General features: G+C 37.6%; 51 protein-coding genes (2 of these 51 cut by a window edge). 28 read left to right on the top strand and 23 right to left on the bottom strand.

Annotated features, from left to right (window positions below):
* The 3 genes in view from G525_RS0102705 to G525_RS0102695 are tightly spaced (at most 33 nt apart) and all read left to right on the top strand, a layout consistent with a single transcriptional unit that may run on beyond the window.
* A protein-coding gene (locus G525_RS0102705) for an RNA polymerase sigma factor (protein ID WP_027124782.1) crosses the window boundary here: on the top strand, positions 1 to 284 show its 3' portion. The gene continues 259 nt to the left of window position 1, outside the view; 284 of the gene's 543 nt are visible here — the last part of the coding sequence; the start codon falls outside the window, past its left edge; it ends in the stop codon at positions 282 to 284.
* Between the two features lie 33 nt (positions 285 to 317).
* Entirely contained in the window at positions 318 to 830 is a 513-nt protein-coding gene (locus tag G525_RS0102700) for a hypothetical protein (protein WP_027124781.1), read from the top strand.
* A complete protein-coding gene (locus G525_RS0102695; protein ID WP_027124780.1) occupies positions 827 to 1,279 on the top strand; it encodes a hypothetical protein in 453 nt (150 codons plus the stop codon). Before G525_RS0102700 ends, G525_RS0102695 begins: the two co-directional genes overlap by 4 nt.
* Before the next feature lie 73 nt (positions 1,280 to 1,352).
* On the opposite strand, the gene G525_RS0102690 is transcribed toward G525_RS0102695, so the two are convergent.
* Positions 1,353 to 2,402 (bottom strand): sialidase family protein, encoded by a 1,050-nt coding sequence (locus G525_RS0102690; RefSeq protein WP_027124779.1) that lies wholly within the window; start codon positions 2,400 to 2,402, stop codon positions 1,353 to 1,355.
* A 153-nt stretch (positions 2,403 to 2,555) separates the two neighbouring features.
* Between G525_RS0102690 and G525_RS0102685 the strand changes: the two genes are divergently transcribed.
* The 3 genes from G525_RS0102685 (at position 2,556) to G525_RS0102675 (ending at position 9,598) form a co-directional block, all read left to right on the top strand.
* Positions 2,556 to 3,767 (top strand): RsmB/NOP family class I SAM-dependent RNA methyltransferase, encoded by a 1,212-nt coding sequence (locus G525_RS0102685; RefSeq protein ID WP_027124778.1) that lies wholly within the window; start codon positions 2,556 to 2,558, stop codon positions 3,765 to 3,767.
* A 245-nt stretch (positions 3,768 to 4,012) separates the two neighbouring features.
* Positions 4,013 to 7,702, top strand: coding sequence for a phosphoribosylformylglycinamidine synthase (gene purL / locus G525_RS0102680; protein WP_027124777.1), 3,690 nt, complete (start codon positions 4,013 to 4,015; stop codon positions 7,700 to 7,702).
* A 123-nt stretch (positions 7,703 to 7,825) separates the two neighbouring features.
* A complete protein-coding gene (locus G525_RS0102675; protein ID WP_027124776.1) occupies positions 7,826 to 9,598 on the top strand; it encodes an AMP-dependent synthetase/ligase in 1,773 nt (590 codons plus the stop codon).
* 31 nt (positions 9,599 to 9,629) lie between these two features.
* Here G525_RS0102675 and G525_RS0102670 read toward each other — a convergent pair whose 3' ends face one another.
* Positions 9,630 to 11,564: an LTA synthase family protein gene (locus tag G525_RS0102670; protein WP_027124775.1), complete on the bottom strand. Its 1,935-nt coding sequence runs from the start codon at positions 11,562 to 11,564 to the stop codon at positions 9,630 to 9,632.
* Between the two features lie 174 nt (positions 11,565 to 11,738).
* Here G525_RS0102670 and G525_RS0102665 point away from each other — a divergent pair, with 174 nt between their 5' ends.
* The 5 genes from G525_RS0102665 to G525_RS0102645 all read left to right on the top strand — a co-directional run bounded on the left by G525_RS0102665 (position 11,739) and on the right by G525_RS0102645 (position 18,125).
* Positions 11,739 to 12,191: a MarR family winged helix-turn-helix transcriptional regulator gene (locus tag G525_RS0102665; RefSeq protein WP_027124774.1), complete on the top strand. Its 453-nt coding sequence runs from the start codon at positions 11,739 to 11,741 to the stop codon at positions 12,189 to 12,191.
* Positions 12,192 to 12,195: 4 nt separating this feature from the next.
* Positions 12,196 to 14,589, top strand: coding sequence for a 3-hydroxyacyl-CoA dehydrogenase/enoyl-CoA hydratase family protein (locus G525_RS0102660; RefSeq protein WP_027124773.1), 2,394 nt, complete (start codon positions 12,196 to 12,198; stop codon positions 14,587 to 14,589).
* A gap of 114 nt (positions 14,590 to 14,703) precedes the next feature.
* Entirely contained in the window at positions 14,704 to 15,894 is a 1,191-nt protein-coding gene (locus tag G525_RS0102655) for an acetyl-CoA C-acyltransferase (RefSeq protein WP_027124772.1), read from the top strand.
* A 32-nt stretch (positions 15,895 to 15,926) separates the two neighbouring features.
* Complete coding sequence (locus G525_RS0102650) at positions 15,927 to 16,280, top strand: four helix bundle protein (RefSeq protein ID WP_027124771.1); 354 nt, start codon at positions 15,927 to 15,929, stop codon at positions 16,278 to 16,280.
* 39 nt (positions 16,281 to 16,319) lie between these two features.
* Positions 16,320 to 18,125 carry an acyl-CoA dehydrogenase family protein gene (locus G525_RS0102645; protein ID WP_027124770.1) on the top strand — a complete coding sequence of 602 codons (1,806 nt, stop codon included), beginning with the start codon at positions 16,320 to 16,322 and terminating at the stop codon, positions 18,123 to 18,125.
* Between the two features lie 158 nt (positions 18,126 to 18,283).
* On the opposite strand, the gene G525_RS21600 is transcribed toward G525_RS0102645, so the two are convergent.
* Both G525_RS21600 and G525_RS0102635 read right to left on the bottom strand, forming a co-directional pair.
* The gene (locus G525_RS21600; protein WP_211222898.1) at positions 18,284 to 19,597 is read right to left on the bottom strand and encodes an N-acetylmuramoyl-L-alanine amidase; all 1,314 of its coding nucleotides are present in this window, start codon (positions 19,595 to 19,597) and stop codon (positions 18,284 to 18,286) included.
* A gap of 106 nt (positions 19,598 to 19,703) precedes the next feature.
* Positions 19,704 to 20,084 (bottom strand): BlaI/MecI/CopY family transcriptional regulator, encoded by a 381-nt coding sequence (locus G525_RS0102635; RefSeq protein ID WP_027124768.1) that lies wholly within the window; start codon positions 20,082 to 20,084, stop codon positions 19,704 to 19,706.
* An 89-nt stretch (positions 20,085 to 20,173) separates the two neighbouring features.
* Here G525_RS0102635 and G525_RS22615 point away from each other — a divergent pair, with 89 nt between their 5' ends.
* The 3 genes from G525_RS22615 to G525_RS0102615 are packed head-to-tail and all read left to right on the top strand — an operon-like array spanning position 20,174 to position 24,474.
* Positions 20,174 to 21,469: a DUF6265 family protein gene (locus G525_RS22615; protein WP_051209704.1), complete on the top strand. Its 1,296-nt coding sequence runs from the start codon at positions 20,174 to 20,176 to the stop codon at positions 21,467 to 21,469.
* A gap of 41 nt (positions 21,470 to 21,510) precedes the next feature.
* A complete protein-coding gene (locus G525_RS0102620; protein WP_027124766.1) occupies positions 21,511 to 22,848 on the top strand; it encodes a M28 family peptidase in 1,338 nt (445 codons plus the stop codon).
* Positions 22,849 to 22,851: 3 nt separating this feature from the next.
* Positions 22,852 to 24,474, top strand: coding sequence for a M1 family metallopeptidase (locus tag G525_RS0102615; RefSeq protein WP_027124765.1), 1,623 nt, complete (start codon positions 22,852 to 22,854; stop codon positions 24,472 to 24,474).
* Positions 24,475 to 24,739: 265 nt separating this feature from the next.
* On the opposite strand, the gene G525_RS22365 is transcribed toward G525_RS0102615, so the two are convergent.
* From G525_RS22365 to G525_RS0102600, 3 genes are all read right to left on the bottom strand, one after another.
* Positions 24,740 to 24,898: a hypothetical protein gene (locus G525_RS22365; RefSeq protein WP_169514422.1), complete on the bottom strand. Its 159-nt coding sequence runs from the start codon at positions 24,896 to 24,898 to the stop codon at positions 24,740 to 24,742.
* Positions 24,899 to 25,040: 142 nt separating this feature from the next.
* A complete protein-coding gene (locus G525_RS0102605; protein WP_027124764.1) occupies positions 25,041 to 26,507 on the bottom strand; it encodes a hypothetical protein in 1,467 nt (488 codons plus the stop codon).
* A 158-nt stretch (positions 26,508 to 26,665) separates the two neighbouring features.
* A complete protein-coding gene (locus tag G525_RS0102600; RefSeq protein WP_027124763.1) occupies positions 26,666 to 27,790 on the bottom strand; it encodes a vWA domain-containing protein in 1,125 nt (374 codons plus the stop codon).
* Between the two features lie 167 nt (positions 27,791 to 27,957).
* Between G525_RS0102600 and G525_RS0102595 the strand changes: the two genes are divergently transcribed.
* Positions 27,958 to 29,901, top strand: a complete 1,944-nt coding sequence (locus tag G525_RS0102595) for a S9 family peptidase (protein ID WP_027124762.1) — start codon at positions 27,958 to 27,960, stop codon at positions 29,899 to 29,901.
* Positions 29,902 to 30,002: 101 nt separating this feature from the next.
* On the opposite strand, the gene G525_RS0102590 is transcribed toward G525_RS0102595, so the two are convergent.
* Positions 30,003 to 30,971, bottom strand: a complete 969-nt coding sequence (locus G525_RS0102590; protein ID WP_035478876.1) for an App1 family protein phosphatidate phosphatase — start codon at positions 30,969 to 30,971, stop codon at positions 30,003 to 30,005.
* Between the two features lie 63 nt (positions 30,972 to 31,034).
* On the opposite strand from G525_RS0102590, the gene G525_RS0102585 reads away from it, so the two are divergent.
* The gene (locus tag G525_RS0102585; protein WP_027124760.1) at positions 31,035 to 31,916 is read left to right on the top strand and encodes a diacylglycerol/lipid kinase family protein; all 882 of its coding nucleotides are present in this window, start codon (positions 31,035 to 31,037) and stop codon (positions 31,914 to 31,916) included.
* Positions 31,917 to 32,015: 99 nt separating this feature from the next.
* Here the strand turns inward: G525_RS0102585 and G525_RS22810 are convergent, their stop codons facing one another.
* Together G525_RS22810 and G525_RS22805 are read right to left on the bottom strand one after the other, a co-directional pair.
* Complete coding sequence (locus G525_RS22810) at positions 32,016 to 32,153, bottom strand: helix-turn-helix domain-containing protein (RefSeq protein WP_342662721.1); 138 nt, start codon at positions 32,151 to 32,153, stop codon at positions 32,016 to 32,018.
* Positions 32,154 to 32,171: 18 nt separating this feature from the next.
* On the bottom strand, positions 32,172 to 32,570 hold the full coding sequence (locus G525_RS22805) for a Crp/Fnr family transcriptional regulator (RefSeq protein WP_342662720.1): 399 nt from the start codon (positions 32,568 to 32,570) through the stop codon (positions 32,172 to 32,174).
* Positions 32,571 to 32,714: 144 nt separating this feature from the next.
* Here G525_RS22805 and G525_RS0102575 point away from each other — a divergent pair, with 144 nt between their 5' ends.
* The 12 genes from G525_RS0102575 to G525_RS0102520 all read left to right on the top strand — a co-directional run bounded on the left by G525_RS0102575 (position 32,715) and on the right by G525_RS0102520 (position 44,887).
* On the top strand, positions 32,715 to 35,090 hold the full coding sequence (locus tag G525_RS0102575; protein WP_027124759.1) for a heavy metal translocating P-type ATPase: 2,376 nt from the start codon (positions 32,715 to 32,717) through the stop codon (positions 35,088 to 35,090).
* Between the two features lie 227 nt (positions 35,091 to 35,317).
* Positions 35,318 to 35,503 (top strand): cbb3-type cytochrome oxidase assembly protein CcoS, encoded by a 186-nt coding sequence (gene ccoS / locus G525_RS0102570; protein WP_027124758.1) that lies wholly within the window; start codon positions 35,318 to 35,320, stop codon positions 35,501 to 35,503.
* Between the two features lie 10 nt (positions 35,504 to 35,513).
* The gene (ccoN, locus tag G525_RS0102565; protein ID WP_027124757.1) at positions 35,514 to 37,697 is read left to right on the top strand and encodes a cytochrome-c oxidase, cbb3-type subunit I; all 2,184 of its coding nucleotides are present in this window, start codon (positions 35,514 to 35,516) and stop codon (positions 37,695 to 37,697) included.
* Positions 37,698 to 37,702: 5 nt separating this feature from the next.
* Complete coding sequence (locus G525_RS22610) at positions 37,703 to 37,888, top strand: cytochrome c oxidase subunit IV (RefSeq protein ID WP_027124756.1); 186 nt, start codon at positions 37,703 to 37,705, stop codon at positions 37,886 to 37,888.
* Positions 37,885 to 38,775 (top strand): cbb3-type cytochrome c oxidase N-terminal domain-containing protein, encoded by an 891-nt coding sequence (locus G525_RS0102555; protein WP_027124755.1) that lies wholly within the window; start codon positions 37,885 to 37,887, stop codon positions 38,773 to 38,775. Before G525_RS22610 ends, G525_RS0102555 begins: the two co-directional genes overlap by 4 nt.
* A gap of 130 nt (positions 38,776 to 38,905) precedes the next feature.
* Positions 38,906 to 40,330 (top strand): cytochrome c oxidase accessory protein CcoG, encoded by a 1,425-nt coding sequence (ccoG, locus tag G525_RS0102550; protein ID WP_027124754.1) that lies wholly within the window; start codon positions 38,906 to 38,908, stop codon positions 40,328 to 40,330.
* A gap of 242 nt (positions 40,331 to 40,572) precedes the next feature.
* A complete protein-coding gene (locus tag G525_RS0102545) occupies positions 40,573 to 41,019 on the top strand; it encodes a FixH family protein (protein WP_027124753.1) in 447 nt (148 codons plus the stop codon).
* A complete protein-coding gene (locus tag G525_RS0102540; RefSeq protein ID WP_027124752.1) occupies positions 41,020 to 41,721 on the top strand; it encodes a sulfite exporter TauE/SafE family protein in 702 nt (233 codons plus the stop codon).
* Between the two features lie 91 nt (positions 41,722 to 41,812).
* Entirely contained in the window at positions 41,813 to 42,247 is a 435-nt protein-coding gene (locus G525_RS0102535; protein WP_027124751.1) for an RrF2 family transcriptional regulator, read from the top strand.
* A 101-nt stretch (positions 42,248 to 42,348) separates the two neighbouring features.
* Positions 42,349 to 43,080, top strand: a complete 732-nt coding sequence (gene ric / locus G525_RS0102530; RefSeq protein ID WP_027124750.1) for an iron-sulfur cluster repair di-iron protein — start codon at positions 42,349 to 42,351, stop codon at positions 43,078 to 43,080.
* 168 nt (positions 43,081 to 43,248) lie between these two features.
* Positions 43,249 to 44,454: a hypothetical protein gene (locus tag G525_RS0102525; RefSeq protein WP_027124749.1), complete on the top strand. Its 1,206-nt coding sequence runs from the start codon at positions 43,249 to 43,251 to the stop codon at positions 44,452 to 44,454.
* The gene (locus G525_RS0102520; protein WP_027124748.1) at positions 44,426 to 44,887 is read left to right on the top strand and encodes a hypothetical protein; all 462 of its coding nucleotides are present in this window, start codon (positions 44,426 to 44,428) and stop codon (positions 44,885 to 44,887) included. Before G525_RS0102525 ends, G525_RS0102520 begins: the two co-directional genes overlap by 29 nt.
* Position 44,888: 1 nt before the next feature.
* Here the strand turns inward: G525_RS0102520 and G525_RS0102515 are convergent, their stop codons facing one another.
* The 13 genes from G525_RS0102515 to G525_RS0102455 all read right to left on the bottom strand — a co-directional run.
* Complete coding sequence (locus G525_RS0102515) at positions 44,889 to 46,889, bottom strand: TonB-dependent receptor plug domain-containing protein (RefSeq protein WP_027124747.1); 2,001 nt, start codon at positions 46,887 to 46,889, stop codon at positions 44,889 to 44,891.
* Between the two features lie 146 nt (positions 46,890 to 47,035).
* Entirely contained in the window at positions 47,036 to 47,881 is an 846-nt protein-coding gene (locus G525_RS0102510) for a hypothetical protein (protein WP_027124746.1), read from the bottom strand.
* A gap of 97 nt (positions 47,882 to 47,978) precedes the next feature.
* A complete protein-coding gene (locus G525_RS0102505; RefSeq protein ID WP_027124745.1) occupies positions 47,979 to 48,374 on the bottom strand; it encodes a hypothetical protein in 396 nt (131 codons plus the stop codon).
* Between the two features lie 71 nt (positions 48,375 to 48,445).
* Positions 48,446 to 49,228: an ABC transporter permease gene (locus G525_RS0102500; RefSeq protein WP_027124744.1), complete on the bottom strand. Its 783-nt coding sequence runs from the start codon at positions 49,226 to 49,228 to the stop codon at positions 48,446 to 48,448.
* Positions 49,221 to 49,928 (bottom strand): ABC transporter ATP-binding protein, encoded by a 708-nt coding sequence (locus G525_RS0102495; RefSeq protein WP_027124743.1) that lies wholly within the window; start codon positions 49,926 to 49,928, stop codon positions 49,221 to 49,223. Before G525_RS0102495 ends, G525_RS0102500 begins: the two co-directional genes overlap by 8 nt.
* Complete coding sequence (locus G525_RS0102490; protein WP_035478779.1) at positions 49,903 to 51,120, bottom strand: nitrous oxide reductase family maturation protein NosD; 1,218 nt, start codon at positions 51,118 to 51,120, stop codon at positions 49,903 to 49,905. Before G525_RS0102490 ends, G525_RS0102495 begins: the two co-directional genes overlap by 26 nt.
* A gap of 189 nt (positions 51,121 to 51,309) precedes the next feature.
* On the bottom strand, positions 51,310 to 51,750 hold the full coding sequence (locus G525_RS0102485) for a nitrous oxide reductase accessory protein NosL (protein ID WP_027124741.1): 441 nt from the start codon (positions 51,748 to 51,750) through the stop codon (positions 51,310 to 51,312).
* Positions 51,751 to 51,835: 85 nt separating this feature from the next.
* Positions 51,836 to 52,450, bottom strand: a complete 615-nt coding sequence (locus G525_RS0102480; RefSeq protein ID WP_027124740.1) for a hypothetical protein — start codon at positions 52,448 to 52,450, stop codon at positions 51,836 to 51,838.
* 239 nt (positions 52,451 to 52,689) lie between these two features.
* Positions 52,690 to 54,657 (bottom strand): Sec-dependent nitrous-oxide reductase, encoded by a 1,968-nt coding sequence (nosZ, locus tag G525_RS0102475; protein ID WP_027124739.1) that lies wholly within the window; start codon positions 54,655 to 54,657, stop codon positions 52,690 to 52,692.
* 33 nt (positions 54,658 to 54,690) lie between these two features.
* A complete protein-coding gene (locus tag G525_RS0102470) occupies positions 54,691 to 55,266 on the bottom strand; it encodes a fasciclin domain-containing protein (protein WP_027124738.1) in 576 nt (191 codons plus the stop codon).
* 72 nt (positions 55,267 to 55,338) lie between these two features.
* On the bottom strand, positions 55,339 to 55,827 hold the full coding sequence (locus G525_RS0102465; protein WP_027124737.1) for a c-type cytochrome: 489 nt from the start codon (positions 55,825 to 55,827) through the stop codon (positions 55,339 to 55,341).
* Between the two features lie 353 nt (positions 55,828 to 56,180).
* On the bottom strand, positions 56,181 to 57,440 hold the full coding sequence (locus tag G525_RS0102460; RefSeq protein WP_027124736.1) for an alginate export family protein: 1,260 nt from the start codon (positions 57,438 to 57,440) through the stop codon (positions 56,181 to 56,183).
* Between the two features lie 57 nt (positions 57,441 to 57,497).
* A protein-coding gene (locus G525_RS0102455) for an SCO family protein (protein WP_027124735.1) crosses the window boundary here: on the bottom strand, positions 57,498 to 57,671 show its 3' portion. Its footprint extends 543 nt past the window's final position; 174 of the gene's 717 nt are visible here — the last part of the coding sequence; its start codon lies beyond the right edge, outside the window; the stop codon is at positions 57,498 to 57,500.

Raw genomic sequence — 57,671 nt, 5'->3', positions numbered from 1 at the left:
AAACGAATGCGAGATTAAAAAGCATTACCAGCGAAGAATTGCAACAGCAAACCATTGAAAATCTTCAGGCAGATGTTTATTTTGAAGGCATCGATATTCAGTTAAAGTTACAAAAAGCCATCGCAACATTACCCCTAAAACAAAAGCTCGTCTTTAATATGCGTTATTTTGATGATTTAAAATATTCAGAAATGTCTGAAATATTAGAGACAAGTGAAGGCGCTTTAAAAGCCTCTTATCATATTGCCGTAAAAAAGATTGAAGCTTATTTAACCAATGATTAAACCTTTTACTTAATTGATAGTCCTAGTAATAGCATGAAAAAAAGGAGTTTACATAATATAAATGAAACAGGTCTTAAAACACCCGATTCCTATTTTGAAAGTTTTGATGAGCGTTTATTTGCTAAAATCAATGTTCAAAAAGAAATGGCGGCAATAAAAAATTCTGGCCATAGCGTTCCAGAAAACTATTTTGAAAATTTTGATGCCCAATTGCAAACACGTCTTACAAACGAAAAACAACCAAAAGTAAGATCATTTATGTCTTTGCGAAATGCAGCCTACGCTTCAGGCATTGCGGCCTCTTTGGTTTTGATGCTTACGGTTTTTACAAAATCGCCAGACAGTCTATCCATTAACCAGGTTGAAACTGCTTCTATTGAAGATTATTTGAATGATGAAAACCTCAACATTTATGACATTGCTTCACTTTTAAATGAAGAAGACCTAGTTTTAGACAATTTTGTCTCTAATACACTTACAGAAGAGTCTTTGGAAAGTTATCTTCTTAACAATACTTCTATTGAAGATTTAATATTTGAAAAATGAAAAAAATAATGATCGTTTTAGTGGTGGTGTTATTGACCTCTTGGTCAACATTCTCACAAGACTCAAATAAAAGAGAAAAAATTAAGTCGCTTAAAGTTGCCTTTATTACGGAGCGTTTGGCGCTTACCCAAACAGAGGCACAAAAGTTTTGGCCCATTTATAATGCGTATGAGACTGAAAAAGATATGCAAAGACGACTGGGCTACGAAAAGCGTAAGCAAATTTCAGAAGACATTTCTGAAGCACAGGCCAAGATCATGCTGAATGATCTTATAAAATTTGAAAGAGAAAGAGAACACTTACGTATTGATTTTATAGAAAGTCTAGTGAACCAAAAAGTATTACCAGCAAAGAAAATTCTACAATTGAGAACGGCCGAGGATGAGTTTAACCGCAAAATGCTCCATGAATATAAAAAGCGACGAGGCAATCCACACGATAAGGAATAAAATTCAAAACTCCAAATTCCAAATTCCAAAATCAAACCCTTGGAATTTGGATTTTTTTTCTGAAATTTCTATTCTAGTTTTGAAATTTCAATCTCGCCATTCTCCCCTTCCCTGCAGCGTAGGCTACACTATCATTTAAAAATCGCAGCGTGTAAAAACCTTCATCACTTAAATGTGTCCATGTACTGCCAGAATCATTAGAGTAATCAATCCCCCTAAAACCAACGGTCACAAGTTCCTTTCCGTCGCTATTCGGAACATATTGTACGCAACTTCTATAGCCTGGTTCCGCTCCATCGCCTACCAACAACCAGGTTTTGCCACCATCTGACGTTCTCATTTTATTAGCTTTAGTGTTTTCAGGTTTTGTATAATCACCACCAATCGCAAATCCATTATTCTCATCGCAAAAATCAATGGAATATATACCAGTTGTTGCTTCACCATTGATCATCGGCGTTTCAAAAGCCTCCCAGGTCTCGCCTTTATCACCAGAGAATAAAATCCTACTCGTTTTTCCGCCTGTGGCCACCCAAGTTTTATTGCCCACAATAGCAATATTCGTGTTGCTCGCAGCAAAAGCGGCTTCACCTTCCATGATTTTTGGTAAATTGTTACAAGGCACTTTATTCCAAGTCTCTCCTCCATCTCTCGTTATGATAATACTCATACAGTCCTCCGTTGGGTCACCAATGGCAATGCCCTCTTCAGAGTTCCAAAAGCTAAGGGCATCATAAAACACCTTTTCATGCACCTCTTTATATACCACTTCCATGGCACCATTTTCGCCCGTCTTGAATAATAAGGCAGGATTTTCCACACTGAGCATAAAAAAGTCATTCGCTGTTCTCGCCACCGCTCTAAATTGCAAGTTCAAACTGTCATAGTGTTGTGTTGCCGTAGACCATACCTCAGTTTGAGGGTTAAACAATCCGAAAACAGCATTGTTTGCCGCAAAAGCTAAGCTTTTATCAGAGGCTATATCAAGTGCCCTAATACTTAACGTACTATCAATATATATTTCCTCTATAGCAACTGATGTTATTTTATTTTTAATAGTTTCCTCTTTATTTTTACAAGATATGATGGCTGTCACTAAAAATAAATACGTCAAAATTCTCATGGTCACATTTTTTTCGGAAAGATACTTGATTTACGACTAAAAAAAATAAAATAGTCACGCATTCGTAGCATTTTAACGTAACTTTGCAGTCGCAATTTTTATAATAAAGCTTGCAGTCGCACAAGATAACGACAAATCTAAATAACTAGAAAAATGAGATTACACAGAAATATATGTTTTGCAGTTATTGATGGGTTGATGCTCATTTTTAACGAAGGTCAATACGCTGATAAAGTTATTCAACAACTTCTAAAACGAGATAAACGATGGGGTGCACGTGATCGTGCGTTTGTTGCTGAAACCACTTATGATATCGTGAGATGGAAGCGTTTATATGCTGAGATTGCTGAAGTTAAGGAACCGTTTGACAGAGATAATATTTGGAGAATGTTTGCCGTTTGGGCCACTTTAAAAGGCATTAAACTTCCTGACTGGCCTTATTTTGAGAACACACCAACCCGAAAAATTAAAGGACGATTTGATGAACTTTCAAAAACCAGAAAATTCAAGGAATCCATTCCTGATTGGATGGATGAATTGGGTGAAAAAGAATTAGGCAATGAGGTTTGGACTAAAGAAATCAGTGCTTTAAATGAACAGGCAGAAGTTATTTTAAGAGTGAATACTCTTCAAACAACCAAAGAAGCGCTCCAGGCCGTCTTGTTTGACTTAGACATTGAGACGGATTTTATACCAAATTATCCTGATGCTCTGAAATTAAAAGAGCGTGCCAATGTCTTTCAAACAGAAGCTTTTAAAAACGGACATTTTGAAGTTCAGGATGCCTCATCACAATTGGTGGCTCAATTTCTCGATGTAGAACCTGGCATGCGCGTAGTTGATACTTGTGCAGGTGCTGGCGGCAAGGCATTGCATATTGCTACCTTAATGCAAAACAAAGGTCAGGTGATTGCATTGGATATTTATGGCAATAAGCTTAACGAACTCAAACGAAGAGCCAAGCGTAACAGTGTCTTTAATGTTGAAACAAGAACGATAGAATCCACCAAAGTAGTCAAAAAATTATATGACAAAGCAGATCGTGTGTTGATTGATGCGCCTTGTTCCGGTTTGGGCGTGCTCAGAAGAAACCCGGATGCCAAATGGAAACTGCAGCCAGAATTTATTGACAAAATCAAGGAAACCCAACAAGAGATCCTGCAACAATATTCTAAAATTGTCAAATCTGGTGGAAAATTGGTCTATGCGACATGCTCTATATTACCGTCAGAAAACCAAGATCAGGTTAAAAAATTCTTAGCATCAGAAAACGGACAAGAATTTACTTTTGTAAAAGATGAAAAAGTCCTTGCACACACCTCTGGTTTCGATGGGTTTTACATGGCACTCTTAAAGAAAAAGTAATTCCAATTATTTTCGTTACAGAATATAATGATTTGAATCCGCCACAAGGTTGAACGTTTCATCTCAAAGATCAAATATCCACGATTAATCATAAAACAATAAAAGCAACATCACTTCAACAAGCTCAGTGCCCGATGTTGCTTTTTTTATGACTTAATGTGAAAAAATATCCTTTAAAAAGACTAATTTTGCACTTTCAAAATACAAACTGTCTGCGCAAAAAGTCAGGCATAAACTAAGACATAATGATTCATTTCTTCGGAAACCAAAACAGCAAAGTATTTGCTGTTCAAGCAACAAAAGAATTAGCAACAGCAACCATCAATAAACTGATATGGTTATTTGGCAACCAACCTAAAATAGAACAAGCATCTCTCGATGCTTTTTTTGTTGGTCCACGCGCTGCAATGATTACCCCTTGGAGCACAAATGCTGTTGAAATCACCCAAAATATGGGCATATCGGACATCATCCGTATTGAAGAATTTCAAGCGGTAGCTGAAGGTTTCAAGGACTTCGACCCCATGATTTCTGAAAGATACAAGGGGATTGATCAGGAGTCATTCACCATTCATATCCAACCGGAGCCAATTATTGATATCGAAGATATTTCGGCTTATAACCAACAAGAAGGTTTGGCATTGAATGACGAAGAAATTGACTATTTAGAAGGTGTTTCAGCTAAAATCGGTAGAAAACTAACCGATTCTGAAGTCTTTGGGTTCTCACAGGTTAATAGTGAACATTGCCGTCATAAGATTTTCAATGGTACTTTTATTATTGACGGGGAAGAAAAAGAGCAGTCACTGTTCAAAATGATAAGGGAAACCTCCAATAAAAATCCGAATTCTATTGTTTCAGCCTATAAAGACAACGTTGCTTTTGTGAAAGGTCCAATTGTTGAACAATTTGCCCCTAAAACGGCGGATAAACCAGATTTCTACCAAACTACGGATTATGAATCGGTAATTTCATTAAAAGCAGAAACCCATAATTTTCCAACCACGGTGGAACCTTTCAATGGGGCTGCCACAGGTTCTGGTGGAGAAATCAGAGACCGACTCGCTGGTGGAAAAGGCTCTTTGCCCTTAGCCGGAACTGCTGTCTATATGACATCTTATTCGCGATTGGAAGAGAATCGTCCTTGGGAACAGAAAATGGACGCACGTCCTTGGTTGTATCAAACACCAATGGATATTTTAATAAAAGCCAGTAATGGTGCTTCGGATTTTGGCAACAAATTCGGGCAACCTTTAATTTGCGGTTCTGTATTAACTTTTGAACATGATGAAAATCAAGATGCTTCAACAAGCTCATCATGCGCAAGAAAACTAGGCTATGATAAAGTGATCATGCAAGCGGGTGGAATTGGTTATGGAAAAGCAGAGCAAGCCTTAAAAGATACGCCTAAAGTTGGTGACAAAGTAGTGATCCTTGGTGGTGAAAACTACCGCATTGGAATGGGTGGCGCAGCAGTTTCTTCAGCAGATACTGGAGAATTCTCAACAGGTATCGAATTAAATGCCGTACAACGTTCCAATCCGGAAATGCAAAAACGTGCCGCCAATGCGGTCCGTGGAATGGTTGAAAGCCAAGAGAATTTTATCGTTTCCATTCATGATCATGGCGCTGGCGGGCATTTGAATTGCTTAAGTGAATTGGTAGAAGACACTGGCGGACTAATTGACTTAGATAAATTACCGGTTGGGGATCCTACACTTTCTGCCAAAGAAATTATTGGTAATGAATCCCAAGAACGCATGGGCTTAGTCATTGCTGAAAAACATTTGGAAACTCTCCAAAAAATAGCGGATCGTGAACGCTCACCAATGTATACCGTAGGAGACGTCACAGGAAATCACCGCTTTACTTTTGAATCTAAATCGACAGGCCAAAAGCCAATGGATTTAGAAATGGAGGACATGTTTGGAAGTTCTCCAAAAACAGTCATGACTGATAAAACCGTGAACAGGAATTACAAGTCCGTCACTTATAAAAAAGATAAATTTTACGATTATTTAGATCAATTGCTGCAATTAGAAGCGGTAGCCTGTAAAGATTGGCTTACCAATAAGGTAGACCGTTGCGTGGGAGGTAAAGTTGCAAAACAACAATGTGTTGGGCCACTACAATTACCACTCAACAATGTGGCCGTTATGGCTTTAGACTATAAAGGAAAAGAAGGCGTTGCAACCGCCATTGGCCACTCGCCTATTTCCGGATTGATTGATCCGGTTGCTGGTAGTATAAATGGGATTACTGAGGCCTTGACTAATATCATCTGGGCTCCGTTAAAAGATGGCTTGCAAAGTGTATCACTTTCCGCCAACTGGATGTGGCCCTGTAAAAACGAAGGTGAAGATGCGCGACTTTACGCCGCTGTAAAAGCAGTTTCTGAATTTTCTATTGATCTGGGCATTAATGTTCCGACAGGAAAAGACTCCCTTTCCATGAAGCAGAAATATCCAAATGAAGAGGTGATTTCTCCAGGAACTGTCATCATTTCTGCAGCTGCCAGCTGTAACGATATTACCAATGTCGTTGAACCTATTTTAAAGAAAAATGCAGGTAGCATTTATTATATCAACCTTTCTCAAGATAATTTCAAATTAGGCGGAAGCTCATTTGCACAAATCTTAAATAAAATTGGTAATGAAACGCCTAAAGTTCAAGATGCAGACTACGTAAAAACAGTTTTCAATACCATTCAAACCCTTATTCAGGAAGGTCAAATTACTGCAGGCCATGATGTGGCTTCTGGCGGACTGATTACCACCTTGTTGGAAATGTGTTTTGCTGACAACAATTTAGGTGCAGAATTGGACTTGACTGGTCTTGGTGAAAGTGATTCATTCAAAATACTTTTTGCTGAAAATGCCGGGATTGTTTTTCAAACCAAAGACGCTTCCGCAGAAAAAATATTGACCGAATCAAATATTGGTTTTTTAAAAATAGGAAATGCTACAGAGGACGACTCCCTAAATATCATCAATGGAAAAGATGTATTTACGATGAGCGTTTTTAGATTGCGTGATATGTGGTTTAAAACCTCTTACCTACTCGATCAGAAGCAAACCGCAGGCGGATTGGCGAAAGAGCGTTTTGATAATTATAAAAACCAACCGTTGGCATACAAATTTCCTGAATATTTCACAGGAAAATTACCAGTTATTCCTAGCGGCACTAAACGTCCAAAGGCTGCCATTCTTCGTGAAAAAGGCTCCAACTCTGAACGTGAAATGGCAAATGCCATGTACCTCGCAGGATTTGATGTTAAAGACGTGCATATGACCGATTTGATTTCAGGACGTGAAACATTGGAAGACATTCAATTTATTGGTGCGGTTGGCGGATTTTCTAATTCGGATGTTCTAGGTTCTGCGAAAGGCTGGGCCGGTGCATTTTTATACAATGAAAAAGCTAATACTGCATTGAAAAACTTCTTCAAAAGACAAGACACACTTTCTGTAGGCATTTGCAATGGCGCACAACTTTGGATGGAATTAGAACTGGTCAATCCAGAACATGAAACCCACGGAAAACTCACTTATAACACCTCAAAAAAACACGAGAGCGGTTTTAGCTCCGTGAAAATTCAAGAAAACAATTCTGTCATGCTTTCAAGTATGGCGGGCAGTACATTGGGCGTATGGATTTCTCATGGAGAAGGTAAGTTTAAGCTTCCACTCACAGAAGACACGTATAACATCGTAGCGAAATATGGATATGACGCTTATCCCGCCAATCCTAATGGCTCAGATTTCAATACGGCCATGATGTGTGACAAAACAGGAAGACACTTGGTGACGATGCCACATATTGAGCGGTCAACGTTTCAATGGAACTGGCCACATTATCATGAAGGCAGAACAGACGAAGTGTCGCCATGGTTGGAAGCATTTGTCAATGCGCGTAAATGGATTGAAAATCAATAGCATTCAATTTTAAATCAGATGTAGTGAGGGGTTTTTCAATTGTAAAAAGCCCCTTTTTTTATGTCGCCATTTGAATATCCTATTTATTTTCATACTTTGCACGCACTAAACTTCGTATAACTAATGACTGACGTTACCAGAATTTTTGATTTTCCAAGGTATCAATTGAAACATTATAACCTTGAGAAAGCACTTATTACAAAATATAACGGCAAATGGACCTCAATTTCTACCCAAGAATATATTGATCAAGCCAATGCCGTAAGCAGAGGTTTATTGCGATTGGGCATCCAACCCAATGATAAAATAGCAGTCATTTCTTCCAATAACAGAACGGAATGGAACGTCATGGATATTGGTATTTTGCAAATTGGAGCGCAAAACACACCAATTTATCCTACGATCTCTGAATCCGATTATGAATATATCCTCAATCATTCCGGATCGATATTATGTTTTGTATCTGATCAAGAAGTTCTCGATAAAATCAATGCTATCAAAGCCAATACAAAATTAAAGGCTGTTTATACGTTTGACGACCTCAAAGCTGAAAAAAGCTGGAAAGAAGTTTTAGAATTAGGAAAAGATGACAGCAATCAAACTGAAGTAGAGACACGTATGGCCGCTGTAAAACCAGACGATTTAGCGACCTTAATCTATACTTCTGGAACAACAGGAAAACCAAAAGGGGTCATGCTTTCTCACAACAATCTTGTCTCCAATGTTTTGGACAGCAAGAAACGAGTGCCTTTTGAATATGGAAAATCAAAGGCTCTAAGTTTTCTGCCGGTCTGCCATGTTTTTGAACGGATGATCTTGTACCTCTATCAATATTGTGGTGTTGAAATTTATTTTGCAGAATCAATCGAGAAGATGAGTGAAAATCTGCAGGAAGTGAAACCTAATGTCATGACTGCGGTGCCTAGGCTTTATGAAAAAGTATATGATAAAATTGTAGCCAAAGGAAGTGAATTGACTGGTATTAAAAAGAAACTATTCTTTTGGGCCATAGAATTGGGTCTTAAATATGAACCTTATGGCGCCAATGGCTGGTGGTATGAAACACAACTGAAATTGGCGAGAAAACTCATTTTCAGCAAATGGAAAGAAGGTCTTGGTGGGAATTTGGACATGATGGTTTCTGGAAGTGCCGCGTTACAACCACGACTCACAAGAACCTTCGCAGCCGCTGAAATGCCAATCATGGAAGGTTACGGATTAACAGAGACCTCTCCGGTAATATCAGTAAATGATATGCGGAACCATGGTTTTAAGGTAGGAACTGTTGGGAAGATTATCGATAATGTTGAAGTTAAGATTGCTGAAGATGGTGAGATTTTAGTTAAAGGGCCAAACGTGATGATGGGCTACTTTAATGAACCAGAACAAACAAAGTCAGTGATGACCGGTGATTATTTTCACACTGGAGACATTGGTGAAATAGATGCCGAAGGTTTTTTAAAGATTACAGATCGTAAGAAAGAAATGTTCAAAACTTCAGGTGGTAAATATGTTGCTCCGGCACTATTGGAAAATGTATTGAAGCAATCCCGGTTTATTGAACAGATTATGGTGATTGGTGAAGGCGAAAAAATGCCTGCAGCTTTGATCCAACCTAATTTTGAATTTATTAAGGACTGGATCAAACATAAAGAAAAAGATATTAAGCTAGATAATGATTCCATTGAAGGCTCAAAAGATGTATTGGAACGTATTCAAGAGGAAATTGATAAAGCCAACGAGAGTTTTGGGAAATGGGAACGCATCAAAAAATTTGAATTGACCCCTGATGTTTGGTCAATTGAAGGCGGGCATCTTACCCCAACCATGAAAATGAAACGAAAGGTGATTAAAGAAAAATATAAAGATCTTATCGAAAAAATTTACAGACCATAAACAGAAGAGCTTCTTAAAACGAAGCTCTTTTTTATTTATCTAAACTCAACTTTTTATCCACAATACGCTCAAAATAATCTTGTAAAAATGCTCTACAGGCCTTTTCAGTCGCTTCCATTTCAGGGGTTTTATTGGCAATCAGATTATTCTCAAGACTTTTATCGTCAATATCGTAAAATCCTGTAGCCACTTCACCATCAAACGTACAAATATAGTTTCCTCTAAGCATGTGGTATTGTGAGGCATTATGATTGATTGCAAAAGGCTCCACCCCATCCTCTGACACTAAACTTCTTCCCCAACTTCTAAAAGGCTTTTTATATCCTATAAGATCCAATACCGTAGGATAAACATCAATCTGCTGTGCCAATTTCTCTTCAATTCCCGCCAAACTCCCATCTGGTTTATAAATCAAAATTGGTACTGCTCGCCTATTGATGACCTTATTATACACTTCATAATACACCTGATTGGGGTGATCAGCAGTGATCACAAAAATGGTATTCTCAAACCAAGGCTCTTTTTTTGCCGCTTCAAAAAATTGCTGAAAGGCATAATCCGTATAGCCAATAGGTTGGTGCATTTGAATATGTCCTTTTGGAAATTTTTCATTATATTTTTCAGGAATTTTGAAGGGTTCGTGAGAAGATACTGTAAATACCGTACTAAAAAATGGTTGCTCTTTTTCATCCAAAGTCGTTTTCATAAACTGTAAAAAAGGCTCATCCCAAATACCCCAACTGCCATCAAAATCGTCGTCGTTGCCATATTCTTCCATGCCATAATAATGGTCAAATCCCAAAATATTACTAAAGCCTAAAAACCCCATCGAACCATTTGGAGCGCCGTGAAAAAAAGAGGTGTCGTAATTTAAATCGTTCAAGACAGAAACCAAACTCTGAATCTCCTGATTGGAATAACTTGAAGACGTAAAAGCATCCACAAAAGATGGAATCCCAGACAATACGGACGACATTCCATGAATTGATTTTGAACCATTGGCGAATGCATTTGGAAAAATAAGGCTGTGTTGCGCCAGGGAATCCAGAAACGGCATATAGCCCACATAGTTATCAATACCGCTATCTTTATTAAAAGAAGCTAAATATTCTCTCCCCATACTTTCAGTAATGATCACCACAACATTTGGCTTTGAGGGTGGATTGTTATCGTATTGCTTTATAGGTTTAATGTAAAATTGAATCTCTTCTGGAGTCACCTTATAATCTATTTTCTTAATGCTGTTTTTTCCGAAGGTTCGTATAAACGCAAAGGTGGTATTGAGTACCAAATCTGCCTGCTCCATCTTTTTAACATGCCTACTGGCATCTACCAAATTTATCGGTCGTGTACTTTTTCTAAAATCACCACCCCTGATACCACCTACGATTAAAGTACCTATGACCACAAAGCCAATAAAAGATGATATATAGTAGGACTTAGTTGGCAATTTGTATTCTAACGGATGGAGCTTTACACGCCTGTACAAATAAATCCATAGCAGACTTACCCCAAAAAAGAGAAGATACACGTGCCAATAACTCAACATAAACCTAAAGAACATGGCAGTTTTGTTGCCTTCATTTTTAACCACGTCCAGCACCGATAAAGTGGTTCTAGCGAAATTGAATTTGTAGTAAATAAAATCTACATAATTAAGCGCGTAGGCAATTAAGTTGGTAATGAAATAAACATAAAATACTAATTTCTGATACCAAGATGACATTGCAAACCGAAGCGGCAACAGTGATAAAATAATAAAAAGACTATTGACGTATAATATGGCGGCTGTGTCAAACGCCAATCCATAGTAAGACAACCTAAAAAACTCACCAAAAGAATGCACTTCTAAAACATCATAATTATAGAGGAAGAACAAAAACCGAGCAACAAAATAAAACACATAAGCCAAAAACAAGCGATAAAGTAAAATCGTGTATTCCTCTTTTCTAAAGAACAATTTCATGCAAAATAAATTGTAATATTAATATTAGCGCAAAAGTACAAAGAACCCATCAACCAATGTAAAATTGATAGCTTTAAAAGAAAGAACAGCCCTTACAATAACAAGAATAAAAAAATGAAATTTATTATGCACGCATAGTAAATTTTTGTATATTTGAAAATCAGATGAATTACAATGAAAGATAAAACCATTGATTATGTTCTAAAAACCACTTGGTTAGCGGTTACTAAAATGTACAACGAAGAAGCATCCAAGTTTGATAGCACAATGGCAACTGGCTTTGCTTTATTAAGTATTGACCCAGAAAAAGGAACACCTTCCACATCTATGGGGCCCAAAATGGGAATGGAAGCCACGAGTTTGTCTCGAACATTAAAATCAATGGAAGCACGTGGCTTGATTGAACGTCGTCCAAATCCTGAAGATGGCCGTGGGGTTTTGATTTTTCTCACTGATTTTGGAAAAGAAAAACGCGCCTACTCTAGAGAAAAGGTACTGATTTTTAATGAAACCATTCGCAAGAATGTTTCTGAGGAACAAATCAAAAACTTTTATGAAGTTGCTGAAAAAATCAATAATATGATTTCAAACAAAAATATTTACAACCAAAAAGAAAATAGTTTATAATAATATGAGCAAACGTAGAATAAAAAAAGTGGCCATTATTGGCTCCGGAATTATGGGAAGCGGTATTGCATGTCATTTTGCCAATATTGGCGTTGATGTACTACTTCTTGATATTGTTCCAAGAGAATTGAATGATGCTGAAAAAGCTAAAGGTCTAACTTTAGAAGACAAAGCCGTTAGAAATAGAATTGTTAATGATTCTTTAACTGCTTCTCTAAAATCGAAGCCCTCTCCTATTTATCATCCCTCTTTTGCTAGTAGGATAACGACTGGTAATCTTGAAGATGATATTGCCAAGGTTAAGAATGTGGATTGGATCATGGAAGTTGTAGTAGAACGCTTGGACATCAAAAAACAAGTTTTTGAAAAGCTTGAAAAACACAGAACTCCAGGTACTTTGATTACGTCAAATACGTCAGGAATTCCGATTCATTTTATGAGCGAAGGGCGAAGTGAAGATTTTCAAAAGCACTTCTGTGGAACTCACTTTTTCAATCCTGCGCGCTACTTAAAATTATTTGAAATTATTCCTGGACCAAAAACATCTCAGGATGTATTGGATTTCTTGAATAATTATGGTGAGAAATTTTTAGGGAAAACGTCAGTTATCGCAAAAGATACGCCCGCATTTATAGGAAACCGTATCGGAATTTTCGGAATTCAAAGCCTTTTCCACCAAGTTAAAGAAATGGATTTGACCGTGGAGGAAGTTGATAAATTGACAGGACCTGTAATTGGTCGTCCTAAGTCGGCTACCTTCAGAACCGTTGATGTGGTTGGTTTGGATACTTTGGTACATGTTGCCAATGGCATTTATGAAAACTGCCCTGAAGATGAAGCACATGAGCTTTTTAAGTTGCCAGATTTCATCAACACGATGCTGGAAAACAAATGGTTGGGAAGTAAAACCGGGCAAGGTTTTTATAAAAAAGAAGGCAAGGAGATCAGAACCTTAGATTTGAACACCCTTGAATATAGAGATCGAAAATCTGCAAAATTTGCGACTTTAGAGCTTACAAAAACCGTTGATAAAGTTGTTGATCGTTTTCCAATTTTAATTTCAGGAAAAGATAAAGCGGGCGATTTTTATAGAAAGAATTTTGCCGCGATGTTTGCATACGTTTCTAACAGAATCCCTGAAATTACCGATGAGCTTTATAAAATAGATGATGCTATGAAAGCTGGCTTCGGCTGGGAACATGGACCATTCCAAATTTGGGATGCTGTAGGCGTTGAAAAAGGTATCGAATTGATGAAAGCTGAAGGATTAGCTCCCGCCGCTTGGGTCAATGAGATGTTGGAATCAGGAAACAAATCGTTTTACTCCGTTAAAGATGGCAGTACGTTCTTTTACGATATTCCTTCTAAAAAACAAGAAAAAATCCCAGGACAAGATGCCTTTATCATCTTAGATAACATCCGTAAATCTAAAGAAGTCTTTAAGAATTCAGGTGTTGTTGTTGAAGATTTAGGAGACGGCATCCTAAACGTGGAATTCCAATCCAAAATGAATACCATTGGTGGTGATGTATTGGCGGGTTTAAATAAGGCTATTGACATTGCCGAAAAAGATTTTGCGGGATTGGTTGTTGGCAATCAGGCTGCAAATTTCTCTGTTGGCGCCAATATTGGTATGATTTTCATGATGGCCGCCGAACAGGAATATGATGAACTGAATGCTGCCATTAAATATTTTCAAGATACTATGATGCGGATGCGTTATTCTGCAATCCCAACGGTTGCGGCTCCTCACGGAATGGCACTTGGTGGTGGTTGTGAATTATCAATGCACGCCGATAAAGTAGTTGCTGCCGCTGAAACCTATATCGGCCTCGTCGAGTTTGGCGTTGGCGTGATTCCTGGTGGTGGCGGATCAAAAGAGATGGCGCTCCGTGCTCAGGATATGTTTCAAAAAGGAGATGTTAAATTGAACATATTACAGGAGTACTTCTTGACCATCGGAATGGCAAAAGTAGCCACTTCTGCTTATGAAGCTTTCGATTTAGGAATTCTTCAAAAAGGAAAAGACGTTGTGGTGGTCAATAAAGACCGACAAATAGCTACTGCTAAGGCCTATGCTAAAATTATGGCGGATGCGGGTTACACACAACCGGTGAAACGTACAGACATCAAAGTTCTCGGTAAACAAGCTTTAGGCATGTTTTTAGTTGGAACAGATTCAATGGAAGACAGCAAATATATTAGCGAGCATGATCAAAAAATCGCCAATAAATTAGCCTATGTTATGGCTGGAGGTGACCTGTCAGAACCCACTGAAGTCAGTGAACAGTATCTATTGGATTTAGAACGTGAAGCATTTTTGTCTTTGGCAACAGAGCGTAAAACTTTGGAAAGAATTCAACATATGTTGAAGACTGGAAAGCCGTTGAGGAATTAAAAGGCCCATCCCAACCTTCCCAAAGGGAAGGAGACGTGATGTAAAAAAAATCTATTTTAACTTAAATTACCCGTAACAGTTCCCTTTCCTTCGGAAAGGGTTAGGGATAGGAAAATGAAACAAGCATATATAGTAAAAGCATACAGAACCGCAGTTGGTAAAGCACCAAAAGGCGTGTTCCGATTTAAAAGAACTGATGAACTAGCTGCTGAAACCATCCAGCACATGATGAAGGAGCTTCCTGATTTTGACAAATCACGTATTGATGATGTTATTGTTGGGAACGCCATGCCAGAAGGCTCACAAGGCCTGAATATGGCGCGATTTATTTCATTAATTGGACTGAATAGTGTGGATGTGCCTGGTGTTACCGTCAATCGTTTTTGTGCTTCGGGCATTGAAACTATTGGAATAGCAACAGCAAAAATCCAATCAGGAATGGCGCATTGTATCATCGCAGGTGGTGCAGAAAGCATGAGTGCAGTCCCAATGACAGGATATAAACCAGAATTAAACTATGATACCGTAAAAGCGGGACACCCTGATTATTATTGGGGCATGGGAAATACGGCAGAAGCCGTTGCCACCCAATTTAAAGTCTCTCGTGAAGATCAGGATGAATTTGCCTACAACTCGCACATGAAAGCTTTAAAAGCGCAAAAAGAAAATCGTTTTCAGGATCAGATTGTGCCTATGACAGTTGATCAAACTTATGTGGATGCCAACGGAAAAAAAGCTACCAAAACATATACAGTTACCAAAGACGAAGGTCCAAGAGCCGGAACAAATCTAGAGGCATTAGCCAAATTACGTCCAGTATTTGCGGCCAACGGAAGTGTAACCGCAGGTAACTCATCACAAATGAGTGATGGTGCTGCCTTTGTCATGATTATGAGTGAAGAGATGGTAAAAGAATTGAATCTTGAACCTATTGCGCGCTTGGTCAATTATGCTGCAGCAGGTGTAGAACCGCGTATCATGGGTATCGGTCCTGTAAAAGCCATTCCAAAAGCATTAAAATTGGCAGGTCTAGAGCAGAAAGATTTGGAACTGATTGAATTGAACGAAGCTTTCGCTTCACAATCCATTGCAGTAATCAGAGAACTGAACCTTAATCCTGACATCATTAACGTCAACGGAGGCGCCATCGCATTAGGCCATCCACTTGGGTGTACCGGTGCAAAATTATCGGTACAGCTATTTGACGAAATGCGCAAGCGCGACATGCAAGGAAAATATGGTGCTGTAACCATGTGCGTTGGCACCGGACAAGGTGCTTGTGGGATATTTGAATTTCTTAATTAGAATCAGGATTTTTAGAACCAAGAGGCAAGACTATGCACAACTTCAAAAAATTAAAAATTTGGGAGGAAGGTATAAGTTTGGTTAAAGAAAATTACAAATTAACCCGGACGTTTCCTGATTTTGAAAAATTTGTTTTGGTTTCACAAATGAATAGATGTGCCATATCGATTCCATCAAATATATCTGAAGGATCGAGTAAAAGCACCGATAAACACTTTAATAAATATCTTGAAGACAGCTTAGGCTCAGCATTCGAATGGGAAACACAATTGATAGTAGCATATAATGAAAAATACTTATCAGAAGAAAAATTTAAAGAACTAGAACAAAAAATAACACAAATTCAAAAAATGATTTCAAGATTTCAATCAGGACTAAACTTTTAGTCATGGTTCTTGACTCTTGACTCTTTTAATCTAACTACAATGGAAACACAACAAGAAAAAGAATTACTAAGAGGTGGCCAGTTCATCGTGAAGGAAACCAACTGCGAAGACGTCTTCACTCCAGAAGATTTTAACGAAGAGCAGAAAATGATGCGTGACTCAGTGATTGAGTTCAATGATCGAGAGATTATTCCACACAAAGAACGCTTTGAAGCGAAAGATTATGCCTTGACCGAAGAAGTGATGGGAAAAGCTGGCGAGATGGGCTTTTTAGGTGTATCTGTGCCTGAAGAATATGGAGGAATGGGAATGGGATTTGTGTCTACTATGATTGTATGTGAATACATTTCTAGTGGTACAGGGTCTTTTAGCACCGCATTTGGCGCCCATACAGGAATTGGAACAATGCCAATTACACTTTACGGAACCGAAGAGCAAAAACAAAAATATGTTCCAAAATTAGCGAGTGGCGAATGGTTTGGTGCCTACGCACTTACCGAGCCAGGCGCTGGTTCTGACGCAAATTCCGGTAAAACAACGGCGACACTTTCTGAAGATGGAAAATCTTATAAAATCAACGGACAAAAAATGTGGATCTCCAATGCGGGATTCTGTAGCTTGTTCATTGTTTTTGCCCGTATAGAAAATGACAAAAACATTACTGGGTTTATTGTTGAACAAGATCCTGAAAATGGGATCACATTAGGTGAAGAAGAAAAAAAATTAGGTATTCATGCCTCTTCAACACGACAGGTGTTTTTTAGTGACACTGTTGTTCCTGCAGAAAACATGCTCGCAGGTCGTGGTGAAGGTTTTAAAATCGCCATGAATGCACTAAACATTGGTCGTATTAAATTGGCTGCTGCTTGTTTGGATTCACAAAGAAGAATCACAACAACTGCTATTCAATACGCTAATGAACGTAAGCAGTTCAACACTAGAATTTCAGATTTCGGAGCTATTAAATTGAAGTTGGCTGAAATGGCCACCAATACGTATGCTGATGAATCGGCATCGTATCGTGCTGCAAAAAATATCGAAGACCGTATTGCCATGCGTCATGCTGCTGGGAACTCCCATCAAGAAGCAGAATTAAAAGGTGTTGAAGAATATGCCATAGAATGTTCCATTTTAAAAGTTGCGGTTTCTGAAGATCTTCAAAACTGCGCTGATGAAGGCATCCAGATTTTTGGTGGAATGGGCTTTTCTAAAGACACCCCAATGGAAGCTGCTTGGAGAGATGCGCGTATTGCAAGAATTTATGAAGGCACCAACGAAATCAATAGAATGCTTTCTGTGGGCATGTTGGTCAAAAAAGCCATGAAAGGCCATGTCGATTTATTGGGCCCGGCTCAGGCTGTTGCTGATGAATTGATGGGCATCCCTTCTTTTGACACACCTGATTATTCTGAGTTGTTTGCAGAAGAAAAAGAAATGATTGCTAAGCTTAAGAAAGTCTTCTTAATGGTAGCAGGTTCTGCAGTTCAAAAATTTGGTCCGGATTTAGAAAGCCACCAACAATTATTGTTAGCGGCTTCTGACATCCTCATTGAAATCTATATGGCTGAATCGACAATTTTAAGAACTGAGAAAAACGCCAAACGTTTTGGTGAAAAAGAACAAGAGATACAAATAGCAATGGCTAAGCTGTATTTATATAATGCGGTTTCTATTGTTGAGAAAAATGGTAAGGAAAGCATTATTTCATTCGCTGAAGGAGATGAACAACGTATGTTGTTGATGGGCTTGAAGCGTTTTGTGAAATATGCAAACTATCCAGATATTGTAGATTTACGTAGAACGATTGCAGAAAAAGTAAAAGCTGAAAACAAATATTGTTTCTAGTATTCAATCACTTTTTAAACATTGGTCCGAATGCCTTAGGCTATCCGATCTATTGTCAACATAAAGTTTTTAAAATTTTGACTAACTCAAATTTTTTTAACGAAGGAAAGCCAATTCATTAGTTTGAATTGGCTTTTTTATTGATACACATCACGGCTCTAGTTATTTTTAAACTCCCTAATCTTTAATAGACTTTCGTGAAGGGATTTTGCGATGGTTTCTTGATGATTATCATTGGTTAAAATGGCCTTGTCTTTAGCGTTGCTGATAAATCCGAGCTCCAATACCAATGCAGGAACATCTACATTTTTCAAAATATAAAATCCAGCAGCTTTTAATTCACCACGATCATTGAATTGATCTAGCTGGTTTTCAACTAGAATTCTACTGTAGTCATGGGAAGTTTGGCGATGCTCATTCTTATCATAATAAAATGCTTCCACACCATTGGCATCTGTATTTTGACTGGCATTACAGTGCAAACTAATCACCAGATCAGGATGTAATTGATTTATAAAATTGACACGCTCCGATAAACTTAAGAATTCATCGGCACTTCTAGTTTCGACAATTTTTATTTTGTGGTCGCTATATCTCGCTAATTTATTAGAAATTTGAAGCACTACATCCTTTTCAATCAAATTACCCGAATCTTTACCGCCATGCCCAGCATCAATCACCACGACCAATTGGGGCTTACTGTCTTTAAAAGAACTTAAAGTGAAAATTGCCGCAAATAAAGTAAATGCGAGGAGCGATTTTAAACTCCGTTTCAATACTGATGATCTTGATTGCTGTAACATAATGAGTCTGTTTTTTATATGGTTAAAATTAAATCCGCTCGTAAAAGGCATCGCAGCTAGTGTATTGCCTGAATAAATAATACTGTTTGAATATTCTGAAATGTCCATTCCAGATTTGATGACCTGTTCATCAGCAATAAACTCATGGTTTTCACGAATTTGTCGTTTATATAACCATACAAAAGGGTTGAACCAAAACACACAGTTCAATAACTCCACTAAAAGAATATCCAAGCTATGCCAATGTTTTGAATGAATGACTTCATGTTGAAGGACACTTTTCGCATAGGATGTTTCCATCAAATGTTTGGGATCAATAAACAAATAATTGAAAAAACTTGAAGCTGTCTGCAGTTCTTCAATCTTTACGAGTTTTAAACCTTCAATATACTCGCTACTCTTTCTGGTTAATTTGAGAATTCGAAATAAATTCAAGCCATATCTCGTCAAGAAAATAAAGGTGATGAATAGATATAATGAAATCGAAAGATGTTCCGATGTATGATCAACCTTTTGAATCGTTTCTATCGGTGTTCCACGTAAAATGGGTTCAGAAATAAGAGCTCCTTCGTTTGATTGAAATTTAATTTCCGTAAGGCTTGGAAGCGCATTAAAAACCCCTATTTCCATAATAGGCGCCAATAAACAGAGTACAAGAGAGCTTAACAAAAATAATCGATTGAACTGAAATGTTTTCTGATTCTTTAAAATCAAACGATAAACTAAAAAAGAACACCCTAAACTAACTATGGTATATATGATATAATTGAACATTCTATTTTTTCTTTTGATTGATTTTTTGCTTCACCAATTCTTGTAATTCCTCCAGTTCCTCCATACTGAAATCGGCATTCTTTGTAAAAAAAGAGGCGAACTGTGATTTGGAGTCATTAAAGAAATGTGTAATCATCGTTTTCATTTGTGAGGAAAAATAGTCGTTCTTTTTAAGGATGGGAAAATATTCTTTATCACGGCCTAACCTATTAAATCCGATGTAGTTCTTATCACACATCCTGCCCAATAAGGTAGAAATAGTAGTGTATGCAGGTTTGGGTTCTGGAAATAGATCTACAATATCCTTCATAAAGCCTTTATTCAGCATCCATAGGTATTTCATGATCTGCAATTCTGTTTTATTCAATTGTTTTATCTCCACAACTATAGTTTTAATACTACAAATGTAGTAATATAATTTTTATATGCAAGTTCGATTCAAAAATTATATCTTTATAAAAATAACCCTCGATGAAATTTAATTTTCTATTCCTGTTTGCCCTAAGCACTATTTTCGGCTTTGCGCAACCCAATACCGACATTTTTTTGTTTGATTTAAATACGGCAGAAAATAGTTTTGCATTGTCGAATTTCAGAAATATTTCTGAGAATGAAGGCTATGACAACCAACCTTCGTTTATGAATAATAAAACGATTTTGTACGCCGGCACTCGAAATGCACAAACCGATATCGTCAAATACAATCTCAATTACGGTTCAAAAACATGGGTTTGCTATACAGAAGGCGGTGAATACTCCCCCTTAAAAATCCCTAATCAGAATGCCGTTTCTGCCATTAGATTAGATCCTGACGGAAAGCAGCGCCTTTATCGGTATGATTTGAAGGACAGCAGCAACACCGTTATTTTAGACAGCTTGGTCGTTGGCTACCATCTTTGGTTTGATGAAAACACTATCATTTCATCGGTATTAGAGGAAGATATTCTATCACTTTATCGTTCTGATTTAAAGACAGGTTTAAACAAAAAGATCATAACACATATCGGTAGATCCTTACATCACATTCCAAATTCAGACCGCATCAGTTTTATTTCTAAAAATACCGATGGCACTTCACAAATCAAATCCTTTAATCCTAAGTCTGGTGCTATAAAAACAATCGCTTCTACCCTTCCTGGCAGTGAAGACATCTGCTGGACACCAGAGGGTCATATTTTGATGGCAAAGGATGATTTACTTTTCCAAATAAATCCAAAAAACAATTCTGGTTGGACTGAAATCGCTTCATTAAAATCGTATGGCATCAAAAACCTCAGCCGTTTAATAATAAGTCCTGATGGAAAAAAACTAGCCATCGTTGGAGAAGTGATAACACCAAATTCATCACATAATACCTCCAAAATATTAGAACCAAAACTAGAAAGCATCAAATGGATTGCCGGCCATTGGAAAGGAGAAGCTTTTGGCGGACAAACGGAGGAAAACTGGAGCGAATCCTCAGGAGGTTCTATGATGGCCACTTTTAAATTGATTGATAACGATATTGTGGTTTTTTACGAAATAGAGATCATTCGTGAAGTAGAAAACACACTAATCTTGCAACTCAAGCATTTTGGTAACGACCTTAAAGGTTGGGAAGAAAAGGATAAAACAATCGATTTTCCATTAAAAGAAATCACAGAAGATAAAGTCGTTTTTGAAGGCATGGTTTTTGAAAAAATAAGCACCAATGAAATGAATATTCATGTGGATATTAAACAAGACGACGGCAGCGTAGAAACAGTAACTTTTAATTACAAGAAATAACCCGTATCAATTAAGTTCCATATTCATTAATAACTCTAGTCATGAACCATTTATTAAAATTAAGTATAATAAGCTTTCTTTCTTTGAATCTCAATGCCCAAACAGATCAAAAAATTTATGACATCATTGATGCCGTTTCTTCTGATCGCATTGAAAAAGATGTGCAAACGCTCGTTAATTTTGGCACCAGAAATACCTTTAGTGACACAGTTTCTGAAACGCGTGGGATTGGTGCGGCCCGACGTTGGATCAAAAAAGAATTTGAAAGCATTTCAAAAGCGTGTCAGAATTGTTTAAATGTCTTTTATCAGAAAGATTTTGTGACCAAAGAAGGCAACAATCGCGTACCCCATGACGCATGGGTCGTCAATGTTGTAGCCGTTCAAAAAGGGACCAAATATCCAAACAGCTATATTATTATGAGTGGCGATATTGATTCGCGAGGCAGTGATACAATGGATTTTACCGTAGATGCACCCGGTGCTAACGACAACGCATCAGGAATGGCGGGCACTATTGAAGCAGCTCGCGTACTTTCAAAATATAAATTTGAAAGCAGTATTATTTATGTTGGTCTTTCAGGTGAAGAACAAGGACTTTTTGGTGGCGGCGGATTGGCCGCTTATGCTAAAGACAAAGGATGGGATATTATCGGTATTTTCAACAATGACATGATTGGAAATATTGAAGGAGTTGATAGCGTGATAGACAACCGTACTTTTAGAATATTCTCTGAGCCTGTGCCTCCTACTGAAACGGACCGCGAGCGCCAAATGCGCCGTTTTTATGGTGGTGAAGTGGACGGAATTTCAAGACAATTGGCACGTTACGTCCATAAAAACACGCAAACTTATATGCCAGAAATGAACCCTATGATGGTGTATAGATTGGATCGTTTTGGTAGGGGCGGACACCATCGGCCGTTCAACGATTTAGGGTTTGCTGGCATCAGAATCATGGAAGCTCATGAAAACTATACCCAACAACATCAAGATATCCGTACCGAAAACGGAATCAATTATGGCGATACTTTTGAACATGTCAATTTTCCATACGCTGAAAAATTAACCGCAGTTAATGCGATTAATATGGCCAGTTTAGCGTCTGCACCGCCGCCGCCCAAAACGGTGTCTATTGGAGGTGTTGTAGAAGCTTCGGCAAAATTAAAATGGGACAAGGTTGAAGGCGCCAAGGGCTACAAGATTTATTGGCGAGACACGACCTCACCAACTTGGGACCATTCCAGATATGTGGGTGATCTTGATGAATTTACACTCACTGGTATTGTTATTGACAATTCATATTTTGGCGTAGCTTCTGTAGGAAAAGATGGTTACGAAAGTGTGGTGGTTTTCCCAAACTCAATTATTAGAAACTAAATTATGAACAAGTATATTTTTATTCTTTTTGTTCTAACAGCAATCCATACCGTAAAAGCCCAAGATGAGACCTTTACAAAACACGATACCTTAAGAGGTTCCATTACCCCGGAACGTGCTTGGTGGGATTTGACCTATTACCATTTGGAGATTTCCGTGGATCCCAGCACAAAATCCATTAAAGGTAAAAACACCGTTCAGTATAAGGTTTTAGAGCCAAATTCCGTACTTCAAATTGACTTACAATCGCCATTAATAATTACAAAAGTGATCCAAGATAATAAAGAGCTTGACTTTAGATCTGACGGTAATGCTCATTTTATTACTTTAAAAAATAACCAGAAAATAGGGAGCCTTCAAAGTCTGGATGTTTATTACGAAGGTCAGCCCAAGGAAGCCATAAGAGCACCTTGGGATGGCGGATTTTCTTGGAAAAAAGATGAAAACGGTAATGATTTTGTTGCAACCTCTTGCCAAGGACTTGGTGCAAGTGTCTGGTGGCCCAATAAAGATCATATGTATGATGAAGTGGACAGTATGCTCATTAGTGTACGTGTTCCAAAAGCGTTAATGGGCGTTGCCAACGGACAATTGCGTGGTATTGATAATCATAAGGATGGGACAAAGACCTACAATTGGTTTGTCAACAACCCCATTAATAACTATGGCGTGAATGTGAATATTGGTGATTATGTGCATTTTTCTGAAGACTATAACGGCGAAAAAGGCATCTTAAAAATGGATTATTATGTTTTAAAAGACAATCTTGAAAAGGCGAAGCAGCAATTTAAAGATGCACCGCGTATGATGGAGGCGTTTGAACATTGGTTTGGTCCTTATCCTTTTTATGAAGATGGGTATAAATTGGTGGAAGTGCCCTATTTGGGGATGGAGCACCAAATTTCAGTTACTTACGGCAATGGCTATAAAAACGGCTATTTAGGTCGCGATCTTTCAGGCACGGGATGGGGCTTGAAATTCGATTTCATCATCATTCACGAATCTGGCCACGAATGGTTTGCGAATAATATCACCTATAAAGACTTGGCCGATATGTGGATACATGAGAGTTTTACCGCCTATTCGGAAAGTTTATTTGTAGAATATTTCTATGGCGTTAAGGCTGGGGCAGACTATGTCATCGGCACACGACGAGGCATCCAAAATGACAAACCTATTATTGGACCTTACGGTGTCAATCAATCCGGGTCTGGAGATATGTACTACAAAGGCGCCAATATGTTGCATACTTTGAGAGAATGGATAAATGATGATCAAAAATGGCGACAAATTTTAAGGGGCCTCAACGAAACTTTTTATCATCAAACTGTGACCACAAATCAAATTGAAGACTATATCTCTCAGACTTCAGGACTTGAGCTGAACGCTTTTTTCAATCAGTATTTAAGAGATATTAGAGTTCCAACGTTGGAGTATGAAACAAACGGTGATTACTTGAAATATCGTTGGAGCAATACCGTAAAAGATTTTGAAATGCCAGTTCAGGTCTCCATTAACGGGAAAGACTTGTGGCTCTATCCAAAAGAATCGTGGTCAATGACACAAACAAAAGGCAACGATCTCCAAATTGATGCCGATTTTTATGTACGCTCTAAAAAATTATAAGCGTTCACCTCCAACGCTATGGGATAAGAACGCTGATTTTCGAATACGAATTCATCTTAATTTTGAGATATGGCAGTGATGTCCGCAGACCATCCTATTGGAATCTGGAATTTTTAAGTTGATACTTCTTTTATTTGGCGCTGCTGAACCACATACCATTGTACGAATCCTTTGCTTCTATAAAGATTATTAAAAAACATTCCCCTTAAAGAGGTGAATGGTATTCATAATTTGTGTCTATTCATTTTTTCAAAGAATAAAATAGCTAGGCATTATCCCTAGGTTGATGGATATCTTTTCTTTGCTCAACTTGGGGATTTATTTTATTACCATCGGACACATCACCTTTTTTATTGATGGCGTGGTCTTTTAGACTTTGCTTATCGGTCTTTTCAATATCTTGATTTTCTTTTTTCTTGTCCATGATCTTTAATTTAAGAAATATTAATAATATGTGATATCAACTAATTTAAAACAATATCACCGAATCCATTAACCCATAAGCATTTTTAGTTGTCCTCAAACGTTATCCTCATCTCGCAAAGCTTTCTATCCTGAATGGTTCCTTAAATCCCGCTTATAAAACTTCCATAAGGGTCTTTGAACTGAATCCCCTCTGAAAATCTAAACTTGTTCAATTGTTTAAATTCCACCAAGGCCCAAAGCACAAATTCTTTCACAAAATAACTTTCATCTTTAGTTAATTTCGGTTGATGCTCTCCCAATAATTCATCCAACGGTGTAATGGCATCCAAAAGCGATTTGTATTCCTTGTCCGTTAAATCATCCAACAGTTCAAACCCGTCCTTTTGGTTGAAAAACCAAGATACAATATCATCATAAGGTGTTTCGTCACCGTCCTTCCTTAACTTTTCAATTTTTGGAAAAAATTCCTCGAACAAACTTTTCACGGCTTCACCAATCAAATTATATGCAACGACAGCAGCACCTTCCTGTTCACCTTCATAAACCAATTCAACCTTGCCGGTTATAGATGGAATAATACCCACAAAATCACTTAACCGCACCATGGTTTTTTCGTCGCCAGCTTTTAATGCGCGACGCTCTGCAGTACTCATTAAATTTTCCAATGCCGTAATACTCAAACGTGCACTGACCCCACTTTTGGAATCAATATATTCACTTTCTCTAGCTTCAAAGACAATTTGTTCCAACAAATCCCTCGCTAAATCTGGAACGGCAACCATGTTATTTTGACTTTCCACGACTCTAGCTTCCTGTTCCGTAATCAATCGTGCCGTTTCAATATCTATTGGATAATGGGTTAGGATCTGAGAGCCAATTCTATCTTTTAACGGTGTTACAATACTTCCTCTATTGGTGTAGTCTTCAGGATTTGCGGTAAATAAAAATTGGATATCCAAGGGCAGTCTCAATTTAAAACCTCTAATTTGAATATCCCCTTCTTGTAAGATATTAAATAATGCCACTTGTATTCTCGCTTGTAAATCTGGTAATTCATTGATCACGAAAATACAACGGTTGGCACGTGGAATCATTCCGTAATGAATTACTCGGTCATCGGCATAACTCAATTTTAGGTTGGCGGCTTTAATTGGGTCAACATCACCAATCAAATCGGCCACCGTCACATCTGGTGTGGCCAACTTTTCTGCAAAACGTTCGCTTCTGTGTAACCAATAAATAGGTGTGTCATCACCTTTTTCGTTGATCAATTCTTGGGCATACCTAGAAATGGGGTTCAACGGATCATCATTAATTTCTGAACCTTCCACCACAGGTATATATTCATCCAATAAATTCAACATTAATCGCGCCAACCGGGTTTTCGCCTGTCCGCGCAAGCCTAATAAATTGATATTATGACGTGAAAGAATAGCACGTTCCAATTCTGGAATGACCGTATTCTCATAGCCATGAACCCCTTCAAATGTGGTTTCATTATTTTTAATCTTTTGAATCAGATTATCTCGCAACTCGTCTTTAATCGATTTGCTTTGATAATTGGTTTTTTTCAGTTCGCCTAATGTGTTTATAGTGTCGATTTTCATATGTTGTTGTATACTTAAAAAGTTCTGATTGTAAAATTGTAGAACTTATTTTCTTGAATTTATTTTAGTGTTTTCTTTTAAACCTTCAAGGTTTTGGAAATGCAGGTTCGAGGTTGCGGTTTACTTCGTGCTCCATTCCTCCAACTTCTTACTTTTTATCATCTAATCCGCTTCTTCCGATTGGTCTCATAATCCTCAAAAATCATTTCACCCAAACCTTTCAATCCCGTGTAAAAAGCTTTCCCTTGATTAGCTTTTGTAAATTCGGTTACAAAACGCATCAAATACTGGTCTTGCGCAATCATAAACGTGGTAATTGGAATGCGCAATCTTCTAGCTTGTTGTGCCATGGCATAACATTTATTCATGATATACGGATTTAGGCCCGCACTATCCTTATAATATTGACCATCGGGCAGTCGTAAACAACTTGGCTTACCATCGGTAATCATAAATATCTGCTTGTTGGTGTTTCGTTTTCTTCGTAGTAGGTTAATTGCCAACTGTAAACCAGCAACCGTATTGGTATGATAGGGTCCTACTTTTAAATAAGGTAAATCCTTAATTTCTATCTGCCAAGCATCATTTCCAAAAACCAAAATATCCAAGGTATCTTTTGGATAGCGTGTCGTAATCAATTCGGCCAAGGCCATCGCCACTTTTTTTGCAGGTGTAATTCGGTCTTCACCATATAAAATCATACTGTGGCTGATATCAATCATCAACACCGTACTCATTTGCGATTTGTGCAACGTTTCCTCCACCACCAAATCCTCTTCAGAGAGTTTAAAATCGCCAATACCGTGGTTAATCTGAGCATTTTTTAAGCTTTCGGTCATAGAAACTTTATCCAAAGCATCACCAAACTGATAATTTCTAAAGTCGCCAGTATGTTCATCCCCTATTCCAGGGCTTTTACTTTTATGATTCCCCTGTCCGCTGCGTTTGATTTGACCAAAAATCTGATCCAGTGCTTGCTGTCTTATGGCCCGCTCCGTTTTCGAAGTGATGGCCATCCCCCCATTCCCATCAGGATCAATGTCTTCTTTTATATACCCTTTCTCTTTAAGGTCTTCAATAAAATCATCAATTGTATATTCAGAAGTGGTCAATTTATACTCCTTGTCCAATTCTCTCAACCAGTCAATGGCTTCATCAAAATCTCCCGAGGTGTGGGTAATCAACTCCTTAAAAATATCAAAAAGTTTGTCAAAAGGGGATTGATAGAGTGCTTCGTAGGTTTTAAAGATAAAACCTTTACGTTTTTGATTCTTATTTTTCATAGCATCATAAAAATACGACTTTTTGTTCGACCGATAAATCAATTAACATCTATTTTGTGAATCTAATTATACCTTTTTATTATCTTTAAGCCCATACATTCAAATAGTGACATCAATTCCGACAACTAAGAATAACGTCACTCACAACCAACCAAAACACTAAAATCATGAAATATTTTATTTTTGCGATTACAATTCTGCTTTGTGTTTCCTGTAAAGACAAAAAGGATGAAAAAAAAGAGGATACCGCGACCAAAGTCGAGCAGTATACAATTGAACAATTTATGGATAACGAAGCTGTGACCGGCGGCAGTTTTTCTTATGACAACTCTCAACTTTTAATATCCAGTAACCGTTCGGGGATTTTTAATGTCTATACTATTCCGGTCACTGGCGGAGATTACACACCTATTACCGCTTCTGACAGCACCTCTTACTTTGCACAATCCTTTTTCCCCAATGATGACCGTATGCTCTTATCTGCCGATGGTAATGGCGATGAAATCAATCATATCTTCTTACGGGACACCACGGGAACCATCAGGGATTTGACACCTGAAAAAGGCGCAAAATCTGACTTTTACGGGTGGGCAGAGGATGGAAAATCTTTTTATTATGGGTCTAATAAAATGAATCCAAAGTTCTTTGATGTTTACGAGATGGATATTGCCAACTTTAATTCAAAAATGATCTATCAAAACAATGACGGATTGAATTTTAACGGTATTTCCAATGATAAAAACTACATCGCACTGGCCCAATCTTTAAATACGAATGATAGCGACTTGTATATTTATAACGTCAAGACTAGAGAAAAGACAAAAGTCAATAGCAATCAGAGCGGGAATTCTGCCCAAGATTTTTCTAATGACAGTGCATTTTTATATTATACAACAGATGATGGGGTAGAGTTTTCCTATTTGATGAAGTACAATCTTAAAACAAAGGAAACCACCAATGTCCTTCAAAAGCCATGGGATATTTCCGGAGCTAGTTTTACTAAAAAAGGGAGCTACATGATAGTTTATGTCAACGACGATGGAAAAAATGCCATTGAAGTGATCGATACTGAAACCAACAGTCCGATAGAATTGCCAGATTTTGGAGATCAAAGTATAACGAGTGTTGGATTTAGTGATGATGAACACTGGATGCGCCTGTATGTTGGAGGCTCCAATGCGCCATCCGATCTCTATACTTACAATTTCGAAACCAAAGAACGGCACCAACTGACCCATGTTTTAAATAGCGATATTCACCCAGAAGATTTAGTAAGAGCAAAAGTAATTCGTTATAAATCGTTTGATGGTACTGAAATCCCTGCTATTTATTATCTGCCTCATCAAGCTACAAAAGATAATAAAGTACCTGCAATGGTATGGGTTCATGGCGGCCCTGGAGGACAAACGCGACAAGGATTCAGTTCATTTATTCAATATATGGTCAATCATGGCTACGCCGTTTTGGCCGTTAACAACCGCGGCAGCAGTGGCTATGGCAAAACCTTTTACCAAATGGACGATTTGAACCATGGTGAAAAAGATTTGCAGGATTGTGTAGAAGGAAAAAATTGGCTCGCTACCCAACCAGAAATTGACGGCGACAAGATTGGGATAATAGGTGGTTCTTATGGCGGATATATGACCATGGCTGCCCTTACCTATACCCCTGAAGCATTTGATGTGGGTGTCAATTTATTTGGTGTGACCAATTGGATCAGAACGCTGAAAAGTATTCCACCGTATTGGGAATCTATGCGAAAGTCATTATATCTTGAATTAGGCGATCCTTATACTACAGATTCTGTACGTTTAAAGCGTATTTCGCCTTTGTTCCATACGGATAAAGTCACAAAGCCCTTGATCGTGTTGCAAGGCTCTCAGGATCCGCGCGTGCTTCAAGTTGAATCTGATGATATTGTCGCTGGTGTTCGTAAAAATGGGGTCCCTGTGGAATATGTGCTCTTTGAGGATGAAGGTCATGGATTTGTCAAAAAAGAAAACCAGATTGAAGCTTACAGTCGCGTTGTTCAGTTTCTTGATACCTATTTAAAAAACGATAACCCGCCAAGTGACAGCACCATAAAATCTACAGAGATAGAAAGTAACTAATAAGGGCTTGTTTAAAACTCAAATAGCATTGGACAATTAAAATCTCATTGATAGTATTCAATAAAACCCTGAAGCATTCCAAACTTTAGGGTTTGTTAAATTTAAATAACCCCAATTGATTTAGAATGTTTAATGGCTTCATGACTATATTTAAAGTAGCAAATATTAACATCCATAGCGCTTATATTATTTAAAATCATAGTGACCTTATTTTTTTCTCTTGCCGATGTCTGCCTAATATAAACCGCCTTAATATTTTTGGGGAAGATTTTACAAATGCGTTCATATATTTGCGGATCATGTTGTGAGTCGTCTCCTAAAAGCACATAATCCAATTGGGGATAAAATGAAATAATGTCCTTGATCTTAATAAACTTATGGTCGTGGCTTCCTCGGCCGGTAAAAAGAAAATCAGAAATCCCGGCCTTTATCTTTTTGAGTTTTATAACTGCTTTGGGCAATTGGTGCAGCCTTGCAAAAGTTTCGATAAATTCATACAAATTCCATTCGCTGCTCGAAACATAGAAAAACGAATTTGAGGCCTCATCATTGGTTTGCCCTGCTCTACTCAAGGCTTTATAATGCACTACAACATCCTCAAAGATTTGCCTACCATTCACATTTCTTAATAATAACACATACAGTTTCTTAAAAAAACTATTACTGTGGGAAATCAGAAACGTATCGTCAATATCAGAAATAATTCCCAATTTACTCTTAAACGGCTTTAAAAGCTCGCCAGATTCGACAACTCCAAAGTCGAACAATTTGCAGGTCACCTCATATTTATGCCACCCACTCTCCAAAGCTTCAGTAAAGGGAACGGTAAACCTAAAGAATCCGTCATCTAAAGTTCTGGTGGTTATATTAAGACCTTTAAAAATTAAAGTGACCTCAACATTTGGATAGGGTTTTATTCTGAACATCTGGAGAATAGCAACCGCATGACGAAGACTTTTGCTGTCCAATTGGTATTTGTCTGGTGCCCACGATTTAAAAACATGCCCTGAGACAATGAGTTCTTCGTCGTTAACGTAACCGCGATATAATTTTAAATCAAGCTTTGCCAATTGATAAATAATTTGCAATTATAACTCACAAATTACTTAATTTTAAGAAGAAATGTTGACTTTATGGATTCAAAAAATAAATTGTTATTGGTGGTCAATCCTATTTCTGGCGGTTCAGAAAAGGAAACCTTGATTCAAGAAATAAAAAAAGAACTAGATCATTATAATGTTGCATTGCAAACATACCGAACGACAGGTTCTGATGATGATCATAAAATCAGGAAAATCATTGATGCCAAAGCGATAACAAAGGTTTTGGTTGCGGGTGGAGACGGGACGATACAAATAGTTGCAAAAGCCATAAAAGAACGCGATGTAGCTGTGGCTTTGATTCCAGCAGGTTCTGCTAATGGTCTGGCCTCAAATTTCAATTTACCCAATACTGTTGCTGCTCAAGTAGATATTGCAATGGGAACGCATTTTATAATGATGGACATGCTGTCCATTAATGACCATCTATCCTTACATATTGCAGATATAGGGATAAATGCTGCGCTGATCGAAAATTATGAAAACTCCGCAATTCGTGGTAAACTAGGCTATGCCCTTCAAACCATCCCCACCCTACTAGCATCTGATTTGCCCTATGATTTTTCCATTGCATTGAACGGAAAAACGATTAAAATTAAAGGTGTCATGATTGCAATTGCCAATGCGAATCAGTTTGGAACAGGTGCCATCATAAATCCGGATGGAGAAATGGACGACGGCCAGTTTGAAGTTTTAATTTTCAAAAATCTTGGGGTGTATGATATTCTAAAAACTTTAAATAAAACCTCGAAGAGAGATCCTGATTTTGTAGAAAGCTATGCTACCAAAAAAGCCTTAATAACTTGTGATAAAGAAGTGTCGTTTCAAGTGGATGGAGAATATATAGGAAACGTAAAGGAAGTTTTTGCCGAATTGCTCTCTAGCAAACTAAAGATTATGATTCCAAAAACCTAAGAATCTCAATTGATCAAATTATATGACGCGTTCCAAGTATTTCAAGTTTTCAATTCTTATCTTCTTTCCGGAGGTAGAAATAAGACCTTCCTTTTTAAACTATGACAGTACCCGGATAGCAGATTCAGTTGCGGTGCCAACAATACTGGCATAATCCTCACGGGACAGGTTAACGTTTAGATAACCCTCAGCATCCACACCAAACGTTTTTCCAATATAGATTATGGTTTCAGCCAAACGTTCTTTTACGGTCTTTTATGCCATATTGATGAGATCACCTTCGGCCTCTCTTAAGTCCTGGGCCAAATTCTGCAACACGTCAAAAGAAAATTCCTGATTGGTCTTAATACTGCTCAAAATTTGATCTTTTGGCACAAAGCAAACTTCAATATCATTTAATGCTACAGCACTTAAATGCGTTCTTTCATTACTGATGATGGAACGTTGGCCGATCAAATCGCCTTTGCCCATTAATTTAACCGTATGTTCCTTCCCATTGGCACTCAGCTTGGTCATTTTACAAAGACCTTCTTTTACACAAAAAACACCATTGAGCAATTCGTTTTCTCCAAAAATGATATCGCCTTTTTTAAATACAAATGTCGACTTGCAGGCAGTAACTTCTTTCATCTCTTCTTTTGTAAGAGTTTTCATCGAATTTAGCTGACGTGCAATACATTGTTCACATCTACCCATACCTTTATTGTTGATTGTCAAAACTACGTAAAACATGACAAAAATCATAGTTTAACTGGCAATGATTTCCGACCTTTGCGCCAGATATAAATGAGCATTATTATGGAGTCTTCAACTTGTTTCCATTGCGGTGATCCATCAGGTTCATCCGTAATATTTTTTGACGACAAATCATTTTGTTGTCAAGGCTGCAAGACGGTGTATGAAATTTTCTCAGATAACGATCTGACGTGCTATTATGACATGCAAGCAGCACCAGGCACGACTCCCAAAGATATTCAGGGCAAATATGATTTTCTTACCCAACCCAACATCATAGAAAAGCTGGTTGAGTTTGACGATGGCACATCGCAAATTGCAACCCTTTATATCCCGCAAATTCATTGCAGTTCTTGTATTTGGATTCTTGAAAACCTAAACAAGTTAAATCACAACATTTCATTATCGCAAGTCGATTTTGGCAAAAAAACCGTGCGCCTGCAATTCAATTCCCAAAACTATAGCTTAAAGGAAGCCGTAATCCTATTAAGTTCCATTGGCTATGAACCCTATATCAGTCTTGAGGATTTTTCAACAGGAAAAAACCATGTTAACCGCTCTTTGATTTATAAACTCGGGATTGCAGGGTTTGCGTTTGGGAACGTAATGTTCCTCTCCTTTCCTGAATATTTTGAAGTTGGCGAATTTTGGCTCGATCAATACAAACATTTTTTCAGATGGTTGATGTTCGCCTTTTCATTACCTGTTGTGTTTTATTCATCTCAGGATTATTTCATTTCAGCTTATAAAGGTTTACGCGCTAAGATTCTAAATATTGATGTTCCCATTGCCTTGGGGATTATTGTCCTATTTCTAAGAAGTACGGTTGATATTATATTTGATTATGGCTCTGGGTTTTTTGATAGTTTAACCGGGTTGCTATTTTTTTTATTATTAGGTAAATTCTTCCAGCAAAAAACCTATTCCTTTTTATCTTTTGAGCGCGATTATAAGTCCTATTTTCCAATTGCCATTACCAAAGTCGCTAAAAATGGTGAAGAGCAGCCCATTCAGGTTTATGATATTAAAAAAGGTGATCGATTGCTCATTAGGAATGAAGAATTGATTCCAGTAGATGGCATTCTTATCAAAGGAAAAGCAAAAATTGACTATAGTTTTGTTTCTGGAGAATCAGATGCCGTAAGCAAAAATTCAGGAGATAAACTTTTTGCGGGTGGCAAACAAACCTCGGGAAGCATTGAAATGGAAGCCTTGAAGAGTGTTGAGCAGAGCTATTTAACCCAATTATGGAGCAATGATGTGTTCAATAAGGTAAAGGAAGATGGTTTTACAACCTTAACAAACCTCATCAGCAAAAGGTTTACAATAATTGTATTGAGCATTGCCTTTATCTCGACAACCTTTTGGTTGTTTGCGGACCCTAGCAAGGCTCTAAATGTCTTTACCTCGGTATTGATCATTGCTTGTCCCTGTGCCATTGCGTTGGCGGCACCGTTTACTCTTGGCAATATGCTCAGGATATTTGGTCGACATAAATTCTATCTAAAAAACGCAACGGTTATTGAGCAATTGGCAGCCATAAACACAATTATCTTTGATAAGACCGGAACCATTACTTCCAATAAAAAAAGCACGGCCACTTATGAAGGTGCTTCACTTTCTCCTTCGGAAGCAATTTTGCTCAAAAACACTTTAAGAGGTTCCAACCATCCGTTGAGCAGAACGCTCTATGAGCTTTTGGATGAAAATGATATCATTACACTAGACGAATTTGAAGAGCATTTAGGCCAAGGGATTGAAGGGGTACACCAACATGACAGCATTAAAATTGGATCGGCGAATTTTGTCGGAAAAACCAATGATCTTGCAGTCTTAAACACTTCCGTTCATATCAGTAGTAACAACACCTATAAAGGAAAATACACCTTTTACAATAGTTACAGGAAAGGCTTGTCGCAATTATTCAATAAGCTAAAAATACAGTATGATTTAGCCATTCTTTCCGGAGATAATGAAGGTGAACTTGAAAATCTGAAAAAATTACTACCTGCACGAACCAAGTTGCTTTTCAATCAAAAGCCCGACGATAAACTGGAATACATTAAATACCATCAAAGTGAAGGCGCAAAAGTATTAATGATTGGTGATGGCTTGAATGATGCTGGTGCATTGGCACAAAGTAATGTGGGGATTGCATTGTCAGAAAATGTTAATGTCTTCTCTCCTGCCTGTGATGCGATTTTAGATGCAGATAAACTTAATAATTTAAGTGATTTTATGAAGTTGTCAAAATCGGCCATCAAAATTGTAAAATGGAGTTTTGTGCTCTCGCTTATGTATAATGTCATAGGGGTTTCTTTTGCCGTTACAGGACACTTAGAGCCTGTAATCGCAGCCATACTGATGCCTTTAAGTTCAATTAGTGTGGTCGCATTTACGACGATAGCCACCAATTGGGCATCTCGCAAATTGAGATAATACAACTTTATATTTAAACCCGATTTCTATACCTGCCCTCTTCCATTATTGATTTATTATGAAATTCAAAATGAATTTTAACAAAAATTACATAGATTTGAAAAAAAGCATTCTAAAATTGATAATAAAAAGGGTATTTTAGAAAGCGGAAATAAAGCAAAACATGATAAATATCATAAAATAAGAATGTCATCAAACGTAATTTTGAACCATAACTTCAATCTGCTATGAGTGTTATTTATATATTACTGAGTTTAAGCATTATAGTAGCGGTCATCTTTTTTGCTGCCTTTATTTGGGCTGTAAAGAATGGGCAATATGATGATAGCTATACGCCTTCTGTGCGTATGCTTTTTGAAGACGAATTAATTAAAGAAAAACCAAAACAATCAAAACTAACTAATCAAGATTAATTTATTTTCTATGGAAATGCAACAATTTTATTACGATAATAAAATCGTCAAAAAATTCCTTTACGCCACGATGTTCTGGGGTGTTATTGGCATGGTAGTAGGCCTTTTATTAGCTTTTCTATTTCTGTTCCCTAACCTTACCGATGGCGTATCGTGGTTGAGTTTTGGAAGGTTAAGACCATTACATACAAATGCCGTGATTTTTGCATTTGTGGGTAATGCTATTTTTGCAGGGGTGTATTATTCATCGCAGCGTTTACTAAAGGCAAGGATGTTTAGTGACGCTTTGAGTAACTTCAATTTTTGGGGATGGCAAGCCATTATTCTTGCGGCGGCAATCACACTTCCTTTAGGTTTTTCAACCTCAAAGGAATATGCTGAGTTAGAATGGCCAATAGATATCGCTATTGCCGTAGTTTGGGTTGCTTTTGGATGGAACCTTATTGGAACCATTTTAAAAAGAAGACAACGCCATTTATACGTAGCTATTTGGTTTTATATTGCCACGTTTGTAACGGTTGCAGTACTTCACATCTTTAATAGTTTAGAATTGCCGGTAAGTGCCTTCAAAAGTTATTCTGTTTACGCTGGGGTTCAGGATGCGTTGGTACAATGGTGGTACGGTCATAATGCCGTTGCATTTTTCTTGACCACGCCATTCTTAGGTCTCATGTATTATTTTGTACCAAAAGCGGCCAATAGACCTGTATATTCCTACAGACTTTCCATAGTCCATTTCTGGTCATTAATTTTCATATATATATGGGCAGGACCACATCACCTGCTCTATACTGCATTGCCGGAATGGGCGCAAAATTTAGGTGTCGCGTTCTCTGTTATGTTATTGATGCCATCTTGGGGTGGAATGATTAACGGACTTTTAACACTTCGTGGGGCATGGGATAAGGTAAGAACTGACCCTGTTTTAAAATTCATGGTGGTCGCCATTACGGGTTACGGGATGGCTACGTTTGAAGGCCCAATGTTGTCTTTAAAAAACGTAAACGCCATTGCGCATTATACTGACTGGATCATTGCCCACGTGCACGTTGGCGCCTTGGCATGGAACGGATTCTTGGCCTTTGGAATGGTTTATTGGTTAATTCCAAGACTTACCAAAAGCAAGCTCTACTCTGTTGGATTGGCCAATTTACATTTCTGGATTGGAACTTTAGGGATCATCATGTATGCTCTACCACTATATGTAGCTGGATTCACTCAAGCCAGTATGTGGAAACAATTTAATCCGGATGGGACTTTAGTTTATGGTAATTTCTTAGAAACCGTTACTGAAATTATGCCAATGTACTGGATGCGTGCCATTGGTGGTACCCTATTCCTAACCGGAACGCTAGTCATGGTTTACAACGTGATTCAAACCGTTAGAAAAGGTAGCGAAGTTACAGATGAGTTGGCAGAAGCTCCTGCACTACAACGTGTGTCAAAAGGAATGGTAGCTGGTGAGCACTGGCACAGCTGGTTGGAGCGTAGACCAATTCAATTGACCATTGGCGCAACTGTAGCGATCCTTATTGGTGGAATTGTACAAATTGTACCAACCATTATGATAGAATCGAATATCCCGACCATCACGAGTGTTAAACCATACACACCTCTTGAGCTAGAAGGTAGAGACCTTTATATTAGGGAAGGTTGCGTGGGATGTCACTCTCAAATGATTAGACCGTTTAGAGATGAAGTAGAACGCTATGGCGAATTCTCGAAGGCTGGTGAGTATGTTTATGACCATCCATTCCTATGGGGAAGTAAGAGAACAGGTCCTGATTTGCATAGAATTGGTGGCAAATACTCTGATAGCTGGCATTTCAATCATATGTACGATCCTCAAAGTACTTCATCAGGATCCATCATGCCTGGTTACAAATGGATGATTCAAAATAAGTTGGATAAATCCAACACTGAGTCAAAATTGAGAACAATGATGACGTTGGGTGTGCCATATACAGACGAAGACGTTGCAAATGCACAGCAAAGTATGACGGATCAAGGAACACAGATTGAACAAAATCTTTATGGTGATCCTGACTTTGCAGAGTCTTATGAAGCGGACAAAAATAGTAGTGGTCCTGAATTTGTTGAGATGCGTGATCGAGAAATAGTAGCAATTATTGCTTATTTACAGCGTCTTGGTACCGATATTAAAGTAAAAGATTTAGAAACAACACAAAACTAACCATTATGTTGAAATATATTAAAAACCATATGGATAGCATTTCAGGTATTGAAATATACCCAATCATATCCTTACTTATATTTTTCATTTTTTTCGTTGCGCTTTTTTGGTGGGTCTTTACCGCAAAAAAAGAGTATATCAATAAAATGAGCGAGATTCCTTTAGACAACCAAAACGAAGCAACATTATGAGAAACTTAATTCCATCATACGTCAGGGTGCCTTTGATATTCTTTTTTATATGGGGTATTATAGAACTCTTTGTGGGAACGCCACACGAGCCCGCATTTATGAACAATCCCATGATTGTATTATTCTTGGTGCTGGTATTGGTGCTTATTCTTGCAATTGAAGCCATTATTGCTGCGTTGGAGAATGTCATGTTTCAAAGTCTGGATGACGCTGCTAAAGCAAGATATTTAACGACTAAGGCATCTGCTCCAAATATTGTGGACTGGGTCAAAAAGATCTATAAAAAGATGTTAGGCTCCAAACCCATTGAAAAAGAAGGTGAAATTATTCTTGACCATGAGTATGATGGGATTAGAGAATTAGACAATGACCTTCCACCATGGTGGCGTTATGGGTTTTACGCCTCCATCGTATTTGCTGCTGTTTATTTGGTTCGTTTTCACATTTTCAATGGCGAAAATCAATATGAAGAGCTTCAGTCAACCCTGGAACTTGCTAAAGTAGAATTAGAAGAATATAAGAAAACAGCTAAGGACATCGTCGATTTTGAATCGGTAACCGTTTTAACTGATCCTGCCGATTTGGCGAATGGAAAAGCTATTTACGACCTTAATTGTGTGGCCTGCCATATGCCTGACGGTGGCGGTGGAATTGGACCTAATCTTACGGATGAGTATTGGATTTTAGGTGGTGGCATCAAAAACATCTTTCATACAGTGAGTGAAGGTGGACGTAGTGGAAAAGGAATGATTGCTTGGAAATCTATGTTGAAACCCATTGAAATGGCACAAGTATCAAGTTATATAATGACTTTTGAAGGCACCACCCCCGCGCAACCAAAAGAACCAGAAGGTGAGGTTTGGGTGGATGAAACTGCTTCAGAATAAACGATCCCATAGTGGTTATTGCAAATAATACAACCTCAGCGATGAGTGTTGTAAAGTGGCAAATATCAAAAGCTCGAATTTTAAAATAAAGATTCGAGCTTAGCTTTAGGACAAATAAAAAACAATTATTGTGGAAACACCGGAAAACGAAAGCTTTAGAGATTCTATAGGCACCCTAACTGAAGAAGGTAACCGCAAGTGGGTTTTTCCTAAAAAACCAAGTGGTAGATATTACGACTATCGCAAATGGGTTAGTTATGCACTATTGGCATTCTTTCTGTCAGCCCCATTTATTAAAATAAATGGCAATCAATTCTTGATGTTCAACATTCTGGAACGTCGTTTTAATATTTTTGGGTTTCCATTTTGGCCTCAAGATTTTCATCTTTTTGTGATCTCAATGCTCATTGGGGTAATTTTCATCGCGTTGTTTACAGTAGCTTTCGGACGGATTTTCTGCGGATGGATTTGTCCACAAACCATTTTCATGGAAATGGTATTTAGACGTATTGAATATTGGATTGAAGGCGACAGAGGCGCCCAAATGCGGCTTGAAAGGCAGGAATGGAATGCTGAAAAAATTAAAAAAAAGAGCTTAAAATGGTTTTTGTTTTTGGTAATTTCTTTCATTATTGCCAATGTGTTTTTAGCCTATCTGATTGGTTCTGATAAAGTGATACAATACATTTTAGATGGTCCTAAAGACCATTTAAGCACACTCATCTCCCTCTTGATTTTTACTGGGGTGTTTTACTTTGTCTTCGCTTGGTTTAGAGAACAGGTTTGTATTATTGCATGTCCATACGGCAGGCTTCAAGGCGTGTTGCTGGATAATAAATCGATTGTAGTAGCCTATGACCATAAACGTGGTGAAAGCGAAAATGGCCGAAAGAAATTTAGAAAAAACGAAGACAGAGAAGCTTTAGGGTTTGGAGACTGTATTGATTGTTTTCAATGCGTCAATGTTTGTCCTACTGGTATTGATATTAGAAATGGAACCCAATTGGAATGCGTCAACTGTACGGCATGTATTGATGAGTGCGACCATATCATGGAAAGCATCAATTTACCAAAAGGATTGATTCGTTATGCCAGTGAAGAAAATATTGAAAAGAAAAAGAAATTTGAGTTCACGCCACGCCTGAAAGGTTATAGCGCTGTACTTCTTATTCTAACGGGAGTTTTAGTTGGGATGCTCTTTTTGAGAAATGATATTGATGCCACCGTTTTAAGACTGCCAGGTCAACTTTATGAACATAAAGACAACAATATTATCAGTAACGTGTTTACCTATAAATTGATCAATAAAACAACAAGGGATATTGAGGATATCAGTTTTAAATTACGAAAAAACATTGGTGAAATTAAACTGGTTGCATCAGAAAAAACATTTTATGTTCCTGCTCAAGGTCTTGCCGAAGGGACATTGTTTATAGAACTTCCGCAAAGCGAATTGAGCGGAGACAAGAATAGTTTAATGATTGAGGTGTATAGTGGAGATGATTTGATTGAAACCACAACGGTCAGTTTCCTTGGGCCTCGGAGTTATAAGTAGCTCATAAAAAGGAAGTAAACATTGAAAATGTGGCAATTTTTCCTGCAAGGTTTTAAAAACCTTGTAGGACTGAAAAGACACAATTGCGACAGCAGCCCGAAACCGGGAAATTGATTGTCCAAAGGACTGTTAAAAAGATAAACAGATCTGACCAGAAAGGTTGAGGTCCCAGATAAGCGGGGATAATAGGTCTTAATAATAATTGTTAAAAAAAATCCTGTCGTTGCAGGCACATATAGATTATGAAATTCAATTGGGGTACAGGCATAGTATTAGCGTTTATAGGCTTTATAAGCTTTATATTATATTTCGTTATATCTATGACCGTCAACAAAAAATACGAGCATGACTTGGTTACAGAAAATTATTATGCCCAAGAATTGGCGTTTGAAAATGATCTTAACAAACAAAAAAATGCCCAAACCTTAAAAGAGGACATCACCTGGAAACGTAGTCCAGACGGATTAATCATTATTTTTCCTAGTGATATGGAGCCATCAAAAATTTCAGGCAACGTGTTCCTATACAGACCATCTAATAAACAATTGGACATTGAAAGTGCAATTTCATTGTCTGACCATAATTTGCTCATACCTGACAAAAGTTTGTTAGGTGGTCGATGGAACATTAAAGTGGATTGGGAATATAATGGAAATTCCTATGTGTATAAAAAAGACATTACCTATTAGATGCTATGGTCTGCACTCATATTCGGTTTATTGGGAAGTTTCCACTGCGTAGGCATGTGTGGACCAATCGCCTTTATGTTACCCGTTGACCGTTCAAATTCTACTAGAAAAGTTTTTCAGATTTTCACCTATCACTTCGGGAGGATATTAGCCTATAGTATCATTGGAGCCTTTTTTGGATTGGTTGGAAAGAGTCTCTACATTTTTGGCCTACAACAGCAATTATCAATTTTTATTGGTATTTTGATGATTGTAGTGGTACTGATTCCAACAAAAACGTTCAACAAGTATAATTTCTCAAAACCGATTTATAAACTCATTTCAAAAGTGAAATCGTCTTTGGGAAAAGCCTTAAAGAAAAAAACTGCCGATACGTTTCTGACCATCGGATTTCTTAACGGATTTCTGCCATGCGGATTGGTCTATATGGCCGTATTCGCATCATTGGCGATGGACAGTGCGCTTAAGGGGAGTCTGTATATGGCACTTTTTGGCATTGGTACTATTCCACTGATGACCTCGGCCATTTACTTAGGAAAGTTCCTAAATACCCGAGTGAAGCAGCGTATTCAAAAAGCGATACCTGTTTTTGTGGTAATTATCGGCCTTTTATTTATCCTGCGCGGCTTAGGTCTTGGCATTCCTTACCTGTCTCCTGCCCCTGTTACAGAAATAGTTCAAGGCGATATTGAATGTCATTAAAAACCACAAAATAAATTATGATTTTTATTACGGATAATTTTGTCCGAATTAAAATTAATACTATCTTTGTTTAACTTAAAAAAGTTAATCTATGTTTTCTAAAGCTTGCGAGTATGGTCTTAAAGCCTCTATTTATATAGCGATGAGCTCTTATGACGGTAACCGTGTCAGCCTTAAGGAAATTGCAAAAGAAATTGATTCGCCGGAAGCGTTTACCGCCAAAATCCTTCAGGATTTGGTACGAAATAAGATCATCAAATCAGTTAAAGGTGCTTATGGTGGGTTTGAGATTGAGAAAGGTGATATCGCAACCATTAAACTCTCACAAATTGTAAAAGCCATTGATGGAGATAGCATTTATCACGGCTGTGGATTGGGGTTGCACGTGTGTGATGAAAACCATCCATGTCCTGTGCACGATCAATTTAAAGGGATAAGAAATCAATTAAAGCACATGCTGGAAAGTACCAATCTTGAACAATTGGCACTCGATATAAAATCTGGGGTGAGCTTTTTAAAACTCTAAAAAAAAATTTGAAAACAAATAGGACTAATTTGTCCTAATTAATAATTGTCTAATTAAAAACACCCAAAAAAATCCGAAGTTATAAGGATGGGCACAAATCTATGGAAACATTACATAAAGATTCACAAAAACAGATCGGTCAATATGTGGCTGAAGATTTCAGAACAGCAGCTATTTTCTCAAACTATGGGATTGATTTTTGTTGTAAAGGTGATAGAACAATTGAAGAGGTATGCGCAAAAAACAATATCGATTCTGATGAATTATTGGCTAAATTGGAAGATATCCAAAATTCAAATAACCAACAATCCATCGATTATAAATCATGGCCATTAGATCTACTTGCAGAATATATCGAAAAGAAACATCACCGCTATGTTGAAGAAAAATCACCAGTATTGCGTCAGTTTTTAGATAAACTCTGTAAAGTACACGGTCAGAGACATCCGGAGCTTTTAGAAGTTACGGCACTATTTATCGGCTGTTCGAAAGAAATGGCATCACATATGAAAAAAGAAGAACTAATCCTCTTCCCTTTTATCAAACGTATGGTTAAAGCAAAATCAGAAGGCACTACAGTGGAATCACCACAATTTGGATCTGTTGAAAGCCCTATTGAAATGATGAAACATGACCATGATGCTGAAGGCGATCGTTTCAGAAAAATAGCTGCACTAACCAATAACTACACACCACCAGCTGATGCCTGTAATACTTATAAAGTAACCTATGCAATGCTGGACGAATTTGAAAAAGACTTGCACTTGCACATCCACTTAGAAAATAACATCTTGTTTCTTGAAGCAATAAAGCTTGAGAAAGCTCTTAAATAGTTAATGTTTGGTTTTGATTGTTGAAGTTACACTTCCTTTTCGTTACTTAACCTACTGATGCGATTATCTCTTCTAGAGGGAAATGATAAACGTAACACAAATAAGAAACGATAGGAAGTGTTCTTTTTATCAATTATGAGTAACTTTATTCTACCAAATTCCGTTTAAATGCAAAAAAAACTTATTGGTGTATGTCTCATCAATTTTTTGATAGCCGCCTTAATGGGGTTGACATTGCGCTATATTTTTGTAGATCCAATTGCCATCAATTATAGATACCTTACCCATGCCCATTCTCATGTTGCCATGTTGGGTTGGGTCTATTTGATGTTATATCTATTTATTGTTCATTATTTCATTCCAGATAAAAAACCCATTTATACCCGGTTGTTCTGGGTGACGCAAATTGCGGTTGTCGGTATGATGGTGAGCTTTCCATTTATAGGCTATGCCGCAATCTCTATTAGCTTCTCAACCCTACACATTTTTTGTAGTTATTATTTTGTGAGGTTGGTCTGGAAAAATCACCAAGTCGCCTCCCCTCTTATCCGCAAGCTCCTTAAAGCTGCGTTGGTGTTTATGGTGCTATCCACCATTGGTGTATGGTGCCTTGGCCCTGCTGCTGGTATTTTGGGATCCGCCTCGGCATTTTATAATATTTCGATTCAGTTTTTCTTGCATTTCCAATTTAACGGTTGGTTTATGTTTGGTGTATTAGCTCTATTTCTGCATCAATTTCCTATTGATGATTGGATGCTAGGAAGCCGGTTTTTTAATACCCTTGTGATTTCCACAATTCTTACATTGTCTTTAATCATAAGTTGGTTCGCGTTTCATCCGCTGTTGCTTTGGATCAATGGAATGGGCATTTTATTGCAACTGTTAGCTGGTTATTATTTTATACAATTACTAAAGCCTCATTGGACTGAGTTTTGGTCGAGGATTTCAAAATTGACCAAATGGATGTACGGTTTAGCACTCCTTTCATTTCTCTTGAAAATTGTCCTACAAGCGGCTTCAATTTTACCTGAAGTTGGTGACATGGCCTATCAATACCGTAACTTTGTCATTGGTTTTATCCATCTTATGATGTTAGGTGTCATCAGCGGATTTTTGTTTGCTTTTTTATTACAAAAATATCCAAAAACTAAAAATACAAAAAGTCTTTCCTTAGGAGTCTATAGTTTTATATTGGGGATTTTATCCACAGAATTTCTACTCCTGCTCCAAGGTGTGTATTACTATTTAAACTTAGGCATGTTGCCTCACTATTACCTGATCCTGCTTTTTTGCAGCATTCTTTTGCCCTTGGGCATTTTGTTTTTTATTATAAATCTTAGAAATTATGACACAGAAACCCTTAAAACGACATAAAGCTCTCCAACCCATTAGTAGAGAACATCACCATGGTCTTTTATTGTCTTGGAAAATCAGAAGTGGCTTCAGTAAAAACGTTGAAGCAGAGCGCATCAAAATCTACGCAGATTGGTTTTTTAAAAACCACTTGATTCCTCATTTTGAGCTTGAAGAAACCCATATCTTTTCTATTATGGATGGAAGCAATGAGTTGGTCAAACGTGCTTTAGCAGAACACCGACGCCTAAAACGTCTGTTTGCAGATACGGAGGACATAGAAAAATCATTACATAAAATTGAAGAGGAACTAGAGCAACACATCCGTTTTGAGGAACGCACCTTATTTCCTGAAATACAAAAAGTCGCTACCGAGGAGCAAATGGCCCACATCGCAGAAGTTCATCATGAAGAGGGCTTTGTGGACAAATTAGACGATGAGTTTTGGGTGTGATTTAATGAATGACATAAGAAAGGTTTAAATAACAGTTACGTCCCTGTCTTGAAATATTGTTCCAATCGGCATAAGTAGAGTAATTTTTATCCAAAATGTTTTCTATTCCATATTTCAAGACGACCTTATTTGCGTTCAAGGTCAGCTCATTTCCGAGATTGAGATTTAAAATGCCATAGCCCGAAGTTTCGTCTTCCCCATAAAAGCTGCTATAACGGCTTTGGTTACCATTCCCTTCCAATTGTAGGGCTGCATTGAATTTAGGTAGCGCATAGTTCAATTCCGCCACATATGAAATAGGTTTTATGAATGGCAAGTTTTCGTTATTACTACCATTTCCGTAATTATAACCCAAGGTGGCATTTACAGAAAGTGCGTTTGAAAATTTATAGGAGGAATTTAAATAGACATTAAATATTTGAGCATGTGAAAGCGCATCATATACCTTAACACCATCGGCACCAATGGTCATTGCGCTCAAGCTTTCATCAATGCTTCCTATAATATAATCCATGATATAAAAATAGGAGGTTTCCAATCCTAAATGAAAACTATGCTCATGGTAATTGGCTTTAAAATTGACTTCAACAGCCTTTTCATTGGCTAAGGTTGGATTGCCAATATAATCGTAATTATCAAAACTATTGAACAGGAAAAACCCGTAGCCTTCACTTACTGAAGGTGCCCTTTCCCCATATCCTCCACTAAAAGAAGCGTCATAATGTTCCTTCTTAATCTGGTAATTGGCTGTAATACTAGATAACAATCTATTCTTTGTAGATCCAATTTCTGGATAGAAAATTTGGAGGCTTTCCAAACCTGTCTCTTTCGCTATTTCGTTTTGATGAAATCCAATTCTCAAGGCTGCTGAAAGTGTTGTGTGATCATTAAATGCGTAGTCATCCTTTGCATAGATACCAGAATATAGCGTTCTTATATCTGGCCACGTGTACATAAACATAGCGGATTGATTGGGATCATTGGGATACATGGTCATTTCTGCCAAGGAGCGGTTATAAAACCCGTTGAAATTTAAAGATAAGTCGTGTTTACTTCCTTTCATTGATGCTTTACTGTAAAAACCATAGGTATCACTCCAACCCGGCATGTCCATCCGAATGGGAACGTCAGGACGATTGGAATCATCCATAACATGCGTGATGGTGTTAAAATAGAGTTTAGACTCTAAGGATTCCACAAAATCTGAATTACTCTTATAGGTATGGGTTACGGCTGTGATCAGGGCTTCGGCCAATGAGACATCCATCGTCAGGGCTGGGTATCCTACATCTGTAGCCTTATCATAAATAACAGTAGCATCTAAGGTATTACGATCGTTCAATTTATAACCACTGCGTAACGACATGTTGTATTTTTGAAATTGTGAATACAGCACTTCCTTATTCTTTCCGGCATCATAATTATCTGACTTACGAAAAATTACATCGGCATTGAAATAGAACTTATTTCCAGAATATTCAAGATCCAATCCACCTGTTTTATAATTGCCATTGGTTTCGTAACCCAAATCAACACTAGCTCTTAAGCCAGATTGATGAAACTTGGAATTGGGCAATTGCAAATCAATCCCGCCACCAATCGTATGGCCGTTCTCTGATCCTGATTGCCCTGAGCCAATACTTACCTTTTGTAAATTGGACACATCAACATAAGAGGTAATAGGATCCATTTTATCAGTACACGCCCCAAAAATTTGCATCCCATCAATAGTGACGTTTAAACGCTCACTGTTCATATTGTTCATGGACGGTTCCCAAGCGTAACTCCCACGTTTGATCATGGTAATTTTATTCGATTTCTCTAAATAATCGTCAATACTGGCCAAGGTTTTTTCTTGACGGTAGTTGCTTAATTTACGTCGCCCAACCAAAGTAATTTCTTCCAATTTGGTGGTATCCTTTTCCATGGTACTTCGTTCTTCTTGGGCAAAAGAAAATCCGCTAAAAAGCAAACCCATGAGCACTATAATAAGTTTTTTCATTGTTATAGATGTTATGAAAACGCCATATCTGTCACATAGAGTGAAGTGGCTATTTAAAATTATATTTGAAATAGATCTCGACTTCACTCTTCCGACAACATATCGGAACTGACAGAAATGAACTGATTTTTTTAAATTAAATGAGGTTAAAATTCGAGTTCCAAATAGAGGGAGCTTTTTGGATGCTCCTCAGTGACATTTTCACCTTTCAAGAGCTCATCATTGGCATCAAATAATTTCAAATTGAGTACCCAATAGCCTGTCATGGTTAGCGATAAATTCCCTTCATACCTTTTATCTGCCATATTAAAGGTCAAGTCAGTATTATTTGGGGAACTGTGATTTCCCATACCTGGCATGCGTGGATCTAATGTCAGTTTGTACGCTTCAACCACAGGAAACGAGAACATGGTTTCCATTTTAAACAAACCAATCTTTAAGTTGTTATTACCTATTTTAAAGTCCGTTGGACCTTCCATAGCAACAATATAACGTTGACCATCCGCACCCATAAAGCTAGAAACGTTTTGATATTCACTTTGCGTGACTACAATATCCGAAATGGCGGAATAGTCAACACCATCAATGGTATAGTCAACTTTTAAGGTCCATCCAGAACCGTCAGGGTTCGTCATTTGATACACGATAAAACCCGTGTAAACAGTTTTCTTTCCAGCACCCTTATAGATAACAGATTTAGGACAGGAGTGCTGCATTGTTGGCATTTGCATCATTGGCATCCAAGATATAGAAGCATTTTCAACATAATCATTGGTGACAATATCCTTTATTCTGATGCTGATTTCATTATAACCGGTTTCAAATTCTCCTGCAGTGTTGAATAATTCAACCGTATGTGTGTCATTGGTTAATTCTTGAATTTTAAAAAGCCCTTCAACTTCATTGATTATAGGATCTGTATCGTCATCCGAGGAACATGACACTGTAAATAGGGCTGTAAATAATATTGGGAGGATATATTTTAGTTTCATTTTTTTGAATATTAAGTTTAAAAATTGGTTCTGAGCTCCCCTGCCCGCATGTTAAAACAAGCCAGAAAAGGAGCAAGAGAAATTTATAACGAAAAAATCAACTAAAATTAGGTGGTGGGGTATCAATATTGTGATATTGAAGAATAATATCCTGAGGCTGTTCAAAAATTATTTTCTTATTGACCGCCACGATTTGATGTTGTGAGTCTGCTACTTCTATTTGAAACAAACAAAAGGCATCCAAAGCCATGCGTCTCGTTTCTTGTGCAGGTAGCTCTGTGTTGGAATCTGGTGTACTTTCTACAATCTGTTTGGTCAACTGACATTTACCATTACAGCCTTGCTGATCGTCCTTTTGAATACACAGGTTTTTTGCGATGACTGCCTGATTTGCCAAAAAATCGCCTATAATCACAAGTGTATTGATATTATGTGCAAATAATATAAACACCAAAATAAAGGCCGTGATTTTATGTACAAGCGTCGCTATCATACAGCAAATTTAAGCATACAATTGTAGATTAGCCATGATAATTATCACAATTAAATAACCCTTTTCAAAGCTCAAAAATCCTTTTTCTTTGCCTTCATGGTTATTCTCAAAACTGGTAAAACCACCCATAAAGTCAATGCTGCAAAAGAGATAATTAGTCCTAGACTTGTTCCGAAAAACTGTTTGAATACCGCGCCGGTATATCCCAACAAGGCAGAGATATCCAGTTTCAGTAAGATTAAGGTTCTGGACAAATCGATTGGGTTTAACATGGTGCCAACTAAAGACAATTTATCCAAAGGGTAATCTTCAAAAATAATAAGAGACATCAAGAAAATTCCATCATAAATAATGGCTAAAAACAACCATAGCAAAATAGCATAGCCAAAACCTTTGATTCTATTTTCGTTCGATAGCGCAATATTAAATGCCAAGGCGGTAAAAATAAAGGTCAAAAAAGTGCCTGTGATCAGCAACAAGGAAAAATCCCAAATGGCATTGGACATAAACAAGCCATAAAAAACAAACGGAATGCCCAATCCTAAAATCAAGCTCATGGACAATGAAATGGCCACTCCCAAATATTGTCCTAAGAAAATGGACGACCGTTTTAAGGGTTGGGCCAATAAAAGCTCTGTAAACTCTTTGGAATTATAATAGTACATGACCCCAAAAATGGTTCCTATCAAAGGTACCAGCACAATAATCACATTCATTAGGGTGATGACCGCTTTGGAAAGATCATTGTTTAAAAATAACAACACGACACCCAATAATAAGTAAAATGCAAAATAGACGTAGCTCCAACGGCTGCGCATGAGATCGTAAAAACTATATTTTAATATTTTAAGCATGATTGTCAGTTAAAATGGATGCGATGGCATGTTCGAAATCCGGTTGATTGGTTTTGTTTTTAAGCTCAGTAATCGTTCCTTTAAAGTAAATTTTACCTTCTAAAAGAAATACAATTTCATCTGAAATCTCTTCCACAAAACTCATGATGTGTGAGGTAATCAATATGGTCTTTCCTTTCGCTTTTTCGGCTTGAATTAATTTCTTTAAACGCAATAAGGAAATGGGATCCAGACCTGAAGTGGGTTCGTCCAAAATCACCAGCGGACTGTCAAACATAAAGGTTAACACCAAGTTGACCTTCTGTTTGGTTCCTCCAGATAGATTCCCCAATTTCTTATCTAAAAACGGGTCTAATTTAAATAGACTGATCAATTCTTTATCTAAGTTGACATTGCCACGTAGATCCTTAATCATGGTAATTAATTCCTTAACCTTTAGATTGTTTGGGAAATTGGCTATTTGTGGTAAATAATCAATTTGATGTCGGTAATCAGAACCATTTTTTATATTCTCCCCCAATACAGAGATAGCTCCTTTATTTGGAATAACCATGCCCAACAAACATTTGATGAGTGTTGTTTTACCAGAGCCGTTGGGACCTAGAACAGCGAAGATACCGCCATCTCCAATTTCTAAATTGAGACCACTTAAGACCTCATTTTTTCCAAATTTCTTATATAAATCCTTTATTTCTATCATGGTCTATGCGTTTCATTCTTGGGTTTTCATCCATCAAATCGTCTGGAGTAAACACTGGGGAGACTTTTTCTGAAAAGTCTATCAGGTCTATGAATAGACTTCTCAATAAAATGATGGTTTCAGGTGTTCTGTTCACGATATATGAAAAAAGCTTTACCGGACGATAAGGAACATCGCCGATGCCATCCTTATCCAGATCATAACCCGTGTAGTTACTCCAAAAATTGCTTTCAAATTTATTGTCATTGATTTTTCCATTGTAGGAAATATCAAAAGAATTATAAAGAAAGTTATTGTTGATGATTTCATTTTCATAACACGCCCCTTTCACTCTGATAGCATAGCCGTTACTTGTAAAATCGTTGTTGGAATATACCAAACGGTTACTTCCTTCCACCGTTATTCCCACCGTGTTTTCTATGAACTTGTTATTGATAAGATTGACATCGTTGACTTCCTTCAAGAGCAATCCGTAGGCCGCCGTGCCCCAATTTTTTGTAATGACATTATTTCTTACTTCCATCACTTTTGAAAACATTAAAGCGATTCCTGCACCATTTGTTTCAAACACATTATTAATCACCTGATTATTATTACTGAACATAAAATGAAGTCCGTAACGCACGTTGTTCTTGCTAAAATTATCAGTGATGGTTATATCATCAGAGAATTCAAGATAGATGCCATCTCGCACATTTCGTACATCATTGCCGCGGACTTCCACATTTTTACAATACCATAAATGAACGGCATTCCCTGAGTTAAATTCGGTTACAGCCTCACCTTGAACTTTATTGTTTAACACCTTTCCATGATTGGATTTTTGAAGATAAATACCAAAAAACAGTTTTTCCAGCTCTAAATTCTGAATAACAAATCCATTACTATTGACAACACGTACCGCGGCATAATCAGTGGTATAGCTTACGCCCACGTTGATAATCCTAAAGCCGTCGATGGTCACGTTATCAGCACCTACCGTAATGATTTCTCCCTGAGCTTCACCATCTATGGTTGGAAGCCCTTCTCCTATTAAGGTGATGCTTTTATCAATTTTTAAGTTGGCTTCTTTGTAGATTCCTTTTTTTACGAAAATAGTATCTCCTTCCCTAGCTTGCTGTAGCGCTTCGTGGATGGTTTGCACGGTACAGGTTGAACAGACCGTTATCGTTTTTGACCAAACGTTGGACATGGATAATAGTGCCGTTAGAAAAAAGAATATGTAGTGTTTATTTTTCAAAATGAAGATTAAATTAATCAATATGAAATCATCCTCTTTCGAGTGATTTAATTACGTTTCAAGAATTGCAAACTATGGAATTTGGAAAAAGACCTCAGCAAATATGTGAGGCTTTTTTCATTTAAACATTGCTGAAGCCATTTATTTTATAATTTTGAGATGCTCCTGAATGTCCTTCCATGAATACATGCTCCCTTTAAATTTCTCTTGAGCTTTCTTTGCATCTTCTTCCTTTAAAAATGCTGAAAGGTTTTCACCCATAGGGCTTTGCAACAATTCGCTCACTAAATACGTGGCCTTTTCAGCACTCACTAATTCACCAGGTTCGTTGAAGTCAGCCACCAAATAGTAAGCCATTTCAGTATCCTTAAACTCATCCTGTAGTGAATGCACCATGCACTCAATGGCATCATATGTATAAGCTTTCCCCTTTGAAGTCACCAATTGTGACGCATGTTGCTTGTCCACAATGGTCATATCACAATAATGGCAAGCATCTGATCCATAATTTATAGGCTGCGGTTCGACATTGCAAGCCCCTAGGAAAAGGCTTAGAATAGCGAGGAAAAAAAACTGCTTCATAGGTTTTTATTTTTAATCATTCGTGATGTATTCAAGAAAATTTATAATATCAATTTTCTATTAAAAATTATACGCTTATTCCTTATTAAGCCACTTTTTTAGAAGCGCTTTTACCTACAAAGAAGGCAACTACGGTAAGCAACATGCCGAAAAATATCATATAGGCACCCGCTCCAGGCCAAGAATCAACATCAAAATTCAACATTTTTTGATATCCTATTAATGGCGGTTTATAGGTCATGGGCGTTCCATCCAAGTTTTCAAGTTTCATGATGGCCTTTGGATCGAGATCAGTTCCGTATTCTATGAGCCATAAGTTAAAATCATACATTCCCAAGATGCCAAGAATAGACATGAGTACAAACCAGCCAAGAAACCATTTGTAACTTAATTTTCCAAAGAAACCAAGTACGCCAATGATTACTCCAAGAGCTACCATAATTCCTATAACCATAGGAAACACTTCAAATTCCCACATTTCTTCAACTTTCGGAATCGTTTTCATTCCAATATAGTGGTTCAAACCATCAATGTTTTGAATGTCAAATTCTTCTACACCCTCAATACCTTGAATATAAATATCCATCCCAAGTGGATCAGGGTACTGTGGTGCACCGAGCATAATATTCCATAAGGGGAACTTGAATAGTCCTAATAACAAAAGCGATCCTATTATCATTATAATACCAGCTTTTTTCATAATATTGTTTCCCGTGCAAACGGGAATATTTTTTTAGTTAATACTCATTTCAAAACAGTCGATCTAAATTGACTGTACATAGCACTCAAAAATCAATTTTGACAATCCATTGTTTAAATTAATTTAGAGATTGCTGCTTGTGCAAGAATAGAAAGGCGAGAGCGATACTTCAACTCTCGCCTTATTTAGGAAAATAAACACTAAAACAAAACTTTCCTAACCTTATACTATTGGCAATCTTAATCTTCGCCTAAACTCCAAGATAATTCGATATTTGAATCCGCTGGACTTACACGTACATAACCTTGCATTTCTTGATGAAGTGCAGAACAGAAATCTGTACAATAGAAGGGCCATACACCTACTTGTTTAGGTTCCCAGACTAAGGTTTCAGTCGCTCCTGGCACAATAAGCATCTCAGCGTTATTAGCACCGATTACTGCGAAACCGTGAGGAACGTCAAAGTCTTGCTCTAAGTTGGTGATATGGAAGTACACCTTATCACCTACTTTTACACCTTCAATATTGTCCGGACTGAAATGGCTTCGGATCATGTTCATGTATATGTGAACTTCATTTCCATCGCGCACGACTTTGGTTTCTGAATCATTAAGTGCAGCATACGGATGTTTGTTTTCTGCAAGTTTAAAGATCTTTCTAGAGTTTTTGGCAATCAATTCCGCAGGAATAGCAGCCGCATAATGCGGTTCACCAATGGTTGGGAAATCTAAAAGAAGTTCCATTTTATCGCCGCTAATATCAAACAATTGTGCAGATTGGGTCAACTCTGGTCCTGTAGGTAAGTATCTATCTTTTGTAATCTTGTTTAAGGCTACAAAGTATTTACCAAACGGTTTACGTGAGTTTCCACCTGGAATCATTCCGTGTCCTACAGAGTAAAATACAGGTTGACGGTCTAAAACTTCCCAAGTGCCAACTTTCCATTTGACAACTTCAGAAGAGATAAAGAAGGTGGTATAAGCATTTCCTTTTCCATCAAATTCAGTATGCAATGGCCCTAAACCTGGTTGTTTAACCACGCCCGCAAGGATATCCTCAAACTTTAAGATTGGAATTCCGTAAGCTTCGCCATCAAATTTCTTGTTTTCGATAGCATCAAGCATTTTGGTAAAACTGTGCACTGTTAAGTCGGCAGATAATTTACCGTTACCAATAATATACTCTCCTGATGGATCTACATCACAACCGTGCGGCGATTTTGGAGTAGGCAAGAAATAAACAGCTCCAGGAACGTCCATTGGGTTTACAGTCAATACTTCTTTCAACATGGTTGACGTTGCCGTATGCGTGTGTTCATCCAAAACGTTATGTGCATAATTGGCAGGCACCATTTTTCCACCACCGTTGTTCACATATTCTTCAATGACTTTCCAGTTAATGGCCGCAATAAAATCCTTATCGTTTTGTGATGCATTAACCTCTAACAAGGAGTGTGCTTCTTCAGTGTTATAAGTGGTAAAGAAGAACCAACCATGACTCTTATCACGCCCGGGGTGAGACAGGTCATAGTTAAATCCAGGCATTATCAATTGGAACTTAATTCCCATTCGTCCTGTTTCCTGATCAACGCTAATAAACGTTAAAGAACCTTTAAAATTCCCTTTATATTCATTTATAGGCATGTCCTTTTGTGGAATTGGCACAGAGAAACGCGTTCCGGCAACCACATATTCCGTATTTTCAGTAATAAATGAAGAACTATGGTTACCCGCACTATTTGGGATTTCAATAATCTCTTCCGTTTTGAAATTCTGCAAACCAATTCTTGCAATTCGAGGGGTGTTGTTTCCATTGATAAAAATCCAACGGCCATCCAATTCACCATTTGTTTGTGAAATATCAGGGTGGTGAGAGTCATCCCATGGTACAAACCCGTAAGACGTGTTCAACATCGGTTTGGTTTCTTCAGTATACCCATATCCATTTTCTGGATTTTGCGAGAATACTGGGAGCACCTTGAGCATTCGTCCGGAGGGCAGGCCATAAACACTCAACTGTCCACTAAATCCTCCGGACATAAATGCATAATATTCGTCGTGCTCACCAGGAGCAACATACACTCTTTCAGCAGCATTTGATGCAAGACCACCTTGGCCCTTGGTACCTCTTTGGTCATTTCCATTATTACAACTTACCAAACCGGCAGCTATAGCTAAGAAAAATAAAATATTAATTGATTTTTTCATTGTCTTATTTGTTTACATTAAATTGATTTAAAATTAATTTGCCGGAAAGATGATATGATCCACCACGTGAACAATCCCATTTCCGGCGGGAACACTTGCAAGAATTTTGGCACCGCCCACATACACATCATCTCCGTTTACTTCAACAACAGCATCTTCACCGCTAGCCTGCCCCACCTTTTTAAATTTTTTCAGAAAATCTTTTGAATAGTTTCCTGGTGTGACGTGATTTTTTAATATGTAAGCTAATTTTTCTTTGTTCTCAGGTTTCAGCAAATCTTCTACAGTGCCTGCTGGCAAAGCCTCAAAAGCGGCATTTGTTGGAGCAAAAACCATTAAAGGCCCGGCATTAACCAGCGCATTCTCTAAACCTGCTGCTTGCACAGCGGCCACCAATGTGGTGTGGTCCGGTGACCCGAGGGCTATTTGTAACACGTTGGGTTGAGACCCGTCATCTTCAATAAATGCTTGTCCTTGGTTTTTAGACTGGACATCATTTGCGGAGGAACGCTCTCCTGAGGTTCCATTTTCAGTGGTTGTTTCATTTTTACAAGCTGCAAACACAAGTAATACTAACGAAACAAAGATCAGTTTAAGGATTGTTTTCATTTGAGTTTAGCTTTTTGACCTTCAATGCATTATTCGCTTCGCAGGCCGGCCGGTTGGTTACCTACTTATCTATTAAAGTGTTCTAAAATATTCCAACATTTGTCTTGCCTGCTCTTCAGACATTTGCTGATTTGCCATTGGAGACCCATTAAACTCGAGCAACAGATCATGGGCAAGAGGATCATCCTTGGTCATTACGTCTGGGTTTAAAATCATGTTCATCACCCATTCTGGAGTTCTTCTTTCCAAAATACCCTTTGGAGCTGGACCAATGAATTTTTTGTCCACCTTATGACAAGCCGTACAATTCATTTTATAGACTTCCTCACCTTTAGCTGCCATTTCCATATCAATGGTTTCACCAAGCTCCACGTTTTTAATTGGCCCAATACCTTTGTTGGTCAAATCAACCCGTTGAGAAGCTGGCACACTGGATACTACTTTTGTTTGCTCAGTTGGAGTACTTTTCTCATAGGGATCAGTGTTCTTTTTTTCGCCATCACCACATCCCATAAACAGCAGGACTCCTAATACTGTAAAAATTGTTAGTGTTTTTTTCATTTTTATCATGATTTAAGTTTTAATTAAATAACCTTGAGCCCCGTTTTATTTAAGAAAACTTTAAAGCTCGTTTGTGATTTCTTTAACAAATCTAACCCGTTAGATTTTCATAATACATGACAATAATCATATTTCAGATAATTTTATCCTCTTTAAGGTTGTGATTTTAGTTTAAATTAGTCCAACAACTAAAAACCATCTATAATAAGCTCACTAACAGCTCAAAACATGATGATCTCATCAGGAATAGCGCAAAAAAAATCCTTCAAGCCCATCTTACTGGATTTCTTGAAGGATAATTTAATGTGTCGTGATTGGATATTTCTTTTTAGAAACGTCCTTGAAAAAAGAAATTAGTCATTTATTTTGTGGGTGAACAGTTTCGGTTTGAAAACAAACATAGCCCAGGCCCAGTTAGTGGTATTGTTTTTATCGCCTCCTTTAAGCACTTCCATGGTTTCGGTTGCAAACATGTGGGAATAGCCTACTTGAAAATCAATGTTATTTGCGATTTTATAACCAAATGAAAAATCGATCTCAGTTCCTAAATAGTTGTCCTGTTTATTCCCCATAGTGTCAACCACATTTGCAGCAGCTGAAAAAAGATGTGGCACCATTATAAGCGTTACTTTCTCCTTCTGATATTTTAAAGGCACACTGATGTCCAATAATCCCACAGAATTAATATGATTTGAAACATAAAAGTAATCCATCCATCCATTGAATTTATGATTGGTTCCAAATAAAGGATTAAAGGACTTTAATTTTTCTGAAGTGGTATCCATGTCGGTACCAGAAAGCAATTCAGCACCAAGTCCAAAAGTAAATTCTGGAATTACTGAATAATGTAAATTTCCTGATAGGTTATAGGCGCTCAATTGCCGATCGGCGATTTTTCCCGTTTGGAAATATAGGGATGCTTCTGCCTTTAATCTGTTCTTGCCAAAAGATAAAAATCCGCCTAAGGTTTGGTTATAATCTACTTCTTGCTCACCGTCCTCTTCAAAGGTAAATCCTGTATTAAGCGCTAAAAGGCTTAGATTGAAATGCTCAAAACTGGTATGGTACCATGCATATTGAAAGGCCTTATAATTATTGACGTCATAATCGGCTTTAAAAAGCGTTTCTTCTTCTTCATTTATAGCGAGTCCAAGATCTAAACGATTTTTCGAATTAGGTTGAAAGGTTGCTATAAACGCATCATGGCTCCTACCAGCTTGTGCCCAATCTACATTGCCAAAAATTCGAGAATCGTCATAGATGATTTCCTGACGCCCCATCTTAAAGGAAAATTCAGGATTCAAATTAAACGACGCCCAAGCTTCATGGATGGCGGTTCCGTTAGCATCACTTGCAGCCAATGTACTCACCTCTCCCCATGTTCTGACATTTTGTAAAGAGATATATGCCTTTAATTTTTCACTGCCATAATTAAAATTCAATCGGGAGCGTTGTGATACAAATGTGGCTGCATCGGCATCATCAGGCACTAAGGTTTTATACCCATGCCGATATTCCACACGTGGTCTTAACTGGAGATCGATACCAAATTCTTGTGCAAGAATAGTCTGACTTAACGTACCGAAGCACATCAAAAGAATAATTTTTTTCATGATTTTGCTGATTTTAGAACTTTTTATTGATTTCACCTACTACCTAAGCCATGACAATTATTTAATAGAAGCTACCGCTTTCTCTATGTTCTGAATGGTAGCGTCAGAATTGACCCCAAGGCCTTCTTGTTGAAATACCATTTCACCTTGATCATTAAAAACAGTGATAATGTTGGAATGTGAAAAATCAATAGGTGAGATCTTTTTATAATTCACCGCTACAACTGCTGC

The organism is Gelidibacter mesophilus DSM 14095, assembly GCF_000423005.1.
In the GTDB taxonomy this organism is placed as follows: domain Bacteria; phylum Bacteroidota; class Bacteroidia; order Flavobacteriales; family Flavobacteriaceae; genus Gelidibacter; species Gelidibacter mesophilus.
The sequence above is the reverse complement of the archived record's forward strand: the minus strand, read 5'-3'. Positions and strand labels throughout refer to the sequence as shown.

What these genes read in the sequence shown, in the direction of transcription:
- ric (WP_027124750.1), top strand. Translation starts at nt 42,349, where the DNA reads ATGGAAACATTACATAAAGATTCACAAAAACAGATCGGTCAATATGTG.
- G525_RS0102535 (WP_027124751.1), top strand. Translation starts at nt 41,813, where the DNA reads ATGTTTTCTAAAGCTTGCGAGTATGGTCTTAAAGCCTCTATTTATATA.
- G525_RS0102695 (WP_027124780.1), top strand. Translation starts at nt 827, where the DNA reads ATGAAAAAAATAATGATCGTTTTAGTGGTGGTGTTATTGACCTCTTGG.
- G525_RS0102480 (WP_027124740.1), bottom strand. Translation starts at nt 52,450, where the DNA reads ATGAAAAAAGCTGGTATTATAATGATAATAGGATCGCTTTTGTTATTA.
- G525_RS22615 (WP_051209704.1), top strand. Translation starts at nt 20,174, where the DNA reads ATGAAATTTAATTTTCTATTCCTGTTTGCCCTAAGCACTATTTTCGGC.
- G525_RS0102685 (WP_027124778.1), top strand. Translation starts at nt 2,556, where the DNA reads ATGAGATTACACAGAAATATATGTTTTGCAGTTATTGATGGGTTGATG.
- G525_RS0102700 (WP_027124781.1), top strand. Translation starts at nt 318, where the DNA reads ATGAAAAAAAGGAGTTTACATAATATAAATGAAACAGGTCTTAAAACA.
- G525_RS0102510 (WP_027124746.1), bottom strand. Translation starts at nt 47,881, where the DNA reads ATGAAACTAAAATATATCCTCCCAATATTATTTACAGCCCTATTTACA.
- G525_RS0102690 (WP_027124779.1), bottom strand. Translation starts at nt 2,402, where the DNA reads ATGAGAATTTTGACGTATTTATTTTTAGTGACAGCCATCATATCTTGT.
- G525_RS0102490 (WP_035478779.1), bottom strand. Translation starts at nt 51,120, where the DNA reads ATGTCCAACGTTTGGTCAAAAACGATAACGGTCTGTTCAACCTGTACC.
- purL (WP_027124777.1), top strand. Translation starts at nt 4,013, where the DNA reads ATGATTCATTTCTTCGGAAACCAAAACAGCAAAGTATTTGCTGTTCAA.
- G525_RS0102645 (WP_027124770.1), top strand. Translation starts at nt 16,320, where the DNA reads ATGGAAACACAACAAGAAAAAGAATTACTAAGAGGTGGCCAGTTCATC.
- G525_RS0102465 (WP_027124737.1), bottom strand. Translation starts at nt 55,827, where the DNA reads ATGAAAAAAACACTAACAATTTTTACAGTATTAGGAGTCCTGCTGTTT.
- G525_RS0102665 (WP_027124774.1), top strand. Translation starts at nt 11,739, where the DNA reads ATGAAAGATAAAACCATTGATTATGTTCTAAAAACCACTTGGTTAGCG.
- nosZ (WP_027124739.1), bottom strand. Translation starts at nt 54,657, where the DNA reads ATGAAAAAATCAATTAATATTTTATTTTTCTTAGCTATAGCTGCCGGT.
- G525_RS0102460 (WP_027124736.1), bottom strand. Translation starts at nt 57,440, where the DNA reads ATGAAAAAAATTATTCTTTTGATGTGCTTCGGTACGTTAAGTCAGACT.
- G525_RS0102520 (WP_027124748.1), top strand. Translation starts at nt 44,426, where the DNA reads ATGACACAGAAACCCTTAAAACGACATAAAGCTCTCCAACCCATTAGT.
- ccoN (WP_027124757.1), top strand. Translation starts at nt 35,514, where the DNA reads ATGGAAATGCAACAATTTTATTACGATAATAAAATCGTCAAAAAATTC.
- G525_RS0102675 (WP_027124776.1), top strand. Translation starts at nt 7,826, where the DNA reads ATGACTGACGTTACCAGAATTTTTGATTTTCCAAGGTATCAATTGAAA.
- G525_RS0102515 (WP_027124747.1), bottom strand. Translation starts at nt 46,889, where the DNA reads ATGAAAAAACTTATTATAGTGCTCATGGGTTTGCTTTTTAGCGGATTT.
- G525_RS0102615 (WP_027124765.1), top strand. Translation starts at nt 22,852, where the DNA reads ATGAACAAGTATATTTTTATTCTTTTTGTTCTAACAGCAATCCATACC.
- G525_RS0102525 (WP_027124749.1), top strand. Translation starts at nt 43,249, where the DNA reads ATGCAAAAAAAACTTATTGGTGTATGTCTCATCAATTTTTTGATAGCC.
- G525_RS0102600 (WP_027124763.1), bottom strand. Translation starts at nt 27,790, where the DNA reads ATGAAAAATAAGAATCAAAAACGTAAAGGTTTTATCTTTAAAACCTAC.
- G525_RS0102670 (WP_027124775.1), bottom strand. Translation starts at nt 11,564, where the DNA reads ATGAAATTGTTCTTTAGAAAAGAGGAATACACGATTTTACTTTATCGC.
- G525_RS22805 (WP_342662720.1), bottom strand. Translation starts at nt 32,570, where the DNA reads ATGAAAACTCTTACAAAAGAAGAGATGAAAGAAGTTACTGCCTGCAAG.
- G525_RS22610 (WP_027124756.1), top strand. Translation starts at nt 37,703, where the DNA reads ATGTTGAAATATATTAAAAACCATATGGATAGCATTTCAGGTATTGAA.
- ccoS (WP_027124758.1), top strand. Translation starts at nt 35,318, where the DNA reads ATGAGTGTTATTTATATATTACTGAGTTTAAGCATTATAGTAGCGGTC.
- G525_RS0102605 (WP_027124764.1), bottom strand. Translation starts at nt 26,507, where the DNA reads ATGAAAATCGACACTATAAACACATTAGGCGAACTGAAAAAAACCAAT.
- G525_RS0102555 (WP_027124755.1), top strand. Translation starts at nt 37,885, where the DNA reads ATGAGAAACTTAATTCCATCATACGTCAGGGTGCCTTTGATATTCTTT.
- G525_RS22365 (WP_169514422.1), bottom strand. Translation starts at nt 24,898, where the DNA reads ATGGACAAGAAAAAAGAAAATCAAGATATTGAAAAGACCGATAAGCAA.
- G525_RS0102650 (WP_027124771.1), top strand. Translation starts at nt 15,927, where the DNA reads ATGCACAACTTCAAAAAATTAAAAATTTGGGAGGAAGGTATAAGTTTG.
- G525_RS0102585 (WP_027124760.1), top strand. Translation starts at nt 31,035, where the DNA reads ATGGATTCAAAAAATAAATTGTTATTGGTGGTCAATCCTATTTCTGGC.
- G525_RS0102655 (WP_027124772.1), top strand. Translation starts at nt 14,704, where the DNA reads ATGAAACAAGCATATATAGTAAAAGCATACAGAACCGCAGTTGGTAAA.
- G525_RS0102540 (WP_027124752.1), top strand. Translation starts at nt 41,020, where the DNA reads ATGCTATGGTCTGCACTCATATTCGGTTTATTGGGAAGTTTCCACTGC.
- G525_RS0102505 (WP_027124745.1), bottom strand. Translation starts at nt 48,374, where the DNA reads ATGATAGCGACGCTTGTACATAAAATCACGGCCTTTATTTTGGTGTTT.
- G525_RS0102545 (WP_027124753.1), top strand. Translation starts at nt 40,573, where the DNA reads ATGAAATTCAATTGGGGTACAGGCATAGTATTAGCGTTTATAGGCTTT.
- G525_RS0102485 (WP_027124741.1), bottom strand. Translation starts at nt 51,750, where the DNA reads ATGAAGCAGTTTTTTTTCCTCGCTATTCTAAGCCTTTTCCTAGGGGCT.
- G525_RS0102500 (WP_027124744.1), bottom strand. Translation starts at nt 49,228, where the DNA reads ATGCTTAAAATATTAAAATATAGTTTTTACGATCTCATGCGCAGCCGT.
- G525_RS0102495 (WP_027124743.1), bottom strand. Translation starts at nt 49,928, where the DNA reads ATGATAGAAATAAAGGATTTATATAAGAAATTTGGAAAAAATGAGGTC.
- G525_RS0102470 (WP_027124738.1), bottom strand. Translation starts at nt 55,266, where the DNA reads ATGAAAACAATCCTTAAACTGATCTTTGTTTCGTTAGTATTACTTGTG.
- G525_RS0102660 (WP_027124773.1), top strand. Translation starts at nt 12,196, where the DNA reads ATGAGCAAACGTAGAATAAAAAAAGTGGCCATTATTGGCTCCGGAATT.
- G525_RS0102620 (WP_027124766.1), top strand. Translation starts at nt 21,511, where the DNA reads ATGAACCATTTATTAAAATTAAGTATAATAAGCTTTCTTTCTTTGAAT.
- G525_RS0102595 (WP_027124762.1), top strand. Translation starts at nt 27,958, where the DNA reads ATGAAATATTTTATTTTTGCGATTACAATTCTGCTTTGTGTTTCCTGT.
- G525_RS0102575 (WP_027124759.1), top strand. Translation starts at nt 32,715, where the DNA reads ATGGAGTCTTCAACTTGTTTCCATTGCGGTGATCCATCAGGTTCATCC.